We start from the raw sequence: 57,671 nt of genomic DNA, 5'->3' as shown, positions 1-57,671 counted from the left end.
AAATTCAATAAATTGGTATAGCTATTGTGACCCATCGCAAGGCGAAGTTATCACAATCGCAATCGCTCTTCCTGAATTAAGTAAGAAAAAAACACTTAAATTACAAACGATTATGGATGATGCAATCCCCGTGTTATATGGCGCAGCACGTGTCTATCGACAACATCTTGATTTCAGGGACGAATATGATTCAATCATAAAAGTGATGGATAATATTAAATTCGGCATCATGGTTCTTAATCGCGATGGCAACATGCAATATTGCAATCAAAAAGCCAAAATCATGTCTGATCGCAAAGACGGACTATTCATTCGTGGTGACGGTAGACTAGACTTTGAAGTCATTGGTAAAGAAAAAACATTTAGGTCCTTACTCGATCGCCTTTCCGAAAAACAGGAAAATGTAAATGGTACTCATCGACGAGAAGGTTTTGCCATAAAAAGACAAAACCATGATACAATTTACCCCGCCTGTATTTCACAGCTTGATATTGACCAACTAGGCCATAAATATAGAAGATCCCATTACGCGATTATTGTTGCTGACCCGGATGCAAAGTTTGATGAAGAACTCGATCTTTCAAGTCTTTATGGACTTAGTAAATCAGAAGCATCAATCCTTTCCGGGCTTGTTATTGGTAAAACCATTGAACAAATCGCCGAAACAAGAAGAACCAAGCCATCCACAGTAAGAACAACACTAAAGAATGCTTGTCGCAAGCTTGGCGTAAGCAGACAACAAGACATCATCCGTCTTGTATTATCTGGCCCACATGGCGTCTATAATGGCGCTCTTCAACTTGGTGAATAACCGAAATTTCCACAATCACGCTTACCTTAAGAATCGGATTGATTACCTATCGTAACTGATTGTAATCATTTACATTTATCTAACCTGCGTTAACCATAACAGTATAACAGTTTGCCCAATTTGAACGACTGATTGCAAATTATCCTACCCCATTTGAGGTATATTATTTTTCAATAAAGTCCCAAACGGTAGAGGATAACTTACATCCAAAATGAGACTATATTTTCACGGTCAAGGGGGCCGATTAGCAAATGCAGTTTTGGAGTATTAAATGTTTACGATTTGCACAAAAATCAAAATCTGGCTTGGGGCAGCGATCAGTTTTCTTCTTTTAACCGTTAATGCGCTTGCACAAGATTATGTATATACGCCGACCAATCCTTCATTTGGTGGGTCATCATTTAATTCTGCGCATTTGATCGGCATTGCAAATATGCAAAATAAATATAAAGATCCAGAAGCAATCGCCCAACAAGACACATCAGCAACGGATCTTTTCATTCGTCAATTACAAAGCCGCCTACTATCCGGGCTTGCGTCACAGGTAACCGAAGCTATTTTTGGTGAAAACCCACAGGAAAGCGGTCAAATCGTTTTTGGTGATCAAATTATTACCTTTAATAAAGGTTTAGAAGCCGTGCACCTGGTAATTGAGGACACTGCGGCTGGCACAAAAACAGAAATTGAAATTCCTGTACTGACTACCGGTACTGCAGAAGTTCAAGGCGGCGTAAACGCAGCACAAGCAGCACTTAATGGATTAAATGCAACAAATCCACAATCGCCACAGCAAAGCATTCTGGATCCGCTTTCATTTGATAGTGTTGATCCACTATCAAATAGTAATTCAGTTCCAATAAATTAGAGTTCCGGTGAGTATTAATCAAATGTCTATTTCATTAAAAAATAATTATAAAAGAGCAGCTGCGGCAGTATTTGCATTATTAATTACGGGTTGTAGCACAACGGTAAAAGACGATTTGGTGTCATTACCACCTATGGACGGGGAAAATTCATTTAAAAGGCTTTCCAGCATCCCTGCCCCGGTTGCACCGGTTACTGTTGGCGTTTATTCATTTGATGATCAAACAGGCCAATTTAAAACAACGACCGCACAACAAACATTATCACGTGCGGTAACACAAGGCGCGACATCAGTACTGATCAAAGCATTACATGATGCGGGCAACAGGTCATGGTTTAAAGTTGTTGAACGTAGCCGTATCAATAACCTTTTAAAAGAACGTCAAATTATTCGCGAGATGTATCAAAGACATCAAAACCGCACCCCTACTCAAGAAGAATTACCACCCGTTTTATTCGCAGGCATTCTATTTGAGGGCGGCATCATCGGATATGATTCAAGCACAAAAACAGGCGGCATTGGCGCACGTTACCTAGGGATTGGTGGATCAACAAAATACAAAGAAGACACCGTCACGATTTATATCCGCGCCGTAAGCGTTACTACTGGTGAAGTTCTGATGTCAGTCGTTAACCGCAATCAAATTGCATCTGTCGCTTATCAAGCCGATGCTTTCCGTTTCGTAAGTTATAAAAACTTACTTGAGGCAGAAGCAGGATACACGAGAAACGAGCCAGGCTTACTGGCCCTAGAACATGCAATTGAAGGCGGCGTTTATTCCCTGATTATGGAAGGCATGACACTGGGTCTTTGGGGACTAGAAGATAAAGAATTACAGCAGAAATACCTTGCGTCTTACTCAAAAGAAAAAGCAGAAAGGGATGCTTTATGAGAAACATTCTAAAGCCATATCAAGGATTAGTGTTTTCAGCAGTTTTTGTAAGCTTTTTAAGTGCGAATGCATTTTCGCAGGAGGTTCCAGACGTAACAGAACCAGTTGAGCCGGATGTTTCCGAAGTCCAAGAAGAATTTTCAGATTTCGTTGGAAAGTCAGAAAATTTTTCACAAGCGGTTTACATCAATCAACTTGGTAACGACAATAGAACAAATATTCAGCAACAAGACGGTGATAACACAGCGCACGTATCAATTACGGGAAACAACAATGGTGCTGATGGTGTTGAAGGACAAATTACACAGAAAAATGCAACAAATACTGCGTCAGTGATCGTAGTTGGTGACCGAAATGATTTTGATATTTCTCAAGATGGCTTGGGGGGCACCAATAAAACTTCTCTTTATCAGTCTGGTACTGACAATGACGCATTAATTGAACAGTCATCCGTATTATCATCAACAAATTCAGCAGAGCTTTGGCAAGTTGGAAATGGCAACCAATTAACCGTAAACCAAGTCAATGCAGTTGCAGCATATAACAATGAAGTCCGTCTATTCCAGGACGGTACGGATAATTCAGCAACACTGACACAAAATGGTGGGAACAACACCATTAACGCCACCCAAGTCGGCGATACGGTTAGTGCAACATTTACCCAGAATGGCTTTGATAACACATTGATATCACGTCAGGACGGAACAAATCTGAACTACGGAATTACACAAGATGGCGGGGCAACAATTTCGATAATTCAAACGAATACATTTACCAGCCCTCAATGAATGACACTTTGCCAAATCAATAGTCATGCTTAACAAATAAAAGGGATTTGGCAACTTAAAGACGAAGTAAAAAACGAAACGATTTAACAAAACAGAGGAAAAATCAATGCGTAAAATCTTACTAACAGCGGTATCAGTCGCCGCACTTACATCAGGAAATGCTTTCGCTGCTCCTGCACAACCAAGCGTAGCGTCAAATGTGTCAACAATTACACAAACTGACCACGATAACGAAGCCACTGTAACACAAAACCTTGGTTATAACGGTGAATCAACAGTAACACAAAACGGTTCACACGGTACAGCTACTGTAAATCAATCAGACGCTGATATCGGTCCATACACACTTCAAGCTAACTTCTCAACAATTGACCAACGTGCTGGTTCTGTTGGTGCAACAGCAAACGTTACACAACATAACACACCTGATTATGCAAAAGAAAACACATCTGAAGTGCACCAAGATGGAAATTATGCTACGGCAAATGTTGACCAAAACGGTAAAGGAAACAATTCTGATGTATGGCAAACATTATACTACGGTAATGGTGTAGAAGCGACTGTTAACCAAACTGGCGTAGATAACCAATCTTTAGTTGATCAAGATGGTGATTATAACACAGCAACAGTAAACCAAACTGGCGAAGGAAACGATTCTTGGGTTGAGCAAGACACACTAACATCAGACAGCGATGCATATGTTGACCAACTAGGTAATGGCAACATTGCTCACTCATGGCAGCATGATAGTGAACTTGCGACAACTGATATTTACCAAGACGGTAATGACAACGATGCAGACGCACACCAAGATCACGTATACTTTACAGAAATTTATGTTGATCAATATGGTAACAACAACGATTCTGACAACTTCCAAGACGATGTTGCAAACAGTGAAATCGATGTTTACCAAGAAGGTGATTACAACTATTCATATGCTGAACAAGAAGGTACACATGCATATGGCGTTTATAACAGCGGCATTTATGTGACTCAAATCGGTGACAACAACGCTTCAAATGCAACACAAACACATGTTTCAAATGGCGTTATTGAAGTTTACCAAGACGGTGACGGCAATGAATCAATTGCATCACAAGAAAACGTGTTTAATACTTCATTTGGCTCATCATATGGCATCTATGTTGAACAAGGTTCTGATAACAACTACTCAGAAGCAACACAAGAATTCGGTAACGATAACCTAATCGATGTTGTTCAACACGAAGGTAACGGCAACGTAAGTTATGCTTACCAAACTGGTAATAACCACACTGCTTATATCCACCAAGACGGCACACACAACTGGTCAGATGTTAACCAATCTGGTGACGGTCACTATGCAAGTGTTACACAAACATATGGTTACAATATCTCTAATGTAACTCAAACAGGTTTATCTAATGTTGCGATTGTAACTCAATAACAATATTTAGATGCTCCATGAAATGCCGCACTTTTTAAGTGCGGCATTTTTTTAATTGAACAAACAATAGTATAGTTCAAATAAACTGGATAAAATGCTGTATTAATTATTGTTTTTCATAATTAAATATCCTACAACGCAAACGCATCTTAAAAAGTTTGTGGAATTGGTTTTGAACATACATTTGTCGCGTGTAAAGCACACATATAACAATCATCCCATGATTGATAGTACCAGATGGGACAAATACGATCATCGTCCGGGTGATATTACAATATCAACAACCAATAAATGCGGCACCACATGGATGCAGACAATCGTCGCCAATTTGTTATTTCAAGATGGAAACTTACCAGGCCCTGTTGGTGATATGTCGCCATGGCTTGAATTTCTTGCAAGACCAATTGAAGAAGTCATTGATACACTTGAAAACCAAACCCACAGGCGTTTTATAAAAACTCATCTTCCCTTTGATGGCCTGCCGTATTTCGATACCATGAAATATATTTTCATTACGCGTGATGGCCGTGATGTATTTATGTCTTTATGGAACCAAATCAGTGGATATCGTGAAGAATTAAAAACAACCTATAAAAAGCGGGCCAAAGAATTTGGCGTAGAATTCAAAGTAAATTACAAAGATCATAACGAGTTTTGGGGTGATTGGATTTCACGCGGCTTTTTCGAATGGCAAGATGAAGGCTATCCTTATTGGTCACATTTTTATCATTTAAAAAGTTGGTGGGAACAAAAGCATCTGAATAATATATTGTTCATTCATTACGCCGATATGCTTGCCGATCCGCAAAGACTTATTAAAAAGGTTGCATCATTCTTGAACATCGAGATTAATGATGAAATGTTGCCTGGTATCTTAAACCGGGTTTCATTTGATTACATGAAGGCAAATTTCGAAGACATTCTTCCTGATACTAATAAATTATGGCGTGATGGCGGTGACCGGTTTATGCACAAGGGAAAGAACAATCAATGGCAAGGCATCTTAACCGAAGCACAGCTGTTGCAATATGATAAAGCTTTAAACAGAACCCTTAGCCCAGAAGCTGCAAAGTGGATGGCGAACGGTGGTCCAATTTAGCACCAGTTTTCTTATTAATTAGAATTTTATCTATTGTTAGAAAATCCTTAAAAAGAATCTGAGATAAAATCGTTACAACACTTAATTCATTGGGGTCGTAACGTGATCATCAGAGCACTTCTTATCTTTATTTTATCCAATACAATTGTTTTTGCGCAGTCCGCGCTTGAGCCGGATGAAAATCTTTTTGAAAATACAAGCATCCTCAATCAGGATCTGTTCGCAATATCAGATGTTTTTATTGATCAATCGGGCGTTAAAAACCACAGCACCATCAATCAATCCGGTGATTTCAATCTTATAGAGGTCCTCCAAAGCGGTGCCAATAACGGTTCATTCATTGATCAATCTGGTACCGGTCATTTTATTAAAGTATCGCAATCAGGTGATTTTAATGTGTCCACCGTTATGCAAAGCGGTTATGCAAACACCGCCATTGTAAACCAATAATACCCTCTCATTTTACCATTTCCCATAAATAGTGTATGATGCCCCAATTCATAATATTGGGGGCACATTCATTGGGAGGGAACAATGGACACAAGTAACCCTGTAAAAACGCGTGAATACATAAATCATCCAATCATGAAAAGCGACCGATGGGAAGCTTATAACCACAGGGCGGGTGATATTGTCATTACAACATCATACAAAGCCGGCACAACATGGATGCAAACTATCGTCGCCAATTTAATCTTTCAAGATGGTGAAATGCCGCATCCGGTTAGTTTTATGTCGCCCTGGCTTGATATGGATATCGAACCGCTTGATGAAATCATTGAAAGACTTGATGCGCAGGATCACAGACGATTTATCAAAACACACCTGCCCATGGATGGAATTCCGTATTTTGACACCATGAAATATATTTATGTGTGCCGTGATGGCCGGGATGTATTTATGTCATTATGGAACCATCACAGTGGCTATAGCGATGATATCCGCGGACTTGTCGGTGAAAAGATGAAAGACATGGGTATGCCGCCCTTCCCGTTTGATTATGATGATATTCATGCATTCTATGAGGACTGGATTTCAAAAAGCTGGTTCGAATGGGAAGATGACGGCTATCCGTACTGGTCTCATTTTCACCATTTACAAAGCTGGTGGGAACATCGCCGCTTACCGAACATACATTTTGTCCATTTCGCGGATTTATTAAGTGACCCCGAAAAAGCCATTCGTAAGATTGCCGCGTTTCTTGACATTGAAATTGATGAAAAACAAATGCCCGGCATATTAGAACGCATATCGTTTGGATCCATGAAGAAAAATTTCATGAACATCATGCCGGAATCCGAGGGCATATGGAAAGGTGGCGGCGACCGTTTTATGAATAAAGGCACAAATGGCCGTTGGCGCGGTGTTTTAACCGAAAACGAGCTTAATCAATATCATCTTGTTGTCGCACGTGATACGACACCCGATGCCGCAGAATGGCTTGAACATGGCGGTGATGTAAATTAATCCGCGACGATATTGCGAATAGATGCATATAAATCGCGAATACTATCTTTCGTGTTTCGCATGTTTGATAACAAAATAATCGTATGATTATCTCCACTTAAGCCAAACTGCATATAAGTGATAAAGCCGCTCGTGCTGCCGCTATGGCCCACATAACGATGTCTTCCCACCTGATCAATGGCAAAGCCAAGCCCATAATGTGATGGAGTACCGTTTTTAAGGATTATGGGTTTCAATGCCCCGATCATAATCTCTGGCCCGATGAGCCACCCTTCCCTGATGGCAACGTCAAATTTCAACATATCATCCAGCGTCGAAACCATATCATCATCGCCATATGTTTCACCGCGCATGCGTGGTGGCGCATCTGGGTCAGGTGATCTTTTGATATCACCATCGTCATTTATTCTATGGCCTTTAACATATTCGGGGCGTTCTGATGTCGGGATCATGCTGAATTGAAAGCTTTCCGTCATCCCTGCGGGGCGATAGATATATTCATTGATATAATCATCATATGCTTGTCCTGATAGTTGCTCAATGATCAAACCAAGTAAGACATAAGCCGTATTACTGTATTTGGATAGTTCATATGGCCCGGCCAGCAATTCAGGCGCATATTTTTCAAGAAATGCCAGATAATCATCATTGCCATATGGCACAAGTTCCGGATTTTCCTCACGCGTGCGGTAATTTGCGAAATGCTGTTCACGCATTTCAACTTCTTCATACACATCAAATAAACCAGATGTATGACTTAAAAGCCCTGCGATCGTCACGTTGTCATAAGGAAGCTTTGGAAAATATTTGGTTACCGGATCATCAAACCGCATTTTCCCCGCTTCCACGAGCTGATGAATGGCGACAGCTGTGAATGTTTTTGAAATACTCGCGAGTTCAAATGCACTATCCGTCGTTAATTTTTCACCTGTTGTGACATTTGCGATGCCGTATGCCTCTTTAAAGATGACATTGCCATCACGGGCTACAAGAACAGCGCCGTTAAAATCGCTATTTTCCATTAATTCTTTAATTTTAATAGCGTTATCAGCATCCTCTGCGAATGCGACGTGTGAAACAAATAAAGTGATTAATAACAACAATTTACGCATTAAACTTCATCTCCGCCTTAATGGTGAGCGACGCTAAAACAATCGATAAGACACAGGCACCGATAATCAGCATAAACCCTGCGTCCCATCCGGCGATATCAACTGCGTATCCAATGGCCACATTGGCGGAAACTGCACCGCCGACATATCCGAACAGCCCAGTAAATCCGGCGGCTGTTCCGGCGGCCTTTTTCGGCACCAGATCAAGTGCGAAAAGCCCAATTAACATCACCGGTCCATAGATAAAGAAACCAATGGCAATCAGCATCGCAATATCAAGTGACGGGTTGCCAATCGGGTTTAACCAGTAAACCACAACACAAATAAGCGTAATGCCCATAAACAGGATTAATGCAGGCGCGCGTCGCGCACGGAAATATTTATCGGATATAATCCCGCAAATAATAGTTCCCGGAATACCCGCAAGTTCATAAAGCGCATATGCAAAACTGCTGCCATCGAACGTGAAATCCTTTGCTTCCTGAAGGTATAGTGGCGCCCAATCAAGCACACCATAACGCACCAGATACACAAACGCATTAGCAACGGCAATAGCCCATAACAGCTTGTTATTTAAAACATATTCCATGAAAATTTGTTTGGCGGAAAATTCAGTTTCATGGGTTTCTTTATATTTAAACGCCATCGGATAATCATTATGATATTTTTCAATGGACGGCAGCCCTTGTGATTGCGGTGTGTCACGTACCGTCAGCCAAATAAATATGGCAATAACAATCGCGATCATGCCATGGAAATAAAAGACCGATTTATAATCACCCGCAAAAATCGCCATACCCCATACCGCAAGGATCCCGACCATGCCGCCACCAATATTATGGGCGACATTCCAGAACGAAACGACCCTGCCCCGTTCCTTTGGTGAAAACCAGTGAACCATGATCCGGCCACTTGGCGGCCAGCCCATTCCCTGCACCCAACCATTAAGCAGCAGGATTAAAAACATGATCCATACGGAACTTAATGCAAATGCACTGGTTCCCATGAAAATCATACATAATGCGGACGTAAGTAGCCCGAATGACATAAAATATCTGGCGTTACTGCGATCGGATACGCTGCCCATCACGAACTTGGAAAGCCCGTACGCAATTGCCACACCGGATAACGCGAAGCCAAGTTCAGTACGGCTGAATCCTTCTTCAACAAGGTTCGGGATCGCAAGCGAAAAGTTTTTCCGCACCAGATAATAACCGGCATAGCCAATGAAAATCCCGATATAGACCTGCCATCTTAATCGTTTATAGGTGTCATCCACTTCATCGTCGGCGACTTGTTCAACATGTGGGGCGGGTTTAAAAATGCCAATCATTTCGCGTCCCTCCCTTTAATGAAATCAATGGTTTTATCGGGGAAATCGGTAAAGACCCCATCAACGCCAATATCAAAAAGGAATAATTCAAGTAACCCTTCATAGCTTCCTGCAAATCCTGGAATGGCAAAACTGTCTACTCGGAATGTGTATGGGTGGACTTCCATCCCGTATTTATGGGCAAGGTCAACAAGGTCTGATTTCGTGAATGTTTTCCCGCGGTCTTTGGTTTCGGTAATCATAAACATACTTGGCCCAATGCCATCGGCATATTTTGATAATGCTTCCATGCCTGCATCCGTGGTCATTTCATCATATGGGTTAACTTCGCCCGCGCCCATCAATTGCACGAGCCTTGTATCCATATTTAGCGACGGCAGCACTTCATTTGCAACCCGTTTTAATTCATCAATTTCAAATGTCTGGTAATATGCTTTTGCGTCTTTGCTATCGTATCCATAATCTTTAAATGTTTGCAGCATCGCGCGACTTAAATCTTTACCGACCGCAAGGTGGAATGCGGGGCTTTTGGCCTCTGCATATATGCCGATATCACCACCAGTTGATTTATTAAGCCCTTGGATTAATTCAATTTCTTCCGCAAGTGTGTGCACCTTAAATCGTGATTTACTTAACGGGAAACGGTCCGGAAATACGGCTTGTTTATTGCCGTCTTTATCAATGCGGTATCTTTCTGTGACATCAAGGCGTCTGATTTCATCGAGGGTAAAATCAATCACATAATAACGGCCATCTTCACGGGCGCGACCCGGGAATTTTTCCTGAACATCGGTCACACGGTCCAGATAATGATCATGCAGCACCACCAGATGGTCATCTTTTGTCATGACCACATCTTGCTCGATATAATCCACACCCATGGCATAGGCCATTGCCTTGGCCGCCAACGTATGTTCTGCCACATATCCGCTGGCGCCACGATGAGCGATCACTTTTTTATCGGCATATGCAACGCTGGACATTAATGAAACCCCTATTAATAACGCAATTATCTTTTTCAAATTTACTCTCCCTGCGACTTGAAATCAGAGTGCATGGAAAGATAATCAATTGCAATAATTAAATAAAAACTTCACTGATTTGATGTTTAGTTTTTGAGGTGTTTTTCGAGGAATGCTTCAAGTTCATTTAGAAAGACTACATCAGGACTAGCCTCTTGCCTTAAATCAACAATGCTATTTTCAATATTATTTTCTTCTAATGCGTTAAAAAAACGGTCATATCTGTTCCCATTCTGAACAACACCAGATTGAGTTTTAAACATTAAGATCGGAATATCAAATTCATCTCTTCTCAAATATGGGGACATTCCATCAATATCCATTCCTTTTTTTTCAATGTATGTACTGTCCAATGAACGAACATAATCTTTAAAATTTATCATTGGGTCATATGCAACAGAACAATTATAAAGTCCTTTCTCTATAATGGGCGACTGTATAGCGGCATAACCGCCAAAATTTCCGCGTCCCATAACACAGACTTTATCCTTCTTGGCATATCCATTTTGGATAGCCCATTTTGCGCCATCATTGATATCTTCAAGCATTTTTCCACCAAGTTCAAAAAAACCTGCAGTTAAAAAATCTACACCATATCCGTTAGAACCACGTTGGTTAACTTGTAAAACGCTATAACCCCTTGATGCCAAAAACTGCACCCACCAGTCAAAGCCCCATGTTGTTTTTCCAATTGCACTTGGACGAACCAAAACTACTAATGGACTTGGTTTATTTTTATTTTCATCTGGTACTGTTATAAAACCCGGTATCTCCAAACCATCTCTTGCTGTATACTTAATACCAACTTGTTCAGATAATTTTTCCACATCTAATGAACGATAATTATAACCCAATAAATTCATTTGATTGGAATTAAAATCAAGTAGATAAAAACTGCCCGGATCAGTAGACGATGAAATTTTGAATACGTATTTATCTCTATTTTCTGAGACACTCTCGATTGTAATCGTTGAACCAGGAAAATTTTGATCAAAAACTTTCTTTACTTTTTTTGCTTTATCGCTAACCGGAAAAAATTGAGGTTTATCTACATTTACAAAATATGCTTCAAGATTATAGTCCCTATCAAAGCTGACACCAGTGATATCATATTTTTCATGACTGGCTATTTTTTCAATTTTCTGATTTTCAATTACATCATACAAATAAAGCGATAGTTTATTTTTATCATCAGTTGCAATTACATAAATGTGATTTGGATCATTTGAAAAACCAGCAAAACTCATATACTGATCAAAATATTCTTCATCGATTTTTCCTGTTCCAACAGCAGTGTCCCTATCAAATATTTTTGTCCACTCGCTTTGTCCATCCTTTCTATAGTATCCAATTTTTATATGCTCTCTAGCCCAAATAGAATTCCCATTTCCCATAGCAAATCTTAGATTACCATCATTATCACTTCTAAACTCATCAGCGTAAAATGGCCCACGTGAGATTTTTACATCTTCCCCTGTTTTGACATTTAATCTAAATATATCCGAGCCTGAATTAGTAATAACATGATCAGGATCATGTCTTTGCAGATCAATAATTCGCCTCTGAAGTGTAACAGGCTCCTGATCACCTCTCCACGAAGTAATTTGTGCTAACCCAAAAGTATCGTATAGTCGCCCTCGTCACCGAATAAATTTCGTGTAATGAGCGAAACGATACCACCATTATTTTTTAATAATAATATCCGCTCCCCGTTCGGTGAGATTTGAACGCTGGATATTTCAGGAATAATACCAAGAGTTTCTGCAGAAACATTTCTTTCTTGCGCATTTACCAACATGCACATGAAATTCAGATAAATGAATAATCCAAAAAATCTTTTAATCATTTCCTATTATAGATGCTTATTTAAGAATTTTTCAACTTCACGTAAAAATTCAATACGGTGTTCTTCACGACTTAAGAAATGATCACCGTCTTTAAATTCGATATATTTAATATCTTTACCCGCATCATCCATTTTTTCATGAAAATTTATGCTTTGCTCGACACGGACACTTCGATCCTGATCACCATGTATCAACAACACTGGAACATTAATTTTATCCAGATTATCAGACGGTGATGCATCATCAACACGCCAATCATCACTGGTGACATAATTTAAATATGTTCTGTATCCGGTAAAACGTCTTCTGTAATTCAAGAAATCCTGCAAATCAGCGACAGGCGCAAAGGCAATAGAACATTTATAAAGTTCTTGTTCCATCACAAGTGTTTGAAGCGCTGCATAACCACCATAACTGCCGCCCATAACACAAACCTTATCAGGATCGGTAATACCGCTATCAATCATCCAATGGGTGCCATCATTAATGTCTTCAAGCATTTTTCTACCCCATTCCTGATGACCCATAATTTCAAAATCAGCACCAAGTCCGGTTGAACCACGATAATTCATTTGTAAAACCGCATAACCGCGGCTGGCAAGGAATTGAACCCAATAATCAAATTCCCAGTAATCCCGCGCCATTGGCCCACCATGTGGCATAATAATCGTCGGCAGATCGTTTGCGTCATGCCCAATTGGCAATGTTAAGTAACCTGGAATTTCCACACCATCCCTTGCTGTGTATGTAACCGGTTTCATTGGGGAAAGCTGTTCATAATCAAGCTTTGCATAATTGAAATTTAGTGGTTCCATACTGCCTTCTCTTAAATTCAGTATGTAATATGAACCCGGGTTTTGTGGGGAACTAACCTTTAAAACGATTACTTTTTCATCAGCTGATTGGGTAATAATCTGAACGATTTCACCGGGGAAGTTTGCTTCAAAAATCTTACCTAACCTTATTCCCTGTTTGCTTTTCCTAACGATGTTCAATTTGTCATCAAAATAAGAATAGCTTTCGACCATTCCATTTTCATCAATCACAAGGTTCTGAATATCATAATCTTCTGAACTGGCGACGACTGCAACGACCTCTTCTGTATCGACATTATATCGGTAATAAGCTTTGTTTCTATGCTCATTCAAAAAGGAAATATAAATTTCTTCTTCCTTATCCGAAAAATCAACGAAATTAAATGGCTTTACATCCTTTAATTCATCATATTCAAACAAGGTTTCCCAATCATCGCTTTCATTTTTTCTGTAATAAGCAACGTGCTTTACCTCTGTCGCGGCGGCTCTTGTTGTGCGGCCTTCACCAAATCGAACAACGTGATTTTTATCGGTTTTCCAATCTTGAATGATGCTACGCCCACGGACAATTCTTGTTCTGCTCTTATCTTTTAAATTTAATTTATAAACGGCGTCTTGTAATGCTTCTTCATAATCAAGTTCGATTAAAACATGATCCGGATCATCTTCAAGGATATCAATCACTTCATCCTGAAACTGCGGAACATGGTTTTGTTTACTAACCGGCCCCACGCCCATTCGGTTCCCACGCAGTTCAATTGGGTTTTGAATATTTTTCCCGTCCCAATCCATATAAACCAAACGGCTTTCGGTTGTGTCCGTTAACCCTCTACCCGTTCTTCTTTGTGATGAAAAATTAATACCCGCAATAATTTCATTATTGGACGTCCATCTTGCCCAGCTATATTCCCCTTCGCTGGTTGGAATTCCGTTTGCCGGAATGCTTGGGTCAATAAGCGATTTGGTAACGATAATTTTACGACCATTATAATTCTGCATCAGCAAAATTTTGTTACCATCAGGGGATAATTCAGCATCAGAAATTTCTGGAATGACACCTAATACCTCTGCGGGGATAGGTGCGCTATATGCCACAGTTGTAATAGTTGTAAAAACAAACGAAATAAGAATAGATGAAAATCTGTTGTATTTTTTCAATATAACCCCCAATAATAGAATTAAGTTTTTTTATATTACAATATTTTATATTCAATTCAACCCGTTAGGATAAACTATGAACGAAGTTCCTTTCTATATTGATATTATTGGATGGGCTGGTGCAGCGACATTATTGATCGCATATTTTTTTCTATCAAATGGTACCTTTAAATCCAATTCATATATTTATCAGGGGCTTAACGCATCTGCCAGTGTTTGCCTGATTATCAATACTTATTCATACGGCACAATTCCGCTTGTAGTGTTAAATACAACATGGCTACTCATTGGATTAAACAGCATTAGAAAACTTGCTATGGCACCATCAAAGTGATCGGGTTATCAGCAATGCTGACGCTTACAGGTAATTCACCATAATGGTCACCGTCAATTTGAACCGGGGCCACAACATCCGATTTTAACTTAACGCTTTTAACATCAATAATATCAATATCATCCCGTCCGGCAAGTCGGCTTGTCATTATTGCAATAAAGTATTTTATCGCCGCCCACGCCCCTTTATTTTTAAACAGGATCGCATGAAGCATCTGATCATGCAGTGATGCATTAGGCGCGCACACATATTTACCCGCGTAAAATTTTCCGTTTGTAACAATTGCACTGGCGCATGGGTGTAATATTCCATCAATTTCACAGTAATACTGCCTTTTGTCGCCAAAGAATATTTCCTTTAAAAAAGCAATAAAATAAGCCACTTCACCGATTTTTTTCTTTAATGATAAATTGACATTCTTAACCGCAAGCGCGTCATACCCAACGCTTGCCATAAGGGTAAAATATTGATCATTAATTTTCGCAGGATAAATGCTGGCTGTATTTCCATTTGTTAAGGAGCTAACAATTGAATGGACATTGATTTTAATCCCTAGCTCCTTGGCAAGTACATTTGCGGTTCCCATTGGAATAATACCAAGCGGTTTATCAGTACCATAAATACCATTTAAAACTTCGTTTATGGTGCCGTCACCACCTGCAGCTGTAATAACATCAAATTCATCTTTATTTGAAAAAGCTTTCGCAATTTCGGTTCCATGCCCTGCATATTCTGTTTTTATAAGCGTGTAATCAATCATACGCGCATCAAGTACAGATAAAACACTTTCAAAAAGCTTTTGTCTGCGCTGTCCTGCGTTTGGATTATAGATTATTAAAAATCGCAAAATTACATTTCCCCAGAAATTAAAACCAACAAGTTTAAGTATATTTAACCGATTATTTTATCTTACGCCGCAAAATAATGATATATTAGCTATTCTGGATATAAGGGGCATAAAGTGACGATCCGTAACTTATTACTGAAATCAGCATCTGCATTCGCCTTTTTTACACTGGCGGCCTGCGGTGGTGGCGGCACTGGCGGTGGTTCATCATCCCCTGCTTTAAATACACCTGCCCCACCCCTTAATAATGGTACAAATTTCGATACTGCTGAATACCGGGAAAATAGTGCACTTGCACAAATGAACATACTAACCGCTTATGATAATGGTTATACGGGCAATGGTATATTGGTTGCCGTCATTGATTCCGGTGTTACCGAAGTCCCTGAACTTGAAGGGCAACTACATAGCGCGAGTACAAATGTGGCCAACCTTGATCCAAATGATGCCGATGATTTTAGCGGCCATGGAACCGCAATTGCGGGCGTTATTGCATCAAAACGAGACCACAATACGAACAACAGTCCGATAAACATGCATGGCGTAGCATTCGATGCACAAATTCTAAATATCAACGCGACCACATCGGCGAATTGTCCAGATCTTGATAATTGTTCTTTTTTCCATTCTGATCTTGCAAATGCATATGATTATGCTGTTCAGCATAATGCTGATATTATCAACGAAAGCCTCGGTTCCAATACCTTCCCCACGATTGGTTTACAACAGGCAATCCAAAGAGCTGTTGCCGCAGACAAGTTAATTGTACAACCGGCTGGTAATATTGAAGACACAGATCCCGCGGGCACAGGCACGGAAATTCAGGGATCTGCGCGCGTTGCCATTGCCAATTGGGCAAATGGTCAGATTATCGTTGCGGGTTCCGTTGATAGTAACAATGTGATTTCAGATTTCAGTTATCGCGCTGGCGAGGATGCAAAAAACATTTACCTTGTGGCCCCCGGTGAGCAGTTTACCACACCCGATCATTTAACGAATAATAGTTTCGAATATGTTTTTACATCCGGAACGTCTGTATCGACGGCGTTGATATCTGGTGCGGCGGCCCTTTTAATGCAGGCATTCCCAAACCTGTCTGCGGCGGAAATTGCGGATATTTTATTTACAACGGCAACTGACCTAGGTGTACCAGGCGTTGATAATGTTTATGGACGCGGGCTAGTGAATATTGAAGAGGCCTTTACCGCGCAAGGGCAATTATCCCTTGCTGGAAATGGGTTTGGCGAAACAGCAACTATTGGAACGGCAAATACAGTTGCATCACAGAATTTAATTTATTCTGGTGGTGCCTTCGGTGCTGATATTTCATTCAGAGATAATTTATCAAACGTTATGGTTACGGATAAATATGACAGATCATATAATATCGATTTTTCAAATAGCGTTTATAATCCACAAGCAATGATTGATCTTGACCGTTTCATGACCGGTGCCATGTCAACAAGGCGTCATGACATTATCTTTGATGAAAAGACGAACGTCAGAATGGCATGGCAGCATGACGATCGCTTTAACGAAATTGATAAACGTTATTTTTCAAACCATCTGGACCGTCACCGGACAAACACCGGGCAATTAAGAATGGCGATCTCCCATTCATTAGATAACACAAAATCCGTCTCTTTTACTGCAGGAATGTCTCTTCCGGAAATGCTGGAAGATTACCGCCCTGATGATTATATTGCCCCCAATAAACACGGGTTTAATATGCTGTTAAATCCGGCAGAAACAATTGGCGTTTCTTACAAGAATAATGGCAAAACCACACATGAAATCGCCATTGCCACTAGCGAAGGATCTATTCCCCGTGAAATCAGCCAAGTTCCTATTAATTTTCAAAACACAATGGTGCTAAACCGTATTGAGCATCACTTTACGAATAACTTAACCGCATCATTTGATTTTGGTCTATTAACAGAAAAAGGAAGTGTACTAGGTGCGATATCAACAGGCGCGCTTGAAATTGGACGTGGCGCGAGAACTGGGTTTGTTGGCGGGAAATTTAATTGGAACATCACAAACAAAAGTAACATATTCGCCAGGGTTTCTTACGGCCTGACCAAGGTTGATGGATCATCAACATCAATCATTGACCAAATATCAACCCTAAAATCATATAGTTATCTTGTTGGCGTTAAAACAAACGGAATAATCAGAAATAATGACCAATTATCCATATCATTCAGCCAACCATTAAAATTACATGGGGGTAAAGGCATCATTAGCACCGTTTCAAACAGGGATTATGTGAATAACAATTATACAATGTCTTATACCGCAGTCCCCCTCGCTCCACGCGGTACTGAACGCGATATTGAGCTTGCTTATACAATTGCAGAAATCATGGGTGTTCGAGCACAGGTAAATTTCCTCTATCAATTAAATCCGGGTCATGTACAATCAATTCCGAATTCTAAAAATATTTTAATTCGATTGGGATCCAGATTTTAAAAATGAAAAATATATTCTTTGCTTTTTTACTTTCACTATTAACTTCATTTTCTTTTGCACAAAATAACGACGTTGAAAAAGTGCCCCTCGAAAAAATGGCGATGCTTTCGTCCATTCTGGGAGAATGGGATACGGTTCAATATCTCTGGCAGGATGATGAATGGAAACAAATCGCCACATCCGACGTCACATACCACAGCAAGTTAAAAGGAAAGCTGATCACCGAAGAAATCAGCAATCTTGTGCCGGATAATATCTTTATCGTTGAAACATTCATCACGTACGATCAATATCGCAACCTATACCGCCTTGCCGCCGTGGATGATACATACGGGTTAATGGATATTTACGAGGGCGACTTTATATCGGAAAATGAACTTCAATTAACGAACCTGCGTGCAGGAACCAATTTCCCATCCCAGAATGATGGTGAAATGTATTTCCGTCTTACGTTCACTGAAATCGACAAAAACACCCGTGAATTTCTTGTGGAAAAATCATCGGATGAAGGGGCAAACTGGGAACCAATGACCATGAATAAAATGACACGGACCAATTAATGGCAGACATTCTTTCTTTTTCAAAAGCAAAGAAAAATAAAAAGCGCGCGGAAAAAGAAAAACGCGCCGAAGAAAACCGTGTCAAATTCGGCCGCACCAAGGCCGAAAAACAATTTGATAAATCATCAAAAGATAAATTATCCAAACATCTTGATGATCATATCTTGGATGATTGAACACAGATTAAACCGTCACCCTCGGGCTTGTCCCGTGGGTCTCATGCCTATTAAGAGATACTCGGAACTAGTGTCCTCGCTGCGCTCCTTCACCTGCGGTTCCCGAGTATGACGTTACGGTGATTACTCCTCACCTGCCTTATAAAATTCAGGAAGATGCTTTTTAACCACTTCGCTGTCCTCTGCCCACGCATGGCAGCTGTTAATCACCATCGGTTTAACGTGGTCTTTATTTACTTTTGCCTTATTGGCGTTCTTTTGAATATTACCCATTAATGTCTGAAATGACACAGTCGCCAGTGGACCAAGCAGTTCTGTAATATGAGTGCAGCCTTGTTTGCCCTTTACCTTTTCATTAATGGCGCGGCGCCAACCCGGGCCAATTCTAATGCCAATTAGCTGTTTATAGGCATCGGTTATAATCGGGCACATTTCAAATGGGCTGTTATCGGTAACTGCCTCAACATCACGTACGTAAAATTGGTCATCAATCGTAAGCCTAACCCACATTTCATGGATTGGATCACCCGCCGCAATACCATTACGCCACTGGTTTTCAATATCATATGATTTGATATCGGTAAGGTGCGCTTCAATATCCCATAACCCGTCATCACGAATATAGCCATCAAGTTTGATGGATCTAGTGTGTTTATGCTTGCGTGGTGCTGGCGTTGATAATGGCATTTAGTAACCCTTAAATAATAACAATTGGCCTGTTATATCCGATCCGGCTATATTAGTCATGGAATTACTTTTAAATTTAGGTTACAGATGCTGCAAATTGATAGAGGTTTTAAAAGTTATGTCAGATAAAAAAGCAGTTGTATTGCTTTCCGGCGGATTAGACAGCACAACATGTGTTGCCATTGCACAGGACCAAGGCTTTGATGTTTATGGATTAAGTTTCAGTTACGGACAGCGTGACAATAATGAACTTAATGCGTCCAAGGCCGTGGCAAAGGCCCGCGGCATCATCCGCCACGAAGTCATTAATATTGACCTGCGCGCATTTGGTGGTTCCGCCCTTACCGATGACATTGATGTACCAAAAGGTCGTTCTGAAGACGAAATGGAAGATGAAATTCCGGTTACATATGTCCCTGCCCGTAATACGATCTTTTTATCATTCGCGCTTGCCTTTGCGGAAACCATTGGCAGTAACGATATCTTTATCGGTGTAAATGCCCTTGATTACAGCGGCTATCCTGATTGTCGCCCTGAATATATCAAGTCATTTCAGGATATGGCCCGCCTTGCAACTAAAGTCGGGGTTGAAGGTAACGACGGCGTACGCATTAACACACCATTGATTGATTTAACCAAGGCAGAAATCATTAAAACGGGTCTTTCACTTGGTGTTGATTATTCAATGACAACAAGTTGTTATGACCCGGCGGATGATGGTTCTGCATGTGGTGAATGTGACAGCTGTCTGTTAAGATTAAAGGGTTTTAAAGAAGCCGGCGGCAAAGACCCGATTAAATACCGGAAAGTATAATGACCTATAGCGTCAAGGAAATATTCTATACATTACAGGGCGAAGGCGCCCACACCGGAAGACCGGCCGTTTTCTGTCGCTTTTCTGGCTGTAATTTATGGTCTGGCCTTGAAAAAGACAGGGAAAATGCCGCCTGTAATTTCTGCGACACTGATTTTGTTGGTGTAAATGGCCAAAATGGCGGCAAATTTAAAACGCCAGAGGAACTCGCGGATAAGGTCGCAAGTTTTTGGCCATCCGGTGGAATGCCGTATGTTGTTTGCACCGGTGGTGAACCCCTTTTACAGCTTGATGTCCCGTTAATTAAGGCATTCCAAGAACGCGGCTTTGAAGTCGCCGTTGAAACAAATGGCACCTTACCAGCACCAGAAGAACTTGATTGGGTATGTGTCAGTCCCAAGGACTTAACCCAATTTGTTCAGAAATCTGGCGATGAAATAAAGCTCGTTTACCCACAGGAAAAAATCACCCCAAAAGACGTGGAAGATTTAAATTACACGAACTTCTTCCTGCAACCGCTTGATGAAACAGGAAAAAATCATGTTGCAGAGGTCGTCGAATACTGCCAAAATAATCCAAAATGGCGATTAAGCCTGCAAACCCACAAAATAATAGGAATTGATTGATCCATGCTTGCCAACCTTCCCATGTATGACAGACCGGAATTACGAGACGCGCATGAGGAATTTTGGACACTTATAAGGGATAATCTACGCACGGCAGGCGTACATATACCAGACGAAATGTCGTGGGATGCTGGTGAAATAGAGTGCTGGACCGATCCATTTTTCTATTTCAGTCAAACATGCGGCAAGCCATACCGCGAAAAATTACATGAAACAGTAACACTTATCGGCACACCCGATTATGGCTTACAAGGATGCCCGCCTGGGTATTACCGAAGTGCCTATGTGGTTCATAAAACCGATGATCGCTATAATCTTGATGATCATAAAAAATCAAAATTTGCCTATAATGATGAAAATTCCCAATCGGGCTATCACGTGACCAATGATTATTTTGAAAATAAAATCTGCAGCGGATCACACATTAATTCAGCGAAAATGGTCGCAAATGGCGATGCGGAAATCGCCGCAATCGACGCACTATCATTAAAACTGATCAAGGAATATGACGATTTCGCCGGTGACATCAAGGTTATTGCTTGGACAGAGCCAACACCTGGCCTTCCTTATATCGCCTATAAAGGCGCAGATCAAAACGCATTCTATAGCGCCATAAGCACGGCCATCACCGCCCTACCCGATGAAACCCGGGAAAAACTGCATTTAAATGGTATTGTGTTTATTCCAAAAGAAACCTATTTGGCCGTTTCCTGATCCGCGATTTTCTCTTTTCTAAATATGGCAAGGCCCATTGCTGTCATAATAAGTGCCACCACAACATTCAGGTAATTCAGGAACGCCCACGGCGCATAATCAAACACGGCGACTCCTAACGCACCACTATAAAATGCACCACCAAGCGACCAAGGTAGCAATGGTGTCGTTAGCGTTGTACTTTCTTCGATGGTTCTTGATAACATGCGTTTCTTTAAACCCATTTTATCAAATTTATCACGGAAAAGCTGTGCTGTAAGAACAATTGAAATATACGACTGGCCTGTTGCAATACTTGCCACAATACCTGTAAGCATTGTTGCAGCAATCAATGAAAGAACATTTTTCAGGTGTTTCAATATGCCTTCTAACATCGCACGGATATATCCAGCGTTATCAAGAATTCCCGCAAGCGCCATGGCGAATAACGCAATCAACAATGTCCCCATCATGCCCATAATGCCGCCGCGATTTACCAATCTATCAAGATCAGCGTTACCGGTTTCCGCGCTATAGCCACCATGAAGACTGCTTAATAAGGATAATAAATCTTGCCCCTGTTGAAACAACGCCAGCAATATCGCCACAAATGATGCAGTCATCATCGATGGTTCAGCGGGTATTTTTTTATAGCTCATCCCGAACAGGATAATCAGCGGTACAAATCCCAGAATGCTGACTTCGAAATTGTCAGCAATGGCGGCCTTGAAATTATCAATACCTGCGGTATCAAGTGCCTGACCAGCGTATTCCATGCCGATAAATGAAAATAATATCAAGCAAATAACAAATGTTGGCACCGTGGTATAAAGCATTGATTTAATATGGGTAAACAGATCCGTTCCCGTCGCAACCGCGGCCATATTAGTGGTGTCCGATACGGGTGACATTTTATCACCAAAACTTGCCCCAGCAATTACCATTCCCGCAACAATGGGTAACGGAACTCCCATCGCCGCACCAATACCGATTAAAATCACGCCGACCGTTGCAACTGTTCCAACCATCGTTCCAACAGAAACAGACATAAAACTGCATAAAATAAGACCTACCGGAAGGAATACTGCCGGATGAATGAAATCAAGACCATAATAAACAAGCGTTGTAATTGTACCGCTGGCAAGGAAACTGGCGACAACCACACCAATAAGAATAAATATATAAACGGCACCAAGCGCTTTGCTGATACCATCAGACATAATATTTTTAACTTCTGAAAATTTATAACCAAGGAGCATCGTGTGAATTGATGCCCATGTGATGCTTAATAACAAAAGAACTTGAATGCTGATTCTGTAAACCACAACCCCCGTTACAATCAAAACCAAAATTCCACCAAAACAAACAAGCGAATGCCAAAAGCTTGGTAATTTATGATCAGTCAATCTCGACCCCTAATATTTTTATATTTTTTATTTATTATTTAGTGATCACTAAAGATACAGTTTGAAAATCAATATGTCTAATATTAGATGGATAAAAAATTTAATAGATAAACAAAAGGCTTGGGTATATTAAACCCAAGCCTTTAGATGTCGATTATATCTGAAAAGTTTTACCAACCCTCAAGGACGTATTTACCGATGGCGCGCCCCTCTTCGATGGTTGCGTGTACCTTGCGGATGTTATCCGCATTAATCGGACTGATCACATCACCTGTTGTGGTCACAAGCTCGCCACTATCGATCATTGCGGCCGTTTCGCTTAACAGCGCGTTGATTTCATCCATATCATCCGTTTGATGCATGGAACGGGTGAACATAAATTCAAATGCGAATGTCGCGCTTTTTGGTTTTAACAAATCAAGATTACCATCTTTGAAGAAATCAACGATCGTACAGATTTTACCCGCTGGCTTAATCACATCCGTAATTGTTTTCCAATATCCCGCAATATTCGTAAGGCAAAGCACGTAATCAACATTGGTATGACCAAGCGCGTCAAGCTGTGCTGGAATATCTTCATAATGGTTGATTGTGTGATCCGCGCCGCGCGCTTTACACCAATCTGCACTTTCTTCACGGGATGCTGTTGCGATAATTTCAAGGTTACCAAGTTTCTTTGCAAGCTGAATGGCGATTGAGCCAACACCACCGGCCCCACCAATCATAAGGATTGATTTGCCGCCATCTTTACCGCCTTTTGAAATTCCAAGGCGTTCAAATAATGCTTCCCATGCCGTGATTGTCGTTAGTGGCAGTGCTGCTGCATCTGCAAAACCAAGCGACGATGGCTTTTTCGCAGCTATGCGTTCATCAACAAGCTGATATTCACTGTTTGACCCTGGTTTCGTGATGCAACCAGCATAGTATACCTCATCGCCAACATTAAACATGCTGACTTCATCACCAACAGCTGTCACAACGCCAGCGGCATCCCACCCAAGGATACGTAATGTTTCGTCAGGATGCGGGCGTCTGCGGACCTTTGTATCAACTGGATTAACAGAAATGGCCTTTACTTCCACAAGAATGTCTCTGCCTGTGGCTTCTGGTTTATCGATTTCTACATCCAGAAATGCTTCCGCTTCATTAACCTCGAGCGCTTTATAAGATCCAACAGCTTTCATGATAAATTTCCTTATTCTTAATTCGTGATCCCATAGTTATATATCAACAAAAATAATTAAAAAGACTTTTTTTAACCACGATTTTCTGCTTAATTGAAGCAAAGCAAAATGTATCAGGGAAAATCATAATCATGAAAAAACTTATAGTTTCAATTCTAGCATTTTTAATGATGGGGACTGTTTCATACGCCGACGCGCTTAAGGAAAAAATCCTGCCAATGCGTGAACGCGCGAAAGTTATGGATGATTTGTTAAAGCACCGGCTTGATACCCTTATCCCCGAATTAATGCGCCGCGAAGGGATTGATGCATGGGTGATTATTTCCCGTGAATATAATGAAGACCCGGTTTTAAAAACCATGCTGCCTGCCACATGGTTAAGCGCACGTCGCCGTACTGTTCTTATATTCCTTGATCATGGTGAGGATAGCGAAAAAGGCGTTGAACGCTTGGCCGCATCCCGTTATGCGGTCGGTGATGTTTTCCCCGGCAAATGGAACCCGGAAGAAGAACCGGATCAATGGCGCCGTATTGCGAACATCCTTGATGAATTTAACCCTGACCAAATCGGCCTTAATTATTCCGATGATTGGGCCCATGCGGACGGGCTTGTGTATTCCGAGCGTCGTGATTTTGTTAATGCCATTCCAGACCGCCTGCGCACACGTATTGTATCCGCAGAACGTTTGGCCGTTGGATGGCTTGAAACACGCACCGAAAAAGAATTAGAGGTATACGAAGATGTCATGGAAATCGCCCACGCCATTATTGCAGAGGGCTTTTCTGGTAAGGTTGTAACACCGGGTGTCACAACCCGTGATGATCTTGTCTGGTGGTACAGGCAGCGTGTTCGTGATTTGGGACTAACGACATGGTTCCACACAAGTATTTCAACAGAAAGATCGGACGCATCCATCAAACACATCGAAGACAATAACCTTGACCCTGATGTGCTTTATAAAGGGGATCATGTGCATATCGATTTCGGCATTGCGTACCTTGATTTAATGACGGATACACAACAAAACGCTTATATCCTCCGGGACGGTGAAACTGACGCACCAGAGGCCTTAAAAATCGCCAAACGTGGTGGCAACAGATTACAAGACATCCTAACCAGCAATTTTCAAGTTGGACGTACCGGCAACGAAATTCTTGCCATGACCCGTGAACAGGCCACCAACGAAGGGATCGGTCCGGTTATTTATACACACCCAATTGGTCTTCATGGTCATGCGGCGGGTACAACAATCGGCATGTGGGACAAACAAGAAGGTGTGCCGGGCGATGGTGATTATCCAATGCATGCGAATACCGCCTATTCCATCGAATTAACCGCCCTTGTTGATGTTCCGGATAGCTGGAGCACAAAACCAATGCGTATGTTACTGGAACAAGACGGTATTTATGACGGTACAACTTTCCGTTATATCGGCGGCCGTCAAACCAATTACCACATCATTGACCCAAAAGAAGGCCAGCCTGACGAAGGCAAGGTTCAAATTAACAACTGATGATGAAACACCTTTTAAAAACTGTATCTGTTCTTTGCCTGATGGCGACACCCACATGGGCAAAGAACATAACCCCATCCGAAATTGATAAAATCGTTGAAAACGCGATGGATGTTTTCCATGTTCCTGGTGCCGCCGTTGGCGTTATTCAGGATGGCAAGATCATTCATTCTAAAGGATACGGCACAAGATCACTTGAAAGCGGTGGTGATGTTGATGATGACACCTATTTCGGTATTGCATCAAACAGTAAGGGGTTTACGGCAACGGCACTCGCCATTTTAGTAAGTGACGGAAAGATTAAATGGACGGACCGAGTTAAAGACCACCTGCCCGAATTTGAATTATCCGACCCTTGGGTGACGGATCATTTTACCATTGCTGATCTTTTATCCCATGCAACGGGTCTTCCGCTTGGTTCCGGAGATTTAATGTGGTGGCCCGATGGCAATTACCCGCCCGAAGAAATCATCCGCAAAATGAAATATTTAAAGCCGAACCGCGATTTCAGAACCACATATGCCTATAACAATATGCCGTTTATCATTGCGGGTGCGATTATTCCTGCGGTCACAGGAAAATCTTATGAGGATTTCTTAAACGAACGCATCTTTACCCCGCTGGGAATGGATCGATGCACCGCCAATACGCCGATGATGGCAAATGATGAAAATATCGCCGAACCACACATCAGGCTTGATACCACATTAAAACAAGTAAAACGTTACCTGACCATTGATGAGGTCGCGGGATCAATGGCCGCTGCCGGCATTCAGTGCTCGCTTGATGATCTTTTGAAATGGGAACAAATGCATTTAAATAACGGTGCCCCGTTAATGGATAAAGAAACACACGCGACATTATGGCAAATTAATACCCCAATGACCGTATCCGAGAACAACATTAAAAATGGCACAAAATTCCGTGGATATGGCCTTGGATATAACATCAGTGATTACCATGGTAACCGTGTTGTTGGGCATGGTGGCGCGCTTATCGGAATGTATTCAAACCTTACCATGTTACCGGAAATGGATTTTGCCATTGCCATTGTGACCAATCAACAATCTGGCGCGGCTTACAACACCATTAAAAATGAAATCTTAAATGCGGTGCTTGAAATTAAAAATACAAAAACCGCCGCAGAAACATTTAAAGCGCAGGAAGCATCACGCATTAAGGAAAAGAAACGCCTTGCTGAACTAACGGGCAACGGCCGCCCTCACCTTACGCTCACTGAATACGCGGGTCGTTATCATGATAAAATTTGGGACGGTATTGAAATTTCGTTAAATGGTGACGCTTTATATTTTAAATCAGACAGGTCACCAACCATCCGCGGAAAATTGGAACATTTCGAAGAAAACACATTCATCGCCAGGTGGGATCACCGCGACCATGAAGCCGATAGTTACGTGATGTTTAACACGAATGATAATGGCGAAATTTCAGGTTTTACCATGAAATGGATTTCCAACCGCACCGATTTCAGTTATGATTTCAATACTGTAGATGCAATTAAACAGTAGGCACACTTGAAAGAAAAAACAAAAAGAATTCTATATTTAATCTTTGGTTGGGCGATGTTCTTCCTTGGGTTTATTGGTGCCTTTTTGCCCGTTCTGCCGACAACGCCGCTGATGATACTGGCACTTTGGGGGTTTTCCAATGGATCAGAAACCCTTCACAATTGGTTATATAATCATCCAAAATTTGGCCCATCATTACAGGACTGGGATAAATATCGCGTGATCCCGATAAAGGCCAAATTAACCGCCGTCGCCATGATATCATTCAGCGCCAGTTACCTGATATTCTTTTCAAACATTCCTGATATCGCACTTATCGTTTCACTGGGACTAATGATATTCGGCGTAACATATGTGTTAAGCCGAAAAAGCCACAGACCACCGGGTGCTAATGATGATCCTTCTGAAGCTCCATGAAATAATCAGCCCTTGAATATGGGCTATTTTCCGGCGCGGGCACTTCTTTAAAGCCATATTTTTTATAAAGTGTGATTGCGGGGGTTAAGCTGCTGTTGGTTTCGAGGAATAATTCCTTTCCGCCACGGGCTTCATAACGTTCAAGAACCTTTTCCACAAGCATATTACCAAGGCCCATGCCCTTGGCTTCTGGTAAGACGCCCATTTTGCTTAGCTCATATCTTTCCGGGCTATGTTTTTTAAGGGCAACGGCCCCAACCGGCTTACCATCAAGAAGGGTAAAATATATCTCGCCCCCTTTATCAAGCACGTATTTTTCAGGATCGTTTAAATTGATGATGTCTTCTTCTTCCATTTCAAACAGTAATTCAATCCATTGCTGATTGATAATGCGCCAATCATTCCTGAATTTTACATGGTACGGTACGATTTCAACATCACCCGCATGTTTTTCTTCGCGTTTTTCATTATAGCGTTGCGTGAATGATTTTTGGCTTAAGGCCTGCTCATAATCGGCCATTGCATCAAGTATGTTATGTTCGCAGTCGCCAATAACATCAGCCATGGCGCGCTTCGCGACATGCCATATGGGGATTAAGCGCTTGATTAATTTTTCGCCGCGGTCACTGAATACCACAATTTTACTACGGGCATCATCGGCCGTGCGTAGCCACAAATACTCTTTATTCGAAAGTTTTTTGACCGTTTGACTGACCGCTGAATGGGAAAGGCCCGTTAATTTCTGAATGTCGTTTATTAACAATGGCCCCTTTTGATAAAGACAATAAAGAATTGGAAATTCACGCATGCCAATATCAATACCTTCTGCTTTATAAATTGTGTCCATTTCCATCGACAACATTTCAAAGATACGACGGCATCTTGTGCCGATCCCGATTTCAAGAAAAATTTCACCATTCATGGCTGTTTCCTGTCCTTAATTACTTATATAAATATTCATATTATTTTTTACATAATTATTTATATAATAAATTATATTAATCATTCAAGATCAAAATTTTCAGAAAAATGACAGAATTGACTAGGCAGCCGGAACATTAATCACTATATAAGCTCTGGTTTATTAATTAATGACGGGTGCATCACTTGGAATATATTGAAGTCATAGCTGGTCTTATACTGCTTGTGATATGCGGTGATGTGCTTATTCGTGGTTCTGTATCGGTTGCGGAAAACTTTGGTGTCAGCAAACTTGTTATCGGCCTTACGGTTATTGCGTTTGGAACCTCTGCCCCGGAACTTGTTGTTGGTGTTGATGCGGCGATGGCTGGTGTTCCTGCCATGGCGCTTGGCAACGTGGTTGGCAGTAACACGGCAAATATCCTTTTGGTGATAGGTGTGCCAGCGATTATGTACCCATTCATTTGCGACAGCAGCGAAGTCAGACGTAATTATAACATTATGCTTGCTGGTTCTGTCATTTTCATAATGCTGTGCTTTAGCGCGCCACTGAATAAAATGCATGCTGTGTTTCTTATTATCTTCCTACTCGCCTTTTTAATCAGTTCATATAAAAGCGGAAAAGTAGACCCGGTTGAGGGTAAAGAAATTTCGGATAAAGCATACGAAGATTTCGAAGAATTACCGGAAAAACCACTTACGACACCACGTGCATCAATATATGTGATAGCGGGCCTTGCCGGTTTAATGTACGGCGCCCACATCCTTGTTGAGGGTGGCGTGACAATCGCAGAAAGCTTTGGTGTATCAGAAGCCGTGATCGGGCTTACGATCATTGCCATTGGTACCAGCCTGCCAGAACTTGTGACCGCAATTATGGCCGCAAGGCAAAATCACGGTGATGTGGCGCTTGGTAATATTATCGGAAGCAACATTTTTAATTTATATGCCATTATGGGGGCAACATCCCTAGTGGCGGATGTTCCGGTTCCGGATAGCTTCTTAAAAATTGATTTATGGGTCATGCTGGCCAGTAGCGCCGCGCTTTTACCCTTTATTTTATGGAAAATACGCTTTAACCGTGTATTGGGGATAATCTTCACTGTTGGGTATATCACGTATCTTTATACCCTGGGTGCTGCGTAATAAGGATTATTAGAAAATGACAAACACAGTTCATAAAAGCAACCTGACACCGATTAAATATGCCGACGCGACACAAAGCCTGCGTCATGTATTTGTTCGTGATCTTATGCTTGATAGTTCAATTGGTATTTATGATCATGAAAAACAAGCCGAACAAAAGATCCGCGTAAACATTGATCTTTCTGTTACCGAAGACAGCACCCCACTTAACGATGATTATGATAATGTGGTTTGTTATGAAAAGGTCGTAAACGGTATTAAAAACATCGTATCATCTGGTCATGTTGAACTGGTGGAAACACTGGCGGAAAATATCGCGGATATGAACCTGATTGACCCACGTGTCGTTGCCGTGCGCGTTCGTGTGGAAAAGTTAGAAGCAATCGAACACACAACAAGCGTCGGCGTTGAAATCGAACGACGCAAAAAATAACATTACCGTTTTATTAAAGATGTAAATCTAATATTACAATATTGTTAAATCATTGAATTTACAGCATATTATTTTTAGATATTTTTTGTTTTTTACTCCCAAGTTGTTAACAAGCAAAATTTTAACCATTTTTTATAAAAAAACTCCTTTACAGTTTTTAAAAATATGTGTAGAGGAATCTCCCGATATATTTTTATCGTTTAAAAACAGCCTCTTAGCTACACTGCCTAAAAAATAGGCAAAAAGCTGCAACGTCAATAGATCTGCGAACTTACCCATCAGTACAAAACTTATACACCGTTTTATCCACAGATTCCGTGGATAAGTTTTTAATATTTTTTCTTGACCCACGTTATCCCTTGATTCACCACGGTATTTACAGAAAATTAACCATTTTTTTTCAGAAATGTTACAAAAGCCTTTCAAATAAATGTGGAAGCATTGGATCACTTTCGATATAAATTAAACCCATGATCGAAGGCGTGGAAATCATCAAAAAATACATCAAAAACCTCGGCACTGGGCCGGGCGTTTACCGCATGATTGATGAAAATGGAAACGTGCTTTATGTGGGTAAAGCAAAGAACCTTACCAACAGGGTTAAAAATTACACGAACCTAAAGGGATTATCACACCGCATTGGTAAAATGGTATCCCTAACCAGGGCTATGGAATTTGTCACCACCCATACCGAAGTCGAAGCGTTACTCTTAGAAGCAAACCTGATCAAACGCTATAAGCCGACATATAATATCCTGCTGCGGGATGATAAATCATTTCCATATATATTGATTGATACCAGCCATAAAAACCCGCAAGTTTTAAAACATCGCGGCGCTAAAAAACAAAAGGGTCATTATTTTGGGCCCTTTGCCTCTGTCGGTGCGGTAAATGCATCACTAAATATCCTTCAGAAAGCTTTTACACTTAGGACGTGTAGCGACAGCATATTCAATAGCAGAAGCCGCCCTTGCCTGCTGTATCAGATCAAAAGATGTTCTGCACCCTGCGTTGGGAAAATTTCCGATGACGACTATAACGCACATGTTCAGGAAGCCCATGATTTCTTAAGCGGTAAATCCGACGCAATAAAAAAGAAATTCACATCCGAGATGGAAAATGCAAGCGCGGACATGAATTATGAGCTTGCCGCCGTTTACCGTGACCGATTAAAGGCCCTAGCCGCCGTTCAAAGCAGACAAGACGCAACAGACGGCAAACTTGAAGAAGCGGACGTGATTGCTGCATACACGCAAGGCGGCACCACATGTATTCAGGTATTCTTTTATCGTGGTGGTCAAAACTGGGGTAATCAGGCTTATTTTCCACGTCACGCAAAAGACCAACAAATTGACGAGATTTTACCAGCGTTCATAAGCCAGTTTTATGATAACAAACACCCACCCAAGAAAATCTTCATCAACAGCAGCATCAAACAAAAAGCGTTGCTTGAAGAAGCACTCGGTATTAAAGCTGAACGTAAAGTCCATATAACCATGCCACAGCGCGGCAGCAACCTGATGCTTGTAGAAATGGTTGAACGAAACGCGCGTGAGGCATTAGAGCGAAAAGTCGCCGAAACATCATCACAGGCCAAATTACTGGCGGGTGTTGCGGAACTGTTTGATCTTGATGCGCCCCCTTCGCGTATTGAAGTATATGATAACAGCCATATTCAAGGGTCAAGCGCACTTGGCGCCATGATCGTCGCGGGACCAGAAGGGTTTGATAAAAAATCATACCGTAAATTCAATATTAAATCAGAAAATCTCGCCCCCGGTGATGATTTCGGCATGATGCGCGAAGTGATGGAACGCAGGTTTAAACGCCAATTACGTGAAGACCCGGATAGGAACAGTGAAACATGGCCTGATTTGCTGCTTATTGATGGCGGTAAAGGGCAGTTATCCGCCGTCATGGGCGTGTTAGAGGACCTTGGCGTTGCCGACATCCCAACCGTTGCCATTGCCAAGGGGCCAGATAGAAACGCTGGACGTGAGGATTTTTATATCCCCGGTAAAACGCCGTTTAAATTACCGCCCAATGATCCGGTACTTTATTTCCTGCAGCGATTACGTGATGAATCGCACAGGTTCGTGATCGGATCACACCGCAGCAAAAGATCACAAAAAATACATAAATCGATCCTTGATGACTTACCTGGTGTTGGTGCCGCGCGAAAAAAATCACTACTGCTTCATTTTGGTTCCGCAAAGGCGGTATCGGGCGCGGCAATTGCCGATCTGGAAAAGGTTGATGGCATCAGTAAGGCCCTCGCCACCAAAATATATGATTATTTTCATCCGTGATGCATAAAGTCGTTGCCTCTTTGATTAATATTTATAAAATCGGAATCAGTTAGGGAAATTACGACGACAAATGAATAATTTAGCAAACATACTCACCTTTTCACGGATACTGATGATCCCGATGATGATTGCCAGTTTTTATCTTGCTGGCGATCTTGCCAATTGGGTGAGTTTCACGATTTTTACGCTGGCTGGTATTACCGATTTTTTTGACGGCTATGTTGCGCGTAAATTCGACCAGTCATCAAAACTTGGCGCCTTTATGGACCCGATTGCCGATAAATTATTGATTGCGGCAGCACTTATGATGATGGTTGCTTATGGCCGGATCGAGGGATATTCCGTCCTTGCGGCGGTAGTGATCCTATGCCGTGAATTTGTTGTATCGGGCCTTCGGGAATTTTTGGCAGATTTAAAGGTAAGCATTCCTGTGACTTATCTTGCGAAATGGAAAACGACCATTCAAATATTTGCGCTTGGTTTTCTGTTGGTTGGCGATGCAGCACCGGACTTTATTCCCGCGGTGACCATTGGTGACTGGTGTTTGTGGGCGGCCGCACTTCTAACGCTTTATACAGGCTATGATTATTTGAAATCCGGCCTTAAACATATGATGAATTAAAATGAATATTTTATATTTCGCACTAATCCGAGAAAACATTGGTAAATCATCCGATGATATTACCCTGCCGGATGATGTAAACAACGTTAAGAAGTTAATTGAACATCTTGAAAATAAAGGTGAAAATTATAAATCCGCCTTCGCACAATCTGACCTGATCCGTGTTGCGGTTAATCAGGAATATGTCGACCTTGATCATCCGATTAAAAACACCGATGAAGTGGCCATTTTCCCACCAATGACAGGTGGTTGATATGCGGGTTTCTGTGCAAAGTGAAGATTTCAATATTGCAAATGAAATCGCCCTGCTTTCTGAAAACCGTACGGACCTTGGTGCTATAGCAAGCTTTACTGGTCTTGTCCGTGATATTCACGGTGATAAATCAATCAAAAGCATGACGCTTGAACATTTCCCCGGCATGGCAGAACAGGAACTTGAGAAAATCGGCCATGAAGCCGAAAAAAGATGGCCAATTCAAGGGCTTACCATAATCCACAGATACGGAAAATTGCTTCCGGGGGATCAAATTGTTCTGGTAATTGCCACATCCCATCATCGCGAGGCTGCATTCAACGCTGCACAATTCATAATGGACTGGTTAAAAACCGATGCCCCCTTCTGGAAAAAGGAAGAAACCGACGAAGGAACCCATTGGGTTGCTGCAAAATCTGATGATGATGACAAAAAGGCACGTTGGGAATAATTATTCCACGTCACTCCACACGGCGAGTTCATTGCCGCTTGGTTCGGTAAATTGAAAACGGCGTCCACCCGGAAACGCGAAAATTTCTTTTATAATTTTACCACCCGACCGTTTCACCTTACTTTCTGTTTCCTCAAGGTTTTCACTATAAAGCACCACCAATGCGCCCCCATTATCCGTGCTTGATGCCTTATCCGCACGAAAGAAACCACAATCGACGTGTCCTCTTCCTTCAAACGCCGTGTAATCCGGCCCATAATCCGTAAAACTCCACGCAAAAGCGTCCTCGAAGAATTTTTTTGTTCCATCAAGATCGCTTGCTGCAAATTCTACGTAATTAACTTTATTGTGGCGTACCCTATTTTCCTGCATTTAACTCCTCCGCTCTTCATGAACAGAATACACTAAATTACGAAAAATGATAAACTTACTTTAACACAACAAGTAAATCCTTGGCTTCTACCTGATCATTGGCACGTACAAGTACTTCAGAAACCGTACCATCCTTTTCCGCATGGATGGTTGTTTCCATTTTCATGGCCTCGATGCTCATTAGCAAGTCACCTTTAGAAACCTTTTGCCCAGATGTCACCGCCATATTGGAAATCATACCCGGCAGTGGTGCACCAATGTGATTATCATTGCCGCTTTCTGCTTTTTGGTTTTCCTTAACGGCGATGGATGCATCGCGTTTTTTGACCTTAATCACGCGTGGTTGACCATTTAATTCATAGAAAACTTCGACTGTTCCATCATCATGCACATCGCTTATGGCCTGACAACGGATCACGAGCGTTTTACCCGCTTCCAGATCAACCATGATTTCCTGAAATGGTTCCATTCCATAAAAGAAAACATCTGTTGGTAAATGGCTAACTGGACCATATTCACCACGATGTTTCGCAAAATCAGTGTAAACATTGGGATACATCAGATAAGACGCGAGGTCCTGATCATTCACGTTTAAACCACTTGCCTTTTCCGCAGTGACTCGTTCAGTGTCAAGATCAGCTGGGGCCATACTTTTACCGGGGCGTTCTGTAAGTGGAGCTTCCCCTTTAAGGACTTTTGCCTGCAGAACCTCAGGGAAACCACCCGGGCTTTGGCCAAGCTCCCCTTTCATAAGGGAAACAACACTTGCCGGGAATGCGATATCCTTACCCGGGTCTTCAACATCTGCACGTGTCAAATTCGATGAAACCATCATGATCGCCATATCGCCCACAACCTTGGATGATGGTGTGACCTTTACGATATCACCAAACATTTGGTTTACATCCGCGTAAGCCTTTGCAACCTCGTGCCAGCGTTCCTCAAGTCCCATACTGCGTGCCTGTTCCTTAAGATTAGTGAACTGACCACCTGGCATTTCATGAAGGTAGACTTCCGATGCACCGGAACGTATATCGCTTTCGAATGCGAAATACTGGCGGCGAACAAGTTCCCAATAATCGGAAAGCTCACGAATTGTCGCGTTATCAAGCCCCGTATCCCTGTCTGTTGCCTTAAGTGCCGCCACAATCGAGCCAAGGTTCGGCTGGGATGTCAGGCCACTAAAGCTATCCATGGCTGCATCTGCAGCGTCGACACCGGCCTGTGCGGCCGCAATAACGCTTGCTGCGCTTATACCGCTGGTATCATGGGTGTGGAAATGAATAGGAATACTGATTTCATTCTTAAGCGCTGTTACTAGTCTTGTTGCGGCCGCTGGTTTAAGCAGACCCGCCATATCCTTAAGCCCGATGATATGCGCCCCTGCATTTTCCAGTTCTTTCGCCATATTCACATAATAATTCAGCGAATATTTGGCGCGGTCAGGATCATCAATATCACCGGTATAACACACCGTTCCTTCACAGATTTTCCCCGTATCAATAACTGCATCCATGGCAACACGCATGTTTTCGACCCAGTTAAGGCTGTCAAACACGCGGAAAATGTCCACGCCTGTCTCGGCAGTTTGTTCGATGAAGTATTTCACCACGTTATCAGGGTAATTGGTGTAACCAACACCGTTCGATGAGCGCAATAACATCTGCGTCAATATATTTGGCGCGGCTTTTCTGATTTCCCTAATCCGTTCCCACGGACATTCGTTTAAGAAACGCATAGCCACATCAAATGTTGCCCCACCCCAACATTCAAGTGAAAGTAAATCTGACATCTTTTCTGCATAGGCCGGCGCGATTTTCACCATATCGTAACTACGCATACGCGTTGCAAGCAACGATTGATGCGCATCCCGCATGGTTGTATCGGTGATAAGTAATTGTTTCTGATCAAGCATCCAATCCGCAAAACCCTTGGCACCAAGTTTTTCAAATCTGTCCCGTGATCCTTCCGGTATCGGGTCACAACTTGGAATTGGGGCCTTTGGAACCGGGCCGCCTTTCCTTGGTAAAGGTCTTCCTTTAACCTCTTTATTCCCGTTCACTGTGACTTCTGAAATATAATTCAGAATTTTTGTCGCGCGGTCTTTTCTTGGTTTAAAATCAAACAGTTCCGGTGTTTGATCAATAAACCTTGTTGTGTAACTACCGTCACGGAATGTCGGGTGATCAATCAAATTTTCCAAGAAATTAAGATTGGTCGCAAGACCGCGAATACGAAATTCCTTGAGCGCACGGCTCATGCGGTCGACGGCCTGATCCGGATCTGGCGCCCATGTCGTGATTTTTTCAAGCATACTGTCATAAAAACGGTTAATCACCGCACCAGAATATGCCGTTCCACCATCAAGACGAATTCCAAACCCTGTCGCACCACGATATGCTGTAATACGGCCATAATCCGGCACAAAGTTATCTTCCGGATTTTCAGTGGTAATGCGGCACTGCATCGCAAAACCGTTTAATTTGATATTATGCTGTTTTGGCACACCGGATAGGTCACTGCCGATTTCTTCACCCTCGGCAATGCGGATTTGTGCTTTCACGATATCAATTCCGGTGACAACCTCTGTCACGGTGTGTTCCACCTGAATACGTGGGTTTACCTCGATAAAATAAAATTCACCCGTATCAACATCGGATAAGAACTCAACCGTTCCTGCATTAGAATAATTCACTGATTTCGCAAGCTTAATCGCCGCATCACATAGTGCCTGACGTTCATCATCATTTAAAAATGCGGCCGGTGCGCGTTCAATGACCTTTTGATTGCGGCGCTGAACGGAACAATCCCGTTCAAATAAATGAACGATATTACCATGAGTATCGCCAAGTATTTGAACCTCTAAATGCCTTGCGCGTTCCACCATTTTTTCAAGGTAAACTTCATCTTTACCAAATGCATTGGCGGCTTCGCGTTGTCCTTCGTTCACTTGACTTTCAAGTTCATCCGCGCTGCGAATAATACGCATACCACGGCCACCACCACCCCAGCTGGCCTTTAACATGATCGGATAACCGATCTTATCCGCAAGTTCACGAACCTTATCCATATCTTTTGGAAGCGGGTCTGTTGCGGGGATTACGGGAACACCTGCTTTAATCGCAATGTTACGCGCCCCAACCTTATTACCAAGGTCACGCATCGCTTGCCCTTCTGGGCCAATAAATTTGATACCCGCTTCGCGACATGCATCTGCGAATTCTGGGTCTTCTGATAAAAAGCCATAACCCGGGTGGATAGCATCAGCACCAACGGATTTAGCAATTCTTAAAATATCATCACCAGCAAGATATGCTTTAACGGGGCCAAGTCCCTCACCAACAAGGTAACTTTCATCGGCTTTAAAGCGGTGGAGCGCCAGTCTGTCTTCGTGTGAATAAATCGCAACTGTCTTAATCCCAAGTTCAGTTGCGCCTCTCATGATCCGGATGGCGATTTCGCCACGGTTCGCTATTAAAATCTTTTTTATTCTATTCATCTGTCCTGTTTGTTGTTGAGCCCCTGCCCTTATCCTTAAGCATAACTTTTTTACCCTTCCTGTAAACAATATTCTTTTGTTTACTGGGCTTTTTTCCAAATAATCTATTTAAAAGTTATTTTTTTGACCGAAATCAATTTTAATGAAGCACGTTCATTATAGTTTTCTAATGAGCGTATCTGTTCGTTAAAAACAATATTTGGGAGCAATAAATGTACAAGACCATTTTAATTCCGATCGGCAGTGATGAAGAAGTCGAGACGAGAGTTAAAGCCGCGGTTAAAATCGGCAAAAAATTTGATGCTCATATCAGGGCTTTACATGTTGTCCCCACACTTAAATCATTAGAACAGATTACCCCATACGCCTATTATTCATATGATCTTTATACAAACATCTGGGAAGCCCAAAAGCAAAAGGCATGCGAACAAAAGAAAGCATTCTTATCCATGATGGATGGTGAATATGATAATTTCGAATGGTGTGGCAAAGAAGGCGACTTTATGAGAACGCTTAAGCTAATGTCCCGGTCATGCAACCTATCGATTATCAGCCAAGGCGAAGATACATATTCCGACCTTATGGGTTCAATGGCACGTTTCATGATGGAAAGCAGCACACCTGTACTTGCGGTACCATGTGATGGCATGCCCGATTATACAGGTGATAACATTATGATCGCCTGGGATAATAGCGCAGAAGCATCCCGTGCAGTGCATAATGCATTACCATTTTTAGAGCAAGCAAAGGAAGTAACCGTTCTATCCATATCCGAAGAACGAAAACACAAAAGCCCGACAGAAGATGTCTGTAATATGTTATCACGCATGGGCATTAACGCGAAAGGCGTCGACGAAGAAGAAGATGGCGACCGCGCAGAACGCATTTTACATCTTGCAAAAGTATGGGATACAGACCTGATTGTCGCAGGAGCATGGGGACATAAAAGATTATTAGAGGTTATCTTTGGTGGTGTGACAAAGACGCTATACACAAACCAGGAAATCCCCGTATTATTTTCGCATTAATTTGTTCACAAGATTAGCAAGAATATGCTTGGCTGCCATCTGACGCGATTGCATTAATTGCGCCTCGTCTTGGTCTAAACATTGATTCATAAGAAATTTTACTAGTGAGCGGCAAAAAGCCAATCATTGGCTCAAAGTCATATTCGACTTCTGCTATGACAACCAATTGTAAATTTTCAACAACCATATTGTCCGGGATAACTCCTGAATCAAGTTCTATGACCGAATTCGCTGCACCATACTTTGAAGAAGAAGATTTAGCACCGAAACATCGCTTCCAAGCAACTCTATAATTTCTAAGTTTGCGACTATTCCCATTGGTTTCACCCATCACTGCAGTGAGAGTAGCAACCCCGTCATTAGAAATACTAAACGGTCGGCTTGTTTGATCAAGCGCCAACATCATATCGCTCACCTGACTTTCAGAAAGCCCTTCTTCCATTTGAGTAACAAGATTTGAAATCGTATAAGCCGCCCTTGAAATTCTTTGGTGAGCCATTAAAAAATGAGCCAAATCAACACTGCCCAGCAATAACATAATCAGTAAAGGCAAAATGAGTGCAAACTCAATGCTAACAACGCCTTTGACATCTTTAATTACGCTAGAAATTTTGTTTCTAATTTTTTTCATTTACGAATTCTATAACTTTCTAACATGGTCGTACTTTGGTACCAGGTGTCCAAGTAGTTCCGCCAAATGGTTCATTCCTGACAACTGTCGATGCGGATAATGGAATATAATCTCTGCCGTCAACTACAAATGCCGGCACAAAATCAGCAAACAATAGCTTTAGATTAATACTTACGTCCATAAGCATGATATTTTCTTCACCACCTGTACCATCAGCACCCATATCACTGTCCCAGCTTTTATTTCCGTTTACATCGGTATATTTATCACCTGAATCACATGTGCCATTACCATTTTTATCATCAATTATGGGTTCCGGTTTACCGACATTGGCAAAGCTGTCATATAACTTCATCGTCATAATAATATCATCACCCGCACCAACTGCATCAAGTGAATTTTTAAGATATGCTTTAATATATGATTGCATATCTTCATAACCATCAGGAATAGTACCTGTCACCGTAATACGTGTTGCTTGCGTAATTGCACCTTCCAAATGCGAATTAACCATCATAATACGGCCCGTTTCAATCATACCGAAAGCCAGCAGCAAAAAGAAAGGTACAATAAGTGCGTATTCAGTAGCAACGCTACCAATCTCATTCCCTTTTAAAGCTTTCATAATATTTGATGGTCTAATACGCATTATTTACTCAATCTCAAATCTGAAAGGTCATTGGCGATTGCCTCAAATGCACCATCAAGTTCACTAGCAGTGGGTGCGTGGAAATATTTGGCTGAATCTGATGCACAATTTTGATAGAGCGCCCTTAAGGCAGCGTTATTTGTTGTGCCACTTCCAAAAGTAATTGTGTAAACAATAATATTGTAAGGGTCTGATTTCATGACTGCACAAACATGTGCAAGTCTTTTATCAATTGCTGCTGTACTTGCAGTTTGGGTAGTCGCACCATCTAGTCGGCCTTCATCACGGCGACCATAGCCAGAATAATCACCACGGTAATATTCACCTATGTTATCACCATTTTTCTTATCCCACTGTTGCGGTCCTTTTGTTTCATCTTTTTGATCGTATTCAGCTTTTTTCTTTTTAGTCTTGCCTTTTTTATTTACAAAAGTTCCTGTGCAATTAGGGCACTTTCCATTGCCATTATCATCATAGGCATCATTGTTATCATAATAATCATCAACGCCATCATAATATGGGTGGGCATCATAACCATAATAATAGCTATAGTTCTTACTATTGATTACCCAGTTTTCGCCGTCAGTCATCAGAATAAGCGCTTTCGGCATATTCGTGTCGTTATAATCAACATCATTATTAAACGGCGCGCCAGTATGTAGCATACGCCATCCCCAAATCATTCCAAGGTTTGCAACCGTACCACCACGGCCATATGCGTAATAAAGGCTATTGATGTAAGAATTAAGTGTTGCTTTTGACGTTGTAAAATCCAACACAGGCGGCGGACAAGCAATATTTGGACCTGCATCATTTGTACTTTGATACATACCTTTATATTCATAATCTGGTGCGCCCCAGTCTTCCTTATTTGGACCTTTTAAGTCAGTAAGACTATAAAAATGATTATCATAGCCTGGACGCCAGAGATAAGGAGTCCAATCCTCGCCATCATGATCAGGAATAACATCATAAGCATTTGATGCTGTTAGATTGCTATTTGTCGAGCGCGCTTCTACGCACCCATACCATTTCGACTTATCTGTTGCACTGATGGTGTAACTATCCGGCATTTCAGATCTGTCGATATATGAAGAATCCAGTAAATGCCCCACATTTACCGAGGTCACATACGGAACTACTGAAATTTCCAAATTATCATTTGATGCTTCATCGCCAAATAAAGCATCAACAAGTGAATTTGCAGATGTCTTTAATGCATTAATTCTTTGGATACCACCATCACTGTTACCCATTGACCCGGTAACATCAAGCACCATTGCAAGTTGCAAGCCGGACTGTCTGCTTGTTGTCTCTGCCTCAGCTGGTAACTGAAAATCAGTAATACCAAAAAGTGTGAAAAAATAAGTATCAATATTTCCTGTTGTCGAAACAGACAGGGATTTATTTGCCGCATCAACCACCTTAATATTAAGTGGCCCTACGCTTCCGCCCATAAAGTCACTATCGAAGTTACTATCAAAAAATGCCTGAATTTGTGCATCTCTTGTTTTCGATGTGAATGCCTTTGATCCCGCAAGCGCCGCAGCGTCAAGCGCACCAGAAAGTCTTGATTTATAAAGAAAAGCTCGCCCAATATCAACGCCAGCGCCAAGAATTCCAATGAAAACCAGCATCAAGAAGACTGTCTGAATAAGGATAGCCCCATCTTCTTGTTCTTTTAATTTCCTCAACAATGAAGTCATTTATCTTATTCCGTGTATTGTTATAGTTTTTATTAAAACACTACTTCGTACAGGTTATGACAGAATCATATTAGAGGAATGTAAATTAGAAACATTTCACATTTTTTAAGATTAGTTGCAATTTTACTCATTTTCTCAACTCTTACTTTTTGCCCATTTTTAGTCATCTGCCCAAACAACTATTAGTATGTATTTACAGAATTGTATATTATTCAGCAACTACTAATTTAAGAATATTAAAATTATTTTAAAAAAGGCCAAAGAATTTGGAAATTTAATCTTTTTGTGCTTCATATACACCACGAGCAATGGCTCTCGCCATCACATCTGCGGCTGCAGCACCAATTTCACCGAGTCTTCTTGAACGCATTGGCCCATCAGGAATTTCAACCGAACCGCCCGAAATACAGAAAATTGTATCACCATCAGATGGCATATGAACCGGCCGAATAGCACGGGCAAAACCGTCATGCGCCATCATGGCCACACGTTTACATTCTGCAGATGTTAATTTCGCGCTGGTCGCAATAATACCTATTGTTGTATTGGTGCCGGGCGTCATACCGCCCATTTTGGTATCTTCCGGCACGGGCGTTGTCGCACTTTCTTGATTGGGGTTTGCTTTTTGACCGCCAAGTTCATCACCAATCGCAAATGGCTGCGCCCAATATGTTTCACCGTCCGGCATAAACACGCTGCCGACACTATTCACGGCAACTAGTGCCCCGACAATAAGACCATCCCCAAGATCAATTGACGTGGAACCAAGCCCGCCTTCTTTATTACCTGCACGGGCGCCAAGCCCCGCGCCCGCGTTACCAAGGTCAAAATCTTCAGATGCATTATTCAGCGCATCAATCCCAAGGTCATGATAGGGCGTATCCATACCCCAATCCTTATCACCACCATTAACCAGATCAAAAAGAATAGCCCCAACAACAATGGGAACTGCTGGCATATTGGGTGTAAATTTTAATCCGATATCATCTTTTGACATGGCCTTCGCGACACCATCACCGGCAGACAGGCCAAAAACACTGCCGCCCGAAAGAACAACCGCATCCGCGCGCCCCACAAGGTTTTCCGGCGATAAAACTTCAACATCACGTAATCCCGGACCACCACCACGAACATCAACACCACCGGTAACAGAATTCGGGCATAATAAAACGGTTGTCCCCGTTCTTACCTTTTCATCGACCGCATTGCCGACAGTAATCCCCTCAACATCAGTGATTAAATTCTTTGGTCCCGGTTTATACATTGTTTTTCCTATATAATTTTTAAAATATTATTTGCGCCAGTGATCAAATTTTTCAACGTTATGAATATCATCATACCATGACATGCGTTCTTTCCAGAAAATCACCTGTTCTGGCGTGGTCACTGGTTCCGTTTCAAGTGACCCTGATGGCACCAACAAACTGCGCCCGCTGATGGTGATATAGGGCAAATTACACCCACATGACTTACAGAATGAATTTCTGATTTCCCGCCCTGGCACATCATAAGTCATAATTTGATCTTCACCGCTTAACCATTCAATATTGTCGGTCGCAGTAAACAAGTTTGCCATATGCGCAGAGCCGGACATTTGCTGACATTGTTTACAATGACAAATATTAAAAGTGTCAAATTCATCCTTTAATTTGAATGTCACCGCACCACACAAGCAAGAACCATTAATTATATTTGTCATTTTAAATCATACCCTTAAATACAGCGCCCACCATCAACTTCCATGGCCACGCCTGTAACCATGCTGGCTTCATCGGAACAAAGAAAACATGCTGCGTTACCCATATCTTCCGGTGTTGAAAAGCGGCCGATTGGAATGGTGGACAGGAATTTTTCCCTGATTTCCGGTGTATCTTCGCCCATAAATGTTTTTAAAAGCGGCGTATCACCGGCTACTGGGTTAATCGCATTCACACGGATACCGAATGGCGCCAGTTCAACGGCCATGCCACGGGTTGCGGTGATCATCCAGCCTTTTGATGCGTTATACCATGTCAAATTCGGGCGTGGGCTAACGCCGCCTGTACTCGCCACGTTAAGGATTGCACCACTTCCCGCCTTTTTCATCAATGGCACTACATAATGTGCAAGATTATAAACAGATTTGGCATTTACCTGAAAAATACGGTCAAAAACGGTTTCGCATAATTCGTCCATTGGCTGCGGAATATGGCCAATGCCTGCGTTATTCACAACAATATCAATTTTACCATGATCGGTGACAACTTGATCAATCATGGCTTTAACACTATCACCACTTGCAACATCGACTTCAATCGCGGATGCATTATCACCCAATTCTGCGGCAAGTTCTTTGCCAAGTTCGATGTTTAAATCGGCGATGATGACTTTTGCGCCTTCCTCGACAAACTTCTTAACAATCCCTGCCCCAAATCCAGATGCACCGCCCGTAACGATTGCGATTTTTTCATTTAATCTCATGATCTTATACTTCTTTCTTAATTTAACCGTGATTAACGGCGACTGTCTTTAGAACGGAAAACCCGTATAATGCTTCAAACCCCTTTTCACGGCCAAAGCCGGATTTTCCAATGCCGCCGAACGGTAATTCAACACCGCCACCAGCACCATAATTATTGATAAACAGCTGCCCTGCCTTTACGGCCTTTGCCATACGCATTTGACGGCCACCATCACGGGTCCAGACACCACTGACAAGGCCATATTCCGTACCATTGGCAATTTTTATGGCTTCTTCCTCTGTATCAAATGGAATGATCACCTGTACGGGGCCAAAAATCTCTTCCTGTGCCAGTTTATGATCATTTGAAACGTCACGGAATAATGTCGGGCGCACGTAACACCCTTTTTCGGGACAATTATCCACGATATTGCCTTGCGCTGCAATCTCAAGCCCTGCGTCAATCCCTGCTTGAATGTAACCATCAACCGTATTTTTCTGTTTCGCGGAAATCAGCGGCCCAACATCAAGATCATCCGTCGCTGGTCCGACTTGCAATGTGTTATATTTTTCCGTCATCATACCAATGAGTTTTTCATAAATGCCCCGCTGCGCGATAATGCGTGTACCTGCGGAACATGTTTGCCCCGCATTCTGAATACCCGCGCCCACAAGAAACGGTAATGCTGCATCCAAATCCGCATCATCAAAAACGATTTGTGGTGACTTTCCACCAAGTTCCAGTGTTACCGGAACGATATTATCCCCTGCCGCCTTTTGCACCAATTTTCCAACACCAACAGAACCTGTGAATGAAATATGATGAATACCCGGATGGCCGGATAATGCTGCCCCTGCCTCTGCACCGTAACCCGGCACCACATTAAGCACACCTTTCGGCAATCCCGCCTCTTCTGCAATGCGTGCGAATTTAAGGGCCGTTAAGCATGCCTCTTCCGATGGTTTAAGTACACAAGTATTCCCCATGGCAAGTGCGCCACCAACACAGCGTCCCGTGATCTGCATCGGATAATTCCACGGAATGATGTGACCGGTTACACCATGTGGTTCACGTAATGTAAAAACGGTATAACCATCCTGATACGGGATAGTGTGTCCCATAACCTTATCCGCGGAACCGCCATAAAATTCAAAATACCTGCACAAGGCAATGGCATCTGCGCGGGCCTGCTTAACAGGTTTACCCACATCATGGCTTTCCAGTTCCGTAAGCTCATCTTCATATTCTTTAAGTTTATTACCGATGTTGGTCAGGATCCGACCGCGTTCAACCGCTGTCATACGGCCCCAGTCACCGTCATAAGCGTCCTGTGCGGCCTTTACAGCGTCATCAATGTCTTTTTGTGAACCACGGGCCACTTTACACAAAAACTCACCATTTGACGGATTAATCACATCAATGGTTTCACCGCTATCGCAGTCACGCCATTCACCGCCAATGAGTATTTTTGTTGTATCAAATGAAAAATTCATGTTGTTTGTCCTTATTGCCCGTGTTAGGCGGTATTTTAGTGATCACTTTTGTAATATCCGGCGCTGCTTCAAGCAATGATTTTGTATATGGATGTTCAGGATTTTCATAAATATCGCTTGTGAACCCCTCTTCCACAATTTGCCCGTCTTTCATCACTAACACACGGTCGGTTATATTTTTCACTGTCCCTAGGTCATGTGAAATAAACAAATACGATATTCCAAGCATTTCCGATAATTTTTCAAGTAGTTTCAATATCTGATCCCGAATAAGAACATCAAGCGCCGATGTTGCCTCATCCAATAGAATAAGGGACGGTTCGGTAATCAGCGCCCGCGCGATCGCGATCCGTTGTCGTTGACCACCGGAAAATTCATGTGGATATTTATCCATGTCCGATGGTTTAAGCCCCACATGATGCAGCATCTCGGCTATTTTTAACTCTTGATCTTCCGAACTTGGTTGTTCGTCAAGCAGATAAAATGGTTCTGCAATCACACGTCTGACGGTATGGCGTGCATTAAAACTACCGTATGGGTCTTGGAACACCACATTGATATTGCGGCGCAGATCGCGCTGTCCGGTGAACTTTTCGCCGTTTATGATAATCTCGCCCTTATCAAATTGATCCACCCCAAGTATACAGCGGCTTAACGTTGATTTACCACATCCGCTTTCCCCGACAAGGCCCACATTTTCACCGCGCTTAATGGTAAAGCTAACATCATTGACCGCTCGCAGTGTTTCGTTTCCGGATAATTGATAATCTTTGCGTAAGTTTTTAATCTCCAGAATATTTTCCTGAAAATCAGCAACAAATTTTTCTTCTTTTTCATGAAGGGATGCTTTGAATAATGCCTTTGAATAATCATGACGCATATTTTCAAAAAATGTATCGGTGCTGCCTTGCTCGATCACATGGCCATCTTTCATAATCACGATATGATCGGCCACATCCGCCACGACACCAAGGTCATGGCTGATAAGCAACATGCCCATGTCGTCCTGGCGCACCAGTTTCTTAAGCAAATCCATGATTTTTGCTTGCGTCGTGACGTCAAGTGCGGTTGTCGGTTCATCGGCGATCAATAAATCCGGCGTTTGCGATATTGCAATGGCAATCACCACACGCTGTCTTTGACCGCCGGATAATTTATGCGGATATGTATTTAATGGAAACCGCGCATTTTCAAGACCAACGCGGTGCAAGGCGATTTCCGCCTTTTCTTCATATTTCTTTTTGCTTAATCCCGGTTCAACCATTTTGATTGCTTCGATGACCTGTGCACCAATGGTTTCAAGCGGGTTTAACGCCGTCATTGGTTCTTGAAACACCATGCCGATATGATTGGAGCGGTAATCACACATTTGCGCTTCTGACTTCAAAAGCAGGTCATCACCATGAAGATTAATTTCGCCGCTAAATGTTGTCCCTGACGGTAACAATTGCATCACGGCATTTGATGTCATGGATTTGCCGGAACCACTTTCACCAACGACGGCAACAATCTGCCCCATATTAACACGCAGACTTACGTCTTTTAAAATTTCCTCGCCACGGATGGATAAAGAAAGGTTTTTAATATCAAGCAGCGACATCATCATCCTTTCTTTCCTGTTTTGCGCGTTCACGCATTTTTGGGTCCAGAATATCGCGCAGTCCATCACCCATTATGTTTAAGCCCATTACCATGGCAATAATCACCAAGCCCGGCACTAACGCCAGCCAAGGCGCAAAGAAAATCATTGTTTGTGCCTCGTTTAACATCCGTCCAAGGCTCGGGTTCGGTGGCTGGGTACCAAGGCCCACATATGACAGGCTTGCCTCTGCAATTATGGCAATTGAAAATTGAATGGTTGCCTGCACAATCAGGATATTGGCGATATTCGGTAATATATGTTCATATGATATTCGTGCGGCATTTTTCCCCGCAACACGTGCCGCCATGATATATTCCTTCCCCCATAATCCAAGCGCACCACCACGGGCCATGCGGGCAAACACCGGAATATTAAAAATACCAATGGCAATGATCGCATTGATGGCGCCGGGGCCAAAAACGGCCGTAATCATGATTGCCATTAAAAGTGATGGAAATGCGAAAATCAGATCATTACCACGCATCAGCACCTCATCCATAATGCCGCCCTGTTGTGCACGTGTCGCAGCCGCCCATAACCCAAGCGGCACACCGATTAACATGCCGATACCAACGGCTACAATGGACACGGCAATGGCGTTTCTTGCACCAACCATGATCATTGAAAAAATATCGCGCCCAAAATGATCAGTCCCAAGGATATATGGAAATCCTGGCGCGGCAAATCTATTTTCAATATCAATAGCTGTTACATCAAATGGCGTCCAGATGAATGAAAGAACCGCAAGAAAAGTAAAAAATGCAGTAACCGCAAAACCAAAGCGGAAATTAAGTGGGAATGATTTGAATTTATCCAACATTATCTGCGTCCCCCATCCCGAAGACGCGGATCAACCCACGCATATGCAACATCAACAAGAAACGTTATCATCACAACCGCGAATACAAGCAGTGTTACAATTGATTTAACCACAATCAAATCACGCTGGGAAATTGCCTGAAATACTAGTCTTCCTAACCCTGGTAATGAAAAAATGCTTTCAATGATAATCCCGCCCGCCAGTAAAAATGAAAACTGAAGCCCCAATATGGTTAGCACTGGGATCATCGCATTTCTTAACCCGTGGCGCATTAATGCCTGTTTTTTGCTTAACCCCTTTGCCCGTGCAGTTCTTATATAATCTTCGTTCATGACTTCAAGAACCGATGACCGCATAACACGTGATAAAATTGCCGCCTGCGGTAACGCAAGCGAAATGGCGGGTAATGTTAACGCCCCCATTGCCGTTAAAAAACCAGCATCCCATCCTGGAAAACCACCTGCGGAAAACCAGTTAAGCACGGTTGAAAATAAAAGAACCAATAGAATTGCAAACCAAAAGTTCGGTACAGCAACACCAAATTGCGCTGTTCCCATTAACGCGGTATCAAGCGGTTTACCGTGATTTGACGCGCTAATCACACCAATTGGAATGGCGATAATGGTTGATAATGTTAACGCATAAAGCGTCAATGGTAATGAAACCATCAATCGTTCCGTGATTAATTCTGATACAGGTACCCGGTATGTGTAACTGGTACCGAAATCACCGGACATCATGCCACCAAGCCATCCCCAATAACGATCCCACGCCCCCATATTAAGACCAAGTTCCGCGCGCAACGCATCGGCCGCATCCGTATTGGTGGAAAGCCCCATCATAAAGGCGGCCGGATCACCCGGCACCACTTCGATCATAAGGAAAATGATAATGGTTGCCACAAATAACGTGATAGAAAGGGATAAAAATCGTTTCAGGAAATACTGTGTCATTCGGTATCCCCTTCGAAGTAAACATCACGGAAATCATTGGAACGGATTGGATAATCCCGCCACATTCCTTTTAATCCCTTTTTCCAAACGCCATATTTCCCCATTTGATAAAGATAGCCATTTACCGCATCTTCGGCGATTTTATGTTGTGCGATTTTATAAAAATTGCTGATTTCTGTGGGGTCTTCGCTGCGATCAATTAATCCCATTAAAAATTGGAAATCTTCGTCGTCATAACCAAAATAATAATTTGGATTGGCGTAAATGTTGATATCCATTGGTTCGACGTGCGACACGATGGTCAGGTCATAATTTTTATGACGCAGAACCTGATCAATCCATTGCGCCCATTCCATATTTTCAATTTGTAACCGTATACCGATTTTTGATAATTGGTGTGCGATTAATTCACCCGTTCGCCTTGCGTATATTGGCGGCGGTAATTTAAGGCTTGCTTCAAACCCATCTGCAAACCCTGCCTCAGACATCAATGATCGTGCTTTTTCAAGATCATGGGGATATAACCCCGTCAGATCAATGTAATCAGGATGCGTCGGTGCAAAATGGCTACCTATTGGTTCCGCATTCCCAAACATTGCACCATCAATTAATTCTTTACGGTTAATGGCATGGGCCATGGCGCGGCGTACCAATATGTTATCAAATGGCGTTTTCTTATTATTGGTGCTTAAAATGGTTTCACCAGCGGTTAATCCTACCACAACTTCATAATCAGGATCGTCATTAAATAAAAACAGGTTTTCCGGTGCAGGATAATTGGGAAAAGTATCAATGTCACCCGCCATCATCGCAGTATATGCAGAAAGCGGATCTGTAATAATTTTAAACGTCACCTGTTCAAGTTTGGCTGCAATCCCCCAATATTCATCATTTCTCGTTAGGGTAATTCTATCCCCCCTAACCCATTTATCAAATTTAAAGGGACCAGTCCCAATGGGGTTATATGCATTCCCGGAAACACTTTCTTCGGCAACAATTACCGCATCACCAAGCCCGATATTAAAAAGAAAATCCGGCTTTGGACGTTTTAAAGTAATCATCACTGTATTCGCATCAAATACGTCAATGTTGGCAATTGGTTCAAAGATATATTTTTTTGCATTGGTGGAGTTTTCCGCGCGCCCACGATTAAACGAAAATCTGACATCTTCTGCATCAAACGTGGTGCCATCATGGAACATCACACCTTTTGCAAGGGTAAATAAATAAGACCGACCATCCCGTGAAACATTCCAACTGGTGGCAAGGCCAGGAACTACATCACCATTTTGATCAATACGTACGAGCCCTTCGAATATATTACCGTATACAACTTCATCAATCGCCGCGGCTGCACCAGACGTGGGATCAAGGTTTGGTGGTTCAAGTTGCAAACCAGCATTTAAAATGGGCTTTGCACTTACAGAAAACAAAAGACACAAATATATGATAAAAGTAAAAGCATATCTCATCATCAAACACGCTCTTTCACTGCAACAATGATACCGTTACCATTTAACCTATCTACTAACTTTCTTGTTTCTGCTGATATGCCATCCTCAATATAATTTTTATTTGTACCTATGATGGATTTTAAAATTTGCGCTGCATAAAGATTAGTTTTTTCATTGGTAAAACTTAAGTGATTCTTATGCTGCGCCAATATTCCCGGCAAATGATCAGGATTATTTCCATTTTGAATTCGATAGCGATTAATTTTAAGCGTTCTTAAAACGGGTGATACACTATCTTCATCACAATACGGTCCAGATTGACCACCTCCAGAATAAATATGAAGTACTCCATTCTGATCGAGATGCAATAAACCGTCTGCTTTAGATTGTCTGATTGGTGTTGAATGGGCAAATATTGGGACTTGAAATACGAACATTGCAGCGAGCAAGGATGAACCAAATCCCCGTCTTGTAATATTCGTTTTTAATTGAACCATATATCTCGCTATCCCTGCTATTTGTGATCATAACAGTAGCGGCTAAGTAATCGATTTTAAAGATTAAAATGTATGCTTTAAGACTTTTCTTCGTCGTCTTTGGCGTCGTCGAACATTTGCTGGAATTTTTGTTTTCCAGATTCGGATAAGCCACGATATGATTCTATCAAATCTTTTTCATCAGGAATTAATGAATCATATGAAATGTCATAATTTGGTTCTTTTTTTGAAAAACGGCTTAGTACTTCCGTATAGCTCATTTGCATGAACTCGGCAAAATTACCAATTTCAGTAATTTTAAGGGATCTATTTCCGTTAATGATGTCTGATATTCTGGTGTGCGGAAGGCCAAGAGCCTCAGCAAGGTCTTTCTTCTTTTTACCCAGTTCGGCAATACGCCGAGATATCCATAAACGCTTTAAATCAGACATATACTTATAATGGACAATAAAAGACATAAATTCACGTACTAAATGTGTACTTTTTGCTTGACGTTGGAACAAAATATGTACAATATAGCAGTCATGGTAGAAAAACAGAGCAAATATTAACGCAAAAGATTTTTTTACCTCGGGCAACAAAGCGTTCAATCCTTCCCCCAATTAGGGTTGAACGCATTTGGGGGGCAGGATCCGCGGGTCCTGCCTTTTTTTATTTTAAGGCCAAAACTAGCCCAATCCCCCAAGTTTTTTTTGGTTCAAGTCTGATTTAATGAACTATTTGAACAAATTTTTCATTCGTTCAATTTTGTATGAAGCCGATTGCTGTTGCGAAGACGATGTATTGCCGGCCTGCTCCACGACAAGAAGCATTATTGCCAGCATCATAAGGCAACAAATTGTGTTTATGGCTCCTAAATACATAAGAATGTCCCCACAGGTTAAATTAGAGTTTGCTAAATATAATTACAATTTTAGTAAAACTCAAGCAAATTAACTAAAAATTAACCATATTTTTTCAATTAATTTCCGTAGTCTTTTTTGGGGGTTATTTATTCAATAAATCATATGCCGCTTTGGCCATAACTTTTGCAGAATTCACCATGTCTGCGACCTCAACATATTCATCAGGTTGATGGGCTAATTCAAGTATTCCCGGGCCATAAGCAATGCAGTCTTTAAGATTGCCAATTCGGTCAATGTGCTTTTGATCATATGTGCCGGGCGAACATACAAAATCCGCTTTTTTACCCAAAACATCTTCAATCGCTTTTGCCGTTGCCTGCACCACTGGTGCATCAATATCAGTCATACTTGGAATAACTTCTAACATATCACGAATTTCATATTTGAAACCTTCACGCGATGTTTCAAGGTTATCTAGAATATCTGTAACCTCGCCCTTAACTTGCCCCAAGTCTTCCTCAACAAGAAATCGTCTATCGATAATCATACGGCAACTATCTGGAACACATGGTGATGGTAGTCCCTCTGCCCCCTCTTCCTGGCCGCCATGAATACTATTGATATTGAGCGTCGATTGTTTCGCGCCTTCCGGCACAACTGGCATCGCGGTATGGCGTGCCGCCATTGCGGGGTATAGCTTATCTTCAAATTCAGCAACAACCGCACCCATGTGTCGAATTGCACAATCACCAAGGAAAGGCATTGATCCATGGGCAATGCGACCATGGGTTTCGATCTCTGCCCACCAAACACCACGATGGCCAAGACAAACTCGGTCGACATTCAGTGGTTCCGGAATAATAACATGATCAACACGGTCTTTCGCGAAATATCCTTTTTCAGCGAGGAAGGCCACACCACCAAGCCCACCCGATTCTTCATCGGCTGTTCCGGAAATTTCGATGGCGCCTTTTAATTCAATACCACTGTTGATTAAGGCCTCAGCCGCGATGATGGATGCCGCAAGTCCGCCCTTCATATCACAGGCCCCACGGCCATAAACTTTACCATCAATAAGTTCTGCTGCGAACGGATCTTTTGTCCAGCCGTCACCTGTTTCAACAACATCAATATGGCTATTAAAATGAACGCAAGGGCCTTTTTTGCCTGTCTCATACCTTGCGACAACATTAAACCTTGGATAGTCCGGACAATCCCCCGGCGCACCATATGCACGGATATATTCAACGGAAAAACCGCTTCCTTTCAAACGGTTACCGATATATTCCACAATCGCCTGATAATCATTTCCCGGTGGATTAACGGTTGGAAACCTGATCAAATCCTGACAAAGACGTATCAAGCTATTTTCAGATTTTTCAATATCCTGATAAACGTTATCGAGCGTAATTTCATTCATATGGTATTATCCTTGTTTGCCGCAGAAACTTATCCTTTTGCCAAATGGCATACAAGAAAATAATCTTTTTGAACGAATTTTGACCTGCGTCAAATATGTTTAACAAAAATAATTATAGAATGTATTCACAACAATTCAGGAGAGATAAAAATGTTAAAAACAATACTTGTTCCAATCGGGCATGCCGGTGGCGCGGATGAGCGCCTCGATCTTGCTATTGAACTCGCGAATAAATATGACGCCCATGTCACGGCGCTTCATATTCTGCTTCCAATGGGTGAAATGGTTAAATCCGTTCCTATCGAAGCATACAGCGGTGAAGCCTTTGATCGCTTTACACGCGAACAAGAAGAAGAAGCCGCAGAGTACCGTGCTAAGTATGAGAAAAAATTACAATCAGCCGGCGTAAGATATGATTGGTATCAACAACAAAGTGACCTGCTAACACAATTAAACCTGCACGCACGCTCAGCCGACCTTACCATTTTAAGCCAAAAAGGTGATGACATTGATGACATTCTTGGTGTCATGCATGATTTCATTATCGGCAACGGCTTACCGGTTATTGTTATTCCGACAAAAGGTGCAAATGCGGATTATAAAAATGTACTTGTTGCATGGGATAACGGTAAACAATGTGCTACTGCCGTTCACAATGCGCTGCCTATTCTTAAAGAGGCGGATAAAGTCACTGTTCTTACAATTTCAGAAGATGATAAAGATCATATTCCTGAAGCTGACATCTGCGTGAAGCTGGCGCGTCATGGCGTCAACGCAGAAGCATTAACAGAAGACGACAGCATGGCAATCGCTGACCGCATTCTTGAAACAGCAAATAAACTTGATGTGGATTTGATCGTGTCGGGTGCATGGGGTCATAGAAGACTTCGTGAAATCATTTTCGGAGGTGTTACTAAGAAGCTGCTGAGCAACCAGAAGCACTCTGTATACTTATCACACTAACTCCCTCCTGAGTGAGTTGGCGCCGCAATCTTTGAAAGCATTACGCTTGCAAGTTTGCGGCGTCTTCTTATCTGCTCAATATTTCTTTTTGAAGTTTTTCAGAAAAACTATCCTGATAGAGTTTTAAAATCTGCAAGATTTCTTCTTCGGTGATGCCATATGAGCTATCCGATCCAAGTTCATTGATGATTTCATCAATTGAGTTCGATTTTTCCGCCAGTTCAAGAATTTTCCATCGCATCATAACTCTTTAATTATGAATGAAATATTTTCTAAAAGCAATTATTCATCCTCGACGTAATCTTCTTCGAGGAAACCCTTTTCTTTCAACGTTCGTGTAAGCTTATCAACGCGGACCATCGCGATCAAAGCAAAAAGAAAACCTAATATTCCTACAAATTCCATTCTACACCCCCCCTATCAATTTAAATGTGAAATATAACCCTATTCAACAGTAACAGATTTTGCAAGGTTCCTTGGTTGATCCACATCAGTACCCTTGGCAACCGCCACATGATAACTTAAAAGCTGCACCGGAATTGCATGCAAAATCGGTGTTACAAATTCATCAAGCATCGGTAGTGCTATTGTCGCGATTGCGGCTTCGCCGTCAGTTTTTGCGCCCTCAATATCTGTAAAGAAATAAACCTGTCCTTTACGCGCAATCACTTCCTGCATGTTTGAAACTGTTTTTTCATAAAGCCGGCCGCTCGGCGCGATAACGATGATCGGCACATCTTTATCAATCAGCGCAATTGGCCCGTGCTTCATTTCACCGGCGGCGTATCCTTCTGCGTGGATATAGGATATTTCTTTTAATTTAAGTGCCCCTTCCATGGCGATTGGGTATTCAAGTCCACGACCAAGATAAATCACATCCCTCGCCTTTGCCACTTCAAGCGCCATTTCCTGGATGGCCTCATCGTGGTTAAGCACTTCTGCCATCCTTGCTGGCACTTCCGAAAGTGCTATACAAAGTCTGTTTTCTTCTTCGGCGTCGATTTTGCCTGCGGCCTTTGCATGTGCAATAGCAAAACACGCAAGTATTGCAAGCTGACAGGTAAATGCTTTTGTGGATGCGACACCAACCTCTGGCCCCGCATGAGTATGCAGAACAACATCGCTTTCTCGTTCCATTGAACTTTTGGCAACATTCAGTATCGATAAAATATGCTGCCTTTGTGATTTGGCGTACCTCAACGCTGCAAGTGTATCCGCTGTTTCACCACTTTGGGAAATAAAAATGGATAACCCACCATCATCCATCACCGGTTCACGGTATCTAAATTCCGATGCGATATCCACATCGACCTTGATACGCCCTAATCGTTCCATCCAGTATTTTGCAACCATTGCTGCATAATATGATGTACCGCATGCAATGATGGTTACATTTTTTATTTCTGCCAAATTGAATGGCATTTCCGGCAATTCAACATGTCCTTTTAACGGATCAATAAGCGTTGCTATTGTTTGACCAACCACGGTAGGTTGCTCATATATTTCCTTCATCATGAAATGGTTATAATTGCCCTTGTCAATATTACCATTATCCGTATTAACCGTGTGGATTTCACGGCTTACGACAACACCATTTTCATCAAAAACACGAACAGAGTTACGTGTAATTTCAACATGATCCCCTTCATCAAGATAAGCAATCCTGTTGGTCAGATGTGATAGTGCAATGGCATCTGAACCCAAATACATTTCCTTGTCCTGAAGTTCATTTGTTCCGTAACCAAGTACTAGCGGACTACCACGTCTTGCCCCGATCATAAGATCGTCTTCGCCTTCGAATATAATCGCAAGCGCAAAGGCACCATGAAGTTCAGATAAGGCTGCTTTTGCTGCTTCACGGGATGACATTCCCTGATCAATATAATCAGTGATTAAATGGACGATGGTTTCTGTATCCGTCTCGGTTAAAAACTGATGGCCTTTTGCACTTAATTTTTCACGAAGATCACGGAAATTTTCGATAATCCCGTTATGGACAACGGCCACTTTTTCCGTGGCATGCGGATGGGCATTTTCGGTTGTTGGCTCACCATGGGTCGCCCAACGAGTGTGCCCGATACCAACAATGCCATCTAACGTCTGATTTTCGAGAATTTCTTCAAGGTTTTTTAATTTACCCTTGGCTCTTCTACGGTCAAGAGAGTTCCCATCACATAGCGTCGCAATACCCGCGCTATCATACCCACGATATTCTAGCCTTCTTAAACCGTCAATGACACGCTCGGTTACATTTCCATCCCCGAGTATACCTATTATTCCACACATATTTCCCCCTATTTATTCTTTTTATCTTGTTGCGTAATACGGAATTTTGCCGCCCAACCACCAAGCGCACGTTGTTTGGCACGCGTAATCGCGAGCGCATCCGCTTCAACAACAGATGTAATAACACTACCGGCGCCAATGATTGCACCATCCCCAATATTTACCGGTGCCACAAGCGAACTGTTCGATCCGATGAATGCCCCCTCGCCTATATCAGTATGATATTTGAAATATCCATCATAATTACAAGTAATTGTACCTGCGCCAATATTGGCATTTTTTCCAACGCGCGCATCACCAACATAACTAAGGTGGCTTATTTTTGCGCCTTCTTCGATGTTGGCTTTTTTAATTTCAACGAAATTCCCGACTTTTACCTTTTTACCGATATTCGCATTTGGTCTTAAACGTGCGAATGGCCCGATTGATGCGCCTTCGTCCACTGTTGCGCCTTCGATATGTGTGAATGCATTAATGGTCACATTATCAGCAATTGTTACACCGGGTCCAAAGAATACATTTGGCCCGATAACAACGTCTTTTCCAACTTTTGTATCATAGGCAAAATAAACCGTATCCGGGTCAAGCATTGTGACACCTTCGGCCATAAAATGATTGCGCTTTGATTGTTGGAATTTTTTCTCAACTGCAGCAAGCTCGCTTCGGCTATTAATCCCGGTTACCTCTTCTTCGTCCGCATGCACAACGGCACATTTTAAATTTTTACTGCCTGCGATTTCCACAAGGTCGGTTAAATAATATTCACCCGCTGCATTGTCATTTGAAACAGCATCAAGCATTTCAAATAAATATTTGCCGCTTACGGCCATAATGCCGCTATTACATAATTTAATCGCGCGCTCTTCTTCGTTTGCATCTTTAAATTCAACGATTGCATCCAAACCACCGTTTTCATTCACTTTTAAGCGACCATATGCCT

At 42.1% G+C, this 57,671-nt stretch carries 57 protein-coding genes (2 of these 57 running past the window's edge); 26 read left to right on the top strand and 31 right to left on the bottom strand.

Features of this window, described 5'->3' with window-relative positions; all coding sequences use genetic code 11:
- From KW060_RS07755 to KW060_RS07720, 8 genes are all read left to right on the top strand, one after another.
- Window positions 1-811: the 3' portion of a helix-turn-helix transcriptional regulator gene (locus KW060_RS07755; protein WP_249034243.1), read on the top strand. Its footprint begins 296 nt before the window's first position; the window shows 811 of its 1,107 coding nt (coding positions 297-1,107); the start codon falls outside the window, past its left edge; it ends in the stop codon at window positions 809-811.
- 271 nt (window positions 812-1,082) lie between these two features.
- Window positions 1,083-1,676, top strand: a complete 594-nt coding sequence (locus KW060_RS07750; protein WP_249034242.1) for a curli assembly protein CsgF — start codon at window positions 1,083-1,085, stop codon at window positions 1,674-1,676.
- 22 nt (window positions 1,677-1,698) lie between these two features.
- Window positions 1,699-2,568, top strand: coding sequence for a CsgG/HfaB family protein (locus KW060_RS07745; protein ID WP_249034241.1), 870 nt, complete (start codon window positions 1,699-1,701; stop codon window positions 2,566-2,568).
- Complete coding sequence (locus KW060_RS07740; protein ID WP_249034240.1) at window positions 2,565-3,356, top strand: hypothetical protein; 792 nt, start codon at window positions 2,565-2,567, stop codon at window positions 3,354-3,356. The genes KW060_RS07745 and KW060_RS07740 overlap by 4 nt, the downstream gene beginning before the upstream one ends.
- A gap of 106 nt (window positions 3,357-3,462) precedes the next feature.
- On the top strand, window positions 3,463-4,785 hold the full coding sequence (locus KW060_RS07735) for a hypothetical protein (protein ID WP_249034239.1): 1,323 nt from the start codon (window positions 3,463-3,465) through the stop codon (window positions 4,783-4,785).
- A 172-nt stretch (window positions 4,786-4,957) separates the two neighbouring features.
- On the top strand, window positions 4,958-5,884 hold the full coding sequence (locus tag KW060_RS07730) for a sulfotransferase domain-containing protein (protein WP_249034238.1): 927 nt from the start codon (window positions 4,958-4,960) through the stop codon (window positions 5,882-5,884).
- Window positions 5,885-5,986: 102 nt separating this feature from the next.
- On the top strand, window positions 5,987-6,334 hold the full coding sequence (locus KW060_RS07725) for a hypothetical protein (protein WP_249034237.1): 348 nt from the start codon (window positions 5,987-5,989) through the stop codon (window positions 6,332-6,334).
- Between the two features lie 84 nt (window positions 6,335-6,418).
- The gene (locus KW060_RS07720) at window positions 6,419-7,351 is read left to right on the top strand and encodes a sulfotransferase domain-containing protein (RefSeq protein ID WP_249034236.1); all 933 of its coding nucleotides are present in this window, start codon (window positions 6,419-6,421) and stop codon (window positions 7,349-7,351) included.
- On the opposite strand, the gene KW060_RS07715 is transcribed toward KW060_RS07720, so the two are convergent.
- From KW060_RS07715 to KW060_RS07690, 6 genes are all read right to left on the bottom strand, one after another.
- Window positions 7,348-8,463: a serine hydrolase domain-containing protein gene (locus KW060_RS07715; RefSeq protein ID WP_249034235.1), complete on the bottom strand. Its 1,116-nt coding sequence runs from the start codon at window positions 8,461-8,463 to the stop codon at window positions 7,348-7,350. The two genes, KW060_RS07720 and KW060_RS07715, sit on opposite strands and share 4 nt — an antisense overlap.
- The gene (gene glpT / locus KW060_RS07710; protein ID WP_249034234.1) at window positions 8,456-9,796 is read right to left on the bottom strand and encodes a glycerol-3-phosphate transporter; all 1,341 of its coding nucleotides are present in this window, start codon (window positions 9,794-9,796) and stop codon (window positions 8,456-8,458) included. The genes KW060_RS07715 and glpT overlap by 8 nt, the downstream gene beginning before the upstream one ends.
- Window positions 9,793-10,818: a glycerophosphodiester phosphodiesterase gene (gene glpQ, locus KW060_RS07705; RefSeq protein WP_274757335.1), complete on the bottom strand. Its 1,026-nt coding sequence runs from the start codon at window positions 10,816-10,818 to the stop codon at window positions 9,793-9,795. Before glpQ ends, glpT begins: the two co-directional genes overlap by 4 nt.
- 86 nt (window positions 10,819-10,904) lie before the next feature.
- Window positions 10,905-12,212: an alpha/beta hydrolase family protein gene (locus KW060_RS07700; RefSeq protein WP_249034232.1), complete on the bottom strand. Its 1,308-nt coding sequence runs from the start codon at window positions 12,210-12,212 to the stop codon at window positions 10,905-10,907.
- Window positions 12,213-12,427: 215 nt separating this feature from the next.
- The gene (locus KW060_RS07695; protein ID WP_249034231.1) at window positions 12,428-12,664 is read right to left on the bottom strand and encodes a hypothetical protein; all 237 of its coding nucleotides are present in this window, start codon (window positions 12,662-12,664) and stop codon (window positions 12,428-12,430) included.
- Window positions 12,665-12,670: 6 nt separating this feature from the next.
- Window positions 12,671-14,638 (bottom strand): alpha/beta hydrolase family protein, encoded by a 1,968-nt coding sequence (locus KW060_RS07690; protein WP_249034230.1) that lies wholly within the window; start codon window positions 14,636-14,638, stop codon window positions 12,671-12,673.
- A 76-nt stretch (window positions 14,639-14,714) separates the two neighbouring features.
- Here KW060_RS07690 and KW060_RS07685 point away from each other — a divergent pair, with 76 nt between their 5' ends.
- Window positions 14,715-14,972, top strand: a complete 258-nt coding sequence (locus tag KW060_RS07685; protein ID WP_249034229.1) for a CBU_0592 family membrane protein — start codon at window positions 14,715-14,717, stop codon at window positions 14,970-14,972.
- Here the strand turns inward: KW060_RS07685 and KW060_RS07680 are convergent.
- Window positions 14,953-15,819, bottom strand: coding sequence for a diacylglycerol/lipid kinase family protein (locus tag KW060_RS07680; protein ID WP_249034228.1), 867 nt, complete (start codon window positions 15,817-15,819; stop codon window positions 14,953-14,955). The two genes, KW060_RS07685 and KW060_RS07680, sit on opposite strands and share 20 nt — an antisense overlap.
- A gap of 114 nt (window positions 15,820-15,933) precedes the next feature.
- Between KW060_RS07680 and KW060_RS07675 the strand changes: the two genes are divergently transcribed.
- The 3 genes from KW060_RS07675 to KW060_RS07665 are packed head-to-tail and all read left to right on the top strand — an operon-like array spanning window position 15,934 to window position 19,027.
- Window positions 15,934-18,291, top strand: a complete 2,358-nt coding sequence (locus tag KW060_RS07675) for a S8 family peptidase (protein ID WP_249034227.1) — start codon at window positions 15,934-15,936, stop codon at window positions 18,289-18,291.
- 2 nt (window positions 18,292-18,293) lie between these two features.
- Window positions 18,294-18,851, top strand: coding sequence for a DUF1579 family protein (locus KW060_RS07670; protein ID WP_249034226.1), 558 nt, complete (start codon window positions 18,294-18,296; stop codon window positions 18,849-18,851).
- Window positions 18,851-19,027, top strand: coding sequence for a DUF4169 family protein (locus tag KW060_RS07665; RefSeq protein WP_249034225.1), 177 nt, complete (start codon window positions 18,851-18,853; stop codon window positions 19,025-19,027). Before KW060_RS07670 ends, KW060_RS07665 begins: the two co-directional genes overlap by 1 nt.
- Window positions 19,028-19,150: 123 nt before the next feature.
- Here the strand turns inward: KW060_RS07665 and KW060_RS07660 are convergent, their stop codons facing one another.
- Window positions 19,151-19,714: a DUF2889 domain-containing protein gene (locus KW060_RS07660; protein ID WP_249034224.1), complete on the bottom strand. Its 564-nt coding sequence runs from the start codon at window positions 19,712-19,714 to the stop codon at window positions 19,151-19,153.
- 118 nt (window positions 19,715-19,832) lie between these two features.
- Here KW060_RS07660 and queC point away from each other — a divergent pair, with 118 nt between their 5' ends.
- From queC to KW060_RS07645, 3 genes are read left to right on the top strand one after another with little or no spacing between them, the layout of a single operon-like run.
- Window positions 19,833-20,528 (top strand): 7-cyano-7-deazaguanine synthase QueC, encoded by a 696-nt coding sequence (queC, locus tag KW060_RS07655; RefSeq protein WP_249034223.1) that lies wholly within the window; start codon window positions 19,833-19,835, stop codon window positions 20,526-20,528.
- A complete protein-coding gene (gene queE, locus KW060_RS07650) occupies window positions 20,528-21,154 on the top strand; it encodes a 7-carboxy-7-deazaguanine synthase (RefSeq protein ID WP_249034222.1) in 627 nt (208 codons plus the stop codon). The genes queC and queE overlap by 1 nt, the downstream gene beginning before the upstream one ends.
- Window positions 21,155-21,157: 3 nt before the next feature.
- Entirely contained in the window at window positions 21,158-21,868 is a 711-nt protein-coding gene (locus KW060_RS07645) for a phosphate/phosphite/phosphonate ABC transporter substrate-binding protein (RefSeq protein ID WP_249034221.1), read from the top strand.
- Here the strand turns inward: KW060_RS07645 and nhaC are convergent.
- Both nhaC and KW060_RS07635 read right to left on the bottom strand, forming a co-directional pair.
- Window positions 21,850-23,253: a Na+/H+ antiporter NhaC gene (gene nhaC / locus KW060_RS07640; protein ID WP_249034220.1), complete on the bottom strand. Its 1,404-nt coding sequence runs from the start codon at window positions 23,251-23,253 to the stop codon at window positions 21,850-21,852. The two genes, KW060_RS07645 and nhaC, sit on opposite strands and share 19 nt — an antisense overlap.
- A 170-nt stretch (window positions 23,254-23,423) precedes the next feature.
- Complete coding sequence (locus tag KW060_RS07635) at window positions 23,424-24,437, bottom strand: zinc-binding alcohol dehydrogenase family protein (RefSeq protein WP_249034219.1); 1,014 nt, start codon at window positions 24,435-24,437, stop codon at window positions 23,424-23,426.
- Window positions 24,438-24,568: 131 nt separating this feature from the next.
- Here KW060_RS07635 and KW060_RS07630 point away from each other — a divergent pair, with 131 nt between their 5' ends.
- The 3 genes from KW060_RS07630 to KW060_RS07620 are packed head-to-tail and all read left to right on the top strand — an operon-like array spanning window position 24,569 to window position 27,897.
- Window positions 24,569-25,951 carry a M24 family metallopeptidase gene (locus KW060_RS07630; protein WP_249034218.1) on the top strand — a complete coding sequence of 461 codons (1,383 nt, stop codon included), beginning with the start codon at window positions 24,569-24,571 and terminating at the stop codon, window positions 25,949-25,951.
- Window positions 25,951-27,480 carry a serine hydrolase gene (locus KW060_RS07625; protein ID WP_249034217.1) on the top strand — a complete coding sequence of 510 codons (1,530 nt, stop codon included), beginning with the start codon at window positions 25,951-25,953 and terminating at the stop codon, window positions 27,478-27,480. Before KW060_RS07630 ends, KW060_RS07625 begins: the two co-directional genes overlap by 1 nt.
- A gap of 6 nt (window positions 27,481-27,486) precedes the next feature.
- Window positions 27,487-27,897 (top strand): YbaN family protein, encoded by a 411-nt coding sequence (locus KW060_RS07620; RefSeq protein WP_249034216.1) that lies wholly within the window; start codon window positions 27,487-27,489, stop codon window positions 27,895-27,897.
- Here KW060_RS07620 and KW060_RS07615 read toward each other — a convergent pair.
- Window positions 27,869-28,819, bottom strand: a complete 951-nt coding sequence (locus KW060_RS07615; protein WP_249034215.1) for a bifunctional helix-turn-helix transcriptional regulator/GNAT family N-acetyltransferase — start codon at window positions 28,817-28,819, stop codon at window positions 27,869-27,871. The two genes, KW060_RS07620 and KW060_RS07615, sit on opposite strands and share 29 nt — an antisense overlap.
- 185 nt (window positions 28,820-29,004) lie before the next feature.
- On the opposite strand from KW060_RS07615, the gene KW060_RS07610 reads away from it, so the two are divergent.
- The 6 genes from KW060_RS07610 (at window position 29,005) to KW060_RS07585 (ending at window position 34,032) form a co-directional block, all read left to right on the top strand.
- Window positions 29,005-29,964, top strand: coding sequence for a calcium/sodium antiporter (locus KW060_RS07610; protein ID WP_249034214.1), 960 nt, complete (start codon window positions 29,005-29,007; stop codon window positions 29,962-29,964).
- 16 nt (window positions 29,965-29,980) lie between these two features.
- The gene (folB, locus tag KW060_RS07605) at window positions 29,981-30,397 is read left to right on the top strand and encodes a dihydroneopterin aldolase (RefSeq protein WP_249034213.1); all 417 of its coding nucleotides are present in this window, start codon (window positions 29,981-29,983) and stop codon (window positions 30,395-30,397) included.
- A 470-nt stretch (window positions 30,398-30,867) separates the two neighbouring features.
- Window positions 30,868-32,706, top strand: a complete 1,839-nt coding sequence (gene uvrC / locus KW060_RS07600; protein WP_249034212.1) for an excinuclease ABC subunit UvrC — start codon at window positions 30,868-30,870, stop codon at window positions 32,704-32,706.
- Window positions 32,707-32,776: 70 nt separating this feature from the next.
- Window positions 32,777-33,328, top strand: a complete 552-nt coding sequence (gene pgsA / locus KW060_RS07595; RefSeq protein WP_249034211.1) for a CDP-diacylglycerol--glycerol-3-phosphate 3-phosphatidyltransferase — start codon at window positions 32,777-32,779, stop codon at window positions 33,326-33,328.
- 1 nt (window position 33,329) lies between these two features.
- The gene (gene moaD / locus KW060_RS07590) at window positions 33,330-33,581 is read left to right on the top strand and encodes a molybdopterin converting factor subunit 1 (RefSeq protein ID WP_249034210.1); all 252 of its coding nucleotides are present in this window, start codon (window positions 33,330-33,332) and stop codon (window positions 33,579-33,581) included.
- Window position 33,582: 1 nt separating this feature from the next.
- On the top strand, window positions 33,583-34,032 hold the full coding sequence (locus KW060_RS07585) for a molybdenum cofactor biosynthesis protein MoaE (protein ID WP_249034209.1): 450 nt from the start codon (window positions 33,583-33,585) through the stop codon (window positions 34,030-34,032).
- Here the strand turns inward: KW060_RS07585 and KW060_RS07580 are convergent, their stop codons facing one another.
- Both KW060_RS07580 and pyc read right to left on the bottom strand, forming a co-directional pair.
- On the bottom strand, window positions 34,033-34,404 hold the full coding sequence (locus tag KW060_RS07580; protein WP_249034208.1) for a VOC family protein: 372 nt from the start codon (window positions 34,402-34,404) through the stop codon (window positions 34,033-34,035).
- Between the two features lie 55 nt (window positions 34,405-34,459).
- Window positions 34,460-37,903 (bottom strand): pyruvate carboxylase, encoded by a 3,444-nt coding sequence (gene pyc, locus KW060_RS07575; protein ID WP_249034207.1) that lies wholly within the window; start codon window positions 37,901-37,903, stop codon window positions 34,460-34,462.
- Window positions 37,904-38,115: 212 nt separating this feature from the next.
- Between pyc and KW060_RS07570 the strand changes: the two genes are divergently transcribed.
- A complete protein-coding gene (locus KW060_RS07570) occupies window positions 38,116-38,931 on the top strand; it encodes a universal stress protein (RefSeq protein ID WP_249034206.1) in 816 nt (271 codons plus the stop codon).
- A gap of 13 nt (window positions 38,932-38,944) precedes the next feature.
- Here the strand turns inward: KW060_RS07570 and KW060_RS07565 are convergent, their stop codons facing one another.
- The 14 genes from KW060_RS07565 to KW060_RS07500 all read right to left on the bottom strand — a co-directional run bounded on the left by KW060_RS07565 (window position 38,945) and on the right by KW060_RS07500 (window position 53,482).
- Window positions 38,945-39,562 carry a TadE/TadG family type IV pilus assembly protein gene (locus KW060_RS07565; RefSeq protein WP_249034205.1) on the bottom strand — a complete coding sequence of 206 codons (618 nt, stop codon included), beginning with the start codon at window positions 39,560-39,562 and terminating at the stop codon, window positions 38,945-38,947.
- A gap of 19 nt (window positions 39,563-39,581) precedes the next feature.
- On the bottom strand, window positions 39,582-40,211 hold the full coding sequence (locus KW060_RS07560) for a TadE/TadG family type IV pilus assembly protein (RefSeq protein ID WP_249034204.1): 630 nt from the start codon (window positions 40,209-40,211) through the stop codon (window positions 39,582-39,584).
- On the bottom strand, window positions 40,211-41,917 hold the full coding sequence (locus KW060_RS07555; RefSeq protein WP_249034203.1) for a pilus assembly protein TadG-related protein: 1,707 nt from the start codon (window positions 41,915-41,917) through the stop codon (window positions 40,211-40,213). Before KW060_RS07555 ends, KW060_RS07560 begins: the two co-directional genes overlap by 1 nt.
- Window positions 41,918-42,191: 274 nt before the next feature.
- On the bottom strand, window positions 42,192-43,181 hold the full coding sequence (locus tag KW060_RS07550) for a P1 family peptidase (protein WP_249034202.1): 990 nt from the start codon (window positions 43,179-43,181) through the stop codon (window positions 42,192-42,194).
- A 27-nt stretch (window positions 43,182-43,208) separates the two neighbouring features.
- Window positions 43,209-43,616 (bottom strand): GFA family protein, encoded by a 408-nt coding sequence (locus KW060_RS07545; RefSeq protein ID WP_249034201.1) that lies wholly within the window; start codon window positions 43,614-43,616, stop codon window positions 43,209-43,211.
- A gap of 14 nt (window positions 43,617-43,630) precedes the next feature.
- Window positions 43,631-44,377: an SDR family oxidoreductase gene (locus tag KW060_RS07540; protein ID WP_249034200.1), complete on the bottom strand. Its 747-nt coding sequence runs from the start codon at window positions 44,375-44,377 to the stop codon at window positions 43,631-43,633.
- 22 nt (window positions 44,378-44,399) lie between these two features.
- Entirely contained in the window at window positions 44,400-45,851 is a 1,452-nt protein-coding gene (locus tag KW060_RS07535; protein ID WP_249034199.1) for an aldehyde dehydrogenase family protein, read from the bottom strand.
- Window positions 45,835-47,451, bottom strand: coding sequence for a dipeptide ABC transporter ATP-binding protein (locus KW060_RS07530; protein ID WP_420833183.1), 1,617 nt, complete (start codon window positions 47,449-47,451; stop codon window positions 45,835-45,837). Before KW060_RS07530 ends, KW060_RS07535 begins: the two co-directional genes overlap by 17 nt.
- Window positions 47,438-48,313, bottom strand: a complete 876-nt coding sequence (locus KW060_RS07525; protein ID WP_249034197.1) for an ABC transporter permease — start codon at window positions 48,311-48,313, stop codon at window positions 47,438-47,440. Before KW060_RS07525 ends, KW060_RS07530 begins: the two co-directional genes overlap by 14 nt.
- Complete coding sequence (locus tag KW060_RS07520; protein WP_249034196.1) at window positions 48,313-49,266, bottom strand: ABC transporter permease; 954 nt, start codon at window positions 49,264-49,266, stop codon at window positions 48,313-48,315. Before KW060_RS07520 ends, KW060_RS07525 begins: the two co-directional genes overlap by 1 nt.
- Complete coding sequence (locus tag KW060_RS07515; protein WP_249034195.1) at window positions 49,263-50,741, bottom strand: ABC transporter substrate-binding protein; 1,479 nt, start codon at window positions 50,739-50,741, stop codon at window positions 49,263-49,265. The genes KW060_RS07520 and KW060_RS07515 overlap by 4 nt, the downstream gene beginning before the upstream one ends.
- Entirely contained in the window at window positions 50,741-51,217 is a 477-nt protein-coding gene (locus KW060_RS07510; RefSeq protein WP_249034194.1) for a hypothetical protein, read from the bottom strand. Before KW060_RS07510 ends, KW060_RS07515 begins: the two co-directional genes overlap by 1 nt.
- Before the next feature lie 77 nt (window positions 51,218-51,294).
- Window positions 51,295-51,807 carry a helix-turn-helix domain-containing protein gene (locus KW060_RS07505; RefSeq protein WP_249034193.1) on the bottom strand — a complete coding sequence of 171 codons (513 nt, stop codon included), beginning with the start codon at window positions 51,805-51,807 and terminating at the stop codon, window positions 51,295-51,297.
- A 397-nt stretch (window positions 51,808-52,204) separates the two neighbouring features.
- Window positions 52,205-53,482 (bottom strand): acetylornithine deacetylase/succinyl-diaminopimelate desuccinylase family protein, encoded by a 1,278-nt coding sequence (locus KW060_RS07500; protein ID WP_249034192.1) that lies wholly within the window; start codon window positions 53,480-53,482, stop codon window positions 52,205-52,207.
- 150 nt (window positions 53,483-53,632) lie between these two features.
- Between KW060_RS07500 and KW060_RS07495 the strand changes: the two genes are divergently transcribed.
- Window positions 53,633-54,445 carry a universal stress protein gene (locus KW060_RS07495; RefSeq protein WP_249034191.1) on the top strand — a complete coding sequence of 271 codons (813 nt, stop codon included), beginning with the start codon at window positions 53,633-53,635 and terminating at the stop codon, window positions 54,443-54,445.
- Between the two features lie 67 nt (window positions 54,446-54,512).
- On the opposite strand, the gene KW060_RS07490 is transcribed toward KW060_RS07495, so the two are convergent.
- The 4 genes in view from KW060_RS07490 to glmU are tightly spaced (at most 41 nt apart) and all read right to left on the bottom strand, a layout consistent with a single transcriptional unit that may run on beyond the window.
- Window positions 54,513-54,686, bottom strand: a complete 174-nt coding sequence (locus KW060_RS07490; RefSeq protein WP_249034190.1) for a hypothetical protein — start codon at window positions 54,684-54,686, stop codon at window positions 54,513-54,515.
- A 41-nt stretch (window positions 54,687-54,727) separates the two neighbouring features.
- Window positions 54,728-54,850, bottom strand: coding sequence for a hypothetical protein (locus KW060_RS07485; RefSeq protein WP_274757334.1), 123 nt, complete (start codon window positions 54,848-54,850; stop codon window positions 54,728-54,730).
- 39 nt (window positions 54,851-54,889) lie between these two features.
- Window positions 54,890-56,731, bottom strand: coding sequence for a glutamine--fructose-6-phosphate transaminase (isomerizing) (gene glmS / locus KW060_RS07480; protein ID WP_249034189.1), 1,842 nt, complete (start codon window positions 56,729-56,731; stop codon window positions 54,890-54,892).
- An 8-nt stretch (window positions 56,732-56,739) separates the two neighbouring features.
- Window positions 56,740-57,671, bottom strand: partial view of a bifunctional UDP-N-acetylglucosamine diphosphorylase/glucosamine-1-phosphate N-acetyltransferase GlmU gene (gene glmU, locus KW060_RS07475; protein ID WP_249034188.1) — the 3' portion only. 403 nt of this gene lie beyond the right edge of the window; 932 of the gene's 1,335 nt are visible here — the last part of the coding sequence; its start codon lies off the right edge, out of view; it ends in the stop codon at window positions 56,740-56,742.

Origin of the sequence: Pseudemcibacter aquimaris (assembly GCF_028869115.1) — a bacterium.
GTDB lineage: Bacteria > Pseudomonadota > Alphaproteobacteria > Sphingomonadales > Emcibacteraceae > Pseudemcibacter > Pseudemcibacter aquimaris.
This window is presented reverse-complemented; position numbering and strand designations above follow the sequence as displayed.

Coding starts and splice junctions, on each gene's coding strand:
- KW060_RS07750 (WP_249034242.1), top strand. CDS start 1,083: ATGTTTACGATTTGCACAAAAATCAAAATCTGGCTTGGGGCAGCGATC.
- KW060_RS07700 (WP_249034232.1), bottom strand. CDS start 12,212: ATGGGAAATGGGAATTCTATTTGGGCTAGAGAGCATATAAAAATTGGA.
- KW060_RS07495 (WP_249034191.1), top strand. CDS start 53,633: ATGTTAAAAACAATACTTGTTCCAATCGGGCATGCCGGTGGCGCGGAT.
- KW060_RS07490 (WP_249034190.1), bottom strand. CDS start 54,686: ATGCGATGGAAAATTCTTGAACTGGCGGAAAAATCGAACTCAATTGAT.
- KW060_RS07645 (WP_249034221.1), top strand. CDS start 21,158: ATGCTTGCCAACCTTCCCATGTATGACAGACCGGAATTACGAGACGCG.
- KW060_RS07525 (WP_249034197.1), bottom strand. CDS start 48,313: ATGTTGGATAAATTCAAATCATTCCCACTTAATTTCCGCTTTGGTTTT.
- KW060_RS07500 (WP_249034192.1), bottom strand. CDS start 53,482: ATGAATGAAATTACGCTCGATAACGTTTATCAGGATATTGAAAAATCT.
- KW060_RS07565 (WP_249034205.1), bottom strand. CDS start 39,562: ATGAAAAAAATTAGAAACAAAATTTCTAGCGTAATTAAAGATGTCAAA.
- KW060_RS07535 (WP_249034199.1), bottom strand. CDS start 45,851: ATGAATTTTTCATTTGATACAACAAAAATACTCATTGGCGGTGAATGG.
- KW060_RS07570 (WP_249034206.1), top strand. CDS start 38,116: ATGTACAAGACCATTTTAATTCCGATCGGCAGTGATGAAGAAGTCGAG.
- KW060_RS07615 (WP_249034215.1), bottom strand. CDS start 28,819: ATGAATGGTGAAATTTTTCTTGAAATCGGGATCGGCACAAGATGCCGT.
- moaD (WP_249034210.1), top strand. CDS start 33,330: ATGAATATTTTATATTTCGCACTAATCCGAGAAAACATTGGTAAATCA.
- KW060_RS07660 (WP_249034224.1), bottom strand. CDS start 19,714: ATGCCATTATCAACGCCAGCACCACGCAAGCATAAACACACTAGATCC.
- KW060_RS07540 (WP_249034200.1), bottom strand. CDS start 44,377: ATGAGATTAAATGAAAAAATCGCAATCGTTACGGGCGGTGCATCTGGA.
- KW060_RS07735 (WP_249034239.1), top strand. CDS start 3,463: ATGCGTAAAATCTTACTAACAGCGGTATCAGTCGCCGCACTTACATCA.
- KW060_RS07745 (WP_249034241.1), top strand. CDS start 1,699: ATGTCTATTTCATTAAAAAATAATTATAAAAGAGCAGCTGCGGCAGTA.
- KW060_RS07715 (WP_249034235.1), bottom strand. CDS start 8,463: ATGCGTAAATTGTTGTTATTAATCACTTTATTTGTTTCACACGTCGCA.
- KW060_RS07515 (WP_249034195.1), bottom strand. CDS start 50,741: ATGATGAGATATGCTTTTACTTTTATCATATATTTGTGTCTTTTGTTT.
- KW060_RS07530 (WP_420833183.1), bottom strand. CDS start 47,451: ATGTCGCTGCTTGATATTAAAAACCTTTCTTTATCCATCCGTGGCGAG.
- queC (WP_249034223.1), top strand. CDS start 19,833: ATGTCAGATAAAAAAGCAGTTGTATTGCTTTCCGGCGGATTAGACAGC.
- KW060_RS07485 (WP_274757334.1), bottom strand. CDS start 54,850: ATGGAATTTGTAGGAATATTAGGTTTTCTTTTTGCTTTGATCGCGATG.
- KW060_RS07685 (WP_249034229.1), top strand. CDS start 14,715: ATGAACGAAGTTCCTTTCTATATTGATATTATTGGATGGGCTGGTGCA.
- uvrC (WP_249034212.1), top strand. CDS start 30,868: ATGATCGAAGGCGTGGAAATCATCAAAAAATACATCAAAAACCTCGGC.
- pyc (WP_249034207.1), bottom strand. CDS start 37,903: ATGAATAGAATAAAAAAGATTTTAATAGCGAACCGTGGCGAAATCGCC.
- KW060_RS07665 (WP_249034225.1), top strand. CDS start 18,851: ATGGCAGACATTCTTTCTTTTTCAAAAGCAAAGAAAAATAAAAAGCGC.
- queE (WP_249034222.1), top strand. CDS start 20,528: ATGACCTATAGCGTCAAGGAAATATTCTATACATTACAGGGCGAAGGC.
- KW060_RS07695 (WP_249034231.1), bottom strand. CDS start 12,664: ATGATTAAAAGATTTTTTGGATTATTCATTTATCTGAATTTCATGTGC.
- KW060_RS07520 (WP_249034196.1), bottom strand. CDS start 49,266: ATGACACAGTATTTCCTGAAACGATTTTTATCCCTTTCTATCACGTTA.
- KW060_RS07545 (WP_249034201.1), bottom strand. CDS start 43,616: ATGACAAATATAATTAATGGTTCTTGCTTGTGTGGTGCGGTGACATTC.
- glmS (WP_249034189.1), bottom strand. CDS start 56,731: ATGTGTGGAATAATAGGTATACTCGGGGATGGAAATGTAACCGAGCGT.
- KW060_RS07720 (WP_249034236.1), top strand. CDS start 6,419: ATGGACACAAGTAACCCTGTAAAAACGCGTGAATACATAAATCATCCA.
- KW060_RS07635 (WP_249034219.1), bottom strand. CDS start 24,437: ATGAAAGCTGTTGGATCTTATAAAGCGCTCGAGGTTAATGAAGCGGAA.
- KW060_RS07580 (WP_249034208.1), bottom strand. CDS start 34,404: ATGCAGGAAAATAGGGTACGCCACAATAAAGTTAATTACGTAGAATTT.
- glpT (WP_249034234.1), bottom strand. CDS start 9,796: ATGATTGGCATTTTTAAACCCGCCCCACATGTTGAACAAGTCGCCGAC.
- KW060_RS07560 (WP_249034204.1), bottom strand. CDS start 40,211: ATGCGTATTAGACCATCAAATATTATGAAAGCTTTAAAAGGGAATGAG.
- KW060_RS07630 (WP_249034218.1), top strand. CDS start 24,569: ATGAAAAAACTTATAGTTTCAATTCTAGCATTTTTAATGATGGGGACT.
- KW060_RS07550 (WP_249034202.1), bottom strand. CDS start 43,181: ATGTATAAACCGGGACCAAAGAATTTAATCACTGATGTTGAGGGGATT.
- KW060_RS07510 (WP_249034194.1), bottom strand. CDS start 51,217: ATGGTTCAATTAAAAACGAATATTACAAGACGGGGATTTGGTTCATCC.
- KW060_RS07585 (WP_249034209.1), top strand. CDS start 33,583: ATGCGGGTTTCTGTGCAAAGTGAAGATTTCAATATTGCAAATGAAATC.
- pgsA (WP_249034211.1), top strand. CDS start 32,777: ATGAATAATTTAGCAAACATACTCACCTTTTCACGGATACTGATGATC.
- folB (WP_249034213.1), top strand. CDS start 29,981: ATGACAAACACAGTTCATAAAAGCAACCTGACACCGATTAAATATGCC.
- KW060_RS07625 (WP_249034217.1), top strand. CDS start 25,951: ATGATGAAACACCTTTTAAAAACTGTATCTGTTCTTTGCCTGATGGCG.
- KW060_RS07740 (WP_249034240.1), top strand. CDS start 2,565: ATGAGAAACATTCTAAAGCCATATCAAGGATTAGTGTTTTCAGCAGTT.
- KW060_RS07555 (WP_249034203.1), bottom strand. CDS start 41,917: ATGACTTCATTGTTGAGGAAATTAAAAGAACAAGAAGATGGGGCTATC.
- KW060_RS07670 (WP_249034226.1), top strand. CDS start 18,294: ATGAAAAATATATTCTTTGCTTTTTTACTTTCACTATTAACTTCATTT.